The organism is Metabacillus fastidiosus NBRC 101226 (genome assembly GCF_001591625.1).
Classification (GTDB): domain Bacteria; phylum Bacillota; class Bacilli; order Bacillales; family Bacillaceae; genus Metabacillus; species Metabacillus fastidiosus.
On the sequence record NZ_BCVG01000016.1, the window covers coordinates 1 to 56,907 of the forward strand.

Sequence of the window (56,907 nt, forward strand, 5' to 3'; positions counted from 1 at the left end):
CACTGATAGAAGTTTCACTTTATGTATTAAATAAAATAATCAGGTTGCTTTTTCAACAACCTGACATTCCGTTTCTAATTTAAGTATTTTAGTATTAGTAGCCTCCACCATATCCATAACCATAACCAGGATATGGATATGGTGGATAATGATAGTGAGGTGGATAATATGGATAGTGATAATAAGGCGGGTAGTAAGGATAATACGGATAATGGTGATATGGGTAATGATGGTATGGTGGTCTTGGATAATAATAAGGTGGTTGTCTCTCATCATGATTATATTCTTCTTGTGACAAATCGGCTTCCTCAATATTAAAATTTTGAGATTGCAAAATACTACCTCCTTGAATAAATTTTCCTACCCTTAAACTTTATTCTAATTGAAGTTATTTAATTACTAATTGTCTCCATAAATTATTTGATTTTAATAATCAAGTGTTATTATAATTCTTCTTTTATGTTTAATATCACAAATTATTACTTAATAATAAAAAAGGCCTTAAAGGCCTTTTTTCACTGCTTAAAATATGATTTACGTTAATTATATAGTTAAATTAAACGTTGTTTGATCGCTTCTACAATTTTTAATCCATGAAAACGTCCATCTTCAATGTAAACTTTATTCATAATCCCACCTGTTACAACCCCTGCAAGAAAGACATTTTTAATATTTGTCTCATATGTATCTGGATTAAAAGCAGGAATTAATGTAGAAGAATCAATTTGAATTCCAATACTTTGAAGCATTTTTGTATCAGGCTGATATCCAATTAAAGAAAATACATAGTCATTTGGAATAGTAACGCTACCTTCAGGTGTATTTATAGAAACTGTTGTATCAGTAATTTCCTCCACGCTGGAATTAGGGTAGAAATTAATTCTATCTTTTTCAATGAAATTACGAATATCTAGCAGTAAAGATGGTTTAATTCCTTTATAAACAGTCTCTTTACGATGCACTAATGAAACTTTTGCTCCATTACGGTATAAATCAATAGCTGCTTCTATAGCAGAATTCTTACCGCCTATTACTGTGACATGTTGGCCGTAATAAGGATGTCCTTCTTTATAATAATGCATCACTTTTGAAGTATCTTCGCCTTTAATTCCCATCCGTTTTGGATGATCAAAGTTTCCAGTAGAAATGACGATCATTTTGGCTTCATAATTAATATTTGAACCATTACGATCCATGGCATGTACAATAAAAGAATCATTATTTTGCGAAATATGCTCTACTTTTTGATAGCATTTAATGTTGATATCTTGTCGTTCAGTTACAAGACGATAATACTTTAATAACTCTGCTCGTGACGGTCTTGCTTCTTGAGATAAGAAAGGAATATTACCTATTTCGAGACGATCTGAAGTGCTAAAGAAACGCATATCTAGAGGGCAATTAACAATGGAGTTTACAATTGCTTCTTTTTCTATAATAACATATTTAATTCCTCTTTCTTGAAGGGCTAGGCCAGTTGCTAAACCACAAGGTCCACCACCAATAATCACAACATCATACATTTCATAAGAGTCTTCCATTTGTAGATTCTCCTTTTTCATTTTTACTAATTTCAACTATATAAGTATAGTCATGCTCTCCTCTGATTAAAAGAAAAAATTAGAGACGAATTTCTTTCTTATCATCTGCTTACTTGGATTCATTGTGTTGAATACTCAAAAGTTAATAGAGAAAAATCTTAATAACATCATCAAAAGCATATTCAAGACTTATCTAAGCAATGTTGGCAACTAGGGAAAGTTGCTCAATATGAGAAGGGGGCAGCAGTGGCACTTCGAAATATATTTTTAAAAAGCTTACCTGCTTCTATGATGCAAAAACAGGCACAGCCAATTTATGAATTTCCTAATCTATAAATGAAATTAATCATAAAGAAGAAGCTGTCATTTTTACACTTGGGGTTTAATTTTCATTATTTGATTCTCGAATTAAATGCGTAAAAAGGCGATTCATCTCCCACTTATTTTGAACTACATCTTGCACAAAATTGAAGTGGGAGTCTTCTCACCTAAAATAATAAAATCGTAGTCGCAGTATAAACAAGTAACAAAGCCATGATGATATTGAAAATCGTCTGATATTGAGCGATCAATTTCTTAAATAATGCTCCAAACAAACTCCAACTGAATGTCCCTGAGAATCCAATCACAGCTAACAAGATTATAAATAGAAACTGAGTTAAATAATGATGATAAAAGGGGGTCACAAATGTGGCTGTGACGGTAATAGCGTAAATAGTTGCTTTAGGATTGATGAATTGCAACATAGCTCCTGATCTTAAATTATTATATCGTTTATTGAATTGTTGTTCTTTCCCAAGTTTGCTCGTCATTATTTTATAAGCTAGATAAAGTAAATAGAGACAACCAAATAATTTCATAATTAACTCGACTTCTGGAAAAACAGTATTTAATGCAAAACTAAAATAGTTAGCGAATAATAGTAAAATAAAAAATCCAAAACCAACTCCTAAGCAAAATCTGAAAGTCTGTTTCAAACCAAATTGATTAGTGTAATACAACGACATAATATTATTAGGACCAGGAGTGAAACTTGCGACAAATGCATAAACCAATAGTGACAACATTGACATCATAACTGCCTCCTCGTATGTTATAATGTACAAAAATACTTTATAACGATCTATTCTTTAAATTGTACATTTTGTACGTTATATTGTAAATAAAAAAATGGAGGATACGATGTGAAGGAAATACATGTGGTGGTAGCTGAAAATATGAAGACATACAGAAAGGTTAATAAATTAAGTTTGGATAAAGTTTCAGAATTAACAGGTGTAAGTAAAACTATGTTAGGCCAAATAGAACGTGGAGAATCTATTCCCACAATAACGACCATGTGGAAAATTGCGAATGGATTAAAGGTTTCCTTTACTTCACTAATTAAGGAACCAACGAATAATATAACGATAATATCAAAAAATGATTTATTGGAATTGCCAGAGAATGATGGGAAATATAAAGTGTATCCATATTTTCCATTCGAAAATGATAAGCAGTTTGAAATATATATGGTAGAAATTGAGCCGGGGGGATATTTAGAAGCAGTTCCTCATCATGATGGGACAGAAGAATACATTACTGTATTTGATGGGCAGCTCGAATTAACAATATCAGGGCAAACCTATTTACTCGAAAAAGATCATTCGATCAGATTTAAAGCAAACTGTACACATACATACCACAATCCAAGCAATGAATTGACAAGATTAAATATGACGATTAATTATCCATCCATGTAAATGAGATCATATGTAAAAATTCCAATGGTTTCTCACCAGCGTAAAATTTCCTGATATCAAGCATGTAAGAATTGTTTAAAGACCTAAGACTAAAACAATCTCTAAAAATAAATATTGTTATTATTTACATTTCAGTTTTTTCATTAAATTAATGGTGCAGAATACTTTAAGAAGGAATTTCTAATCTCTTTATAGAACAGTAATTATTGTTAGCCGAGTTTAGCGAAGAAGAGAAAGGTGAGATGAGAATGGGACAAATTAAAATTTACGGGGTAAAAGACAGGTTAAATCCAATTAAGGAAACACTATCAAATGTTATTCACTCATGTATGGTGGAAGCACTTGGATTTCCTCCAGATAAGAAATTTCATCGTTTTTTCCCTATGGACAAAGAAGATTTTTATTATGCAAGCGGAAGAAGCGAAGCATATACCGTAATTGAGATTAGTATGTTCGAAGGTCGAACGGTAGAGGCTAAAAAACATTTGATAAAGATACTATTCGATCATGTAAATAGTGAATTGAATATATCTCCCCAAGATATTGAAATCACAATCTTTGAAACACCAAAGCATAACTGGGGTATAAGAGGGTTACCTGGTGATGAGTTAACATTGAATTATAAAGTAAATGTATAAGTTAAAAGGTCGTCCTTAATGACTGCTGTAGATTTAAAATAAAGTCGCGATGTTTATCAAAATGTCGTGATCTTTTTGTTTAAAGTAGACTGTTTATAAAAAGCCGTATCATTTTGAAGAGAATTTAACAGTTTATAAAAAAGATGAACCTGATTTATCTATACTTTTTGTAAAACTCCAGTTTATTAGTCTATTAAAGGACTGCATTTTTGAATAAAGAAGAAATTATTAAAAAATGAGTGAATGGAAACTCCAAGTTTTTCAAGTTAGTAAAACTACATAGTATGTATGTTAGATATAGAAGCAGCTTATTTTCAACTCTCTTAGTATAACTAAACTGATTATCTTTCATCAATAAATCTAATTAAAAGGAGTTCAAAGTTATGAAAATTTCTAATGGAGTAGAAATGCTTCAACTTGAATTTCATGGGAATATTATTCACCCAACTCTTTTGTGGGATGAAGAAATGGCAGTTTTGATTGATACTGGATTCCCGGGACAACTGGAAGATTTGCGTATGACAATGGATACAGCAGGAATATCGTTCGATAAACTAAAAATTGTAATTTTGACTCATCAGGATTTCGATCATATAGGCAGTCTTCCTGAGATATTACAGGAGTGTGGAAGTAATATTAAAGTATATGCTCACAAGCTAGATAAGCCTTATATTGAAGGGGAATTACCTTTATTGAAAGATGGGCATTTAGAGAATCCTCCGAAGGGTAGAGTAGACGATACTTTGAAAGATGGTCAAGAATTACCGTATTGCGGTGGAATTCGTGTCATTCATACTCCAGGGCATACTCCTGGTCATATCAGCTTATATTTGAAACAAAGTAAAACACTTGTTGCTGGGGATTCAATGTACAGTGTAAACGGGATAATTGGAGGCATTCATGCCCCGACAACACTTGATATGAAGGCAGCTCGACTCTCTTTGAACAAATATTTAGACCTAGATATTGAATCTACAATTTGTTATCACGGGGGATTAAGTAAGTTAAATATTAATGATCAGATTCAAAAAATAATTTCATATTAAATTTCTAGTTCTGTCTTCAAAACAACTTTATTTAAAAAGTGAAGCAGCTAAAGTTTATGAAACTAACTGGTATGTTAGTGTAATAAATATTTATAAGGATCTTCAAATTAGAAGATCCTTTTTCACTGTTTAAAATGTTTATTGTGTTGACTAGATATGTATAAAGTATTTTTTAAGATCTTTTTTAGTACCATTTTAGATTAATAGAAAATATTTGTTGATACTCCGCTGATTTTTTTTATAAAATGAAACAAAATATAATTTGAAAGAGTGAAAAACTTGAAGCAAAAATGGCTTTTATTTCTGTCTATAGTCAGTAGCATATTAGTTATTCTACTTAGTTTTTTTCAATGGAAGCTGATTGATATAATAACTGTATTTTTGATGCTGCCTGTTTGGTCATTAGTGTTTGGATTTTTTATTACAATTACTGTTATGAGCATTATTCATTTGTTAAAAAAGAAAGAATGGAAGCCGCTCACCGTTCAATTATTAACTATCTTATTATGGCTGTTCATTCCTTTTACTCAAATTATGTTAGATTTGGATTTTAAAATGAATAAAGCTGAAAGAGAAGAAGTAGTAGAGATGGTGGAGAAAGGTACTCTTAAACCGAATGTTTCACATAATTCCTCACTTATCTTATTACCTGAATATAAGTGGTTGTCTACAGGCGGTGGAGAAATTGTGATTGAGAAAAACGGTAACTTTGTTTTGTTCTTCACATACCGTGGAATGTTAGATAATTTCTCTGGATTCGTGTATTCCCCTAATGATAAAAAACCGAGTAAACATGACTTTGATGCAGATTTTCAACAAATAGAAAAATTAGATAAGAATTGGTATTTTGTCGGTTCTTACTAAACTGGCAGGTCGATTAGGTTAATAAGTGATTAAAAGAATCTTCAATTGGAAGATTCTTTTTTACTGCGTTAATAATTCGATAATATTCCACAGTTGATTTCTCCAATAAGGCCTATTATTTTCATACTTTTCCTTCTTATGAATTTGAATATTTCCTGATTATAGTATAATTAGTTAAGTTAGTGAATTAGACGAAGATGAGTGAGGATTAGAAATATGTATAAAATTATGATTGTTGAGGATGACCCTAAAATTGCAGAATATTTGCAGTCTTATATTGCTAAATACGGTTATTTTGTAACGATAGTAACTGATTTTGATCATGTCATGAATGATTTTCATGAAAATAAACCGGAACTCGTTCTTCTTGATATTAATTTGCCTAGTTATGATGGCTATTATTGGTGCAGGCAAATTCGCAAGGAATCGATTTGTCCTGTCATCTTTATATCGGCGAGAGTTGGGGAGATGGATCAGGTGATGGCATTGGAAAATGGGGGAGATGATTTTATTACGAAGCCGTTTCACCCTGAAATAGTGATGGCGAAAATACGGAGCCAGCTCCGGCGCGCGTATGGGGAATATGCTGCACAGGCTGAAGAGAGAGTACTTGAAACCAATGGACTTAAGCTTTTTCCGGAAAGACTGGAAATCACTTTTGATACGAAAACCGCTTCATTAACGAAAAAAGAAGCTGATATTATTGAAAGCTTAATGGAACGTTATCCCCGCGTTGCCGGACGGGAAGACTTACTTGAAAAGCTGTGGGATGATCATACATATGTAGATGAAAATACACTTAATGTAAATATTACAAGAGTAAGAAAAAAATTTTTGGAACTCGGTATTAAAGATGCCGTAGAAACAGTAAGAGGTGCAGGATACCGGCTGAATGTTTCACGCTTAAAGGCGGGAGCAGAATGAAATTATTTTTTAAAGAGCATTCCTTATTAATTGCGGTGCAAGTACTTCAATTTTTCATTATAAGTATGATTTACTGGCTTGACGGCTACCGTCATATCAGTCTCATACTTTATACTGTTTTTCTCGGTATTTTCTTTCTTGGCTGTTATCTTTTCTACCATTATTACAGCCGGCAGAAATTTTATAAGCGGCTTAGTAAACCGCTTGAATCACTTGATGATTCTTTCCAAAAGACAGAACAAACTCCCGTATCAGAAGCGCTTGATCATCTGTTGAAAAATCAGTACAGGCTTTATCAAAATCAAATAAAAATATTGGAGCATCAGCAGGACGAACATCTAAAGTTTATGGATCAGTGGGTGCATCAAATGAAAACACCGCTTTCTGTTATTGAGCTTACAGCACAAACTTTGGATGAACCGGAATCTTCGAGCATTCGTGAAGAAACAGAGAGAATAAAAACAGGATTAAACACAATTCTTTATATGGCGCGCCTGCGTTCTATTGAACAGGATTTTCATATTAAACCTGTACAGCTATCTCAAATCGTTCATGAAGTAAACAGAGAAAATAAACGTTTTTACATACGGAATAAAGTATATCCGAAGCTTGAAATACAAAGGGACGGGATTACAGTTGAAACAGATGAAAAATGGCTATTTTTTATCCTTTCCCAGCTCATTAATAACGCAGTGAAATATTCTAATGGAAATACAAGCATTATTATTTCTATCTATGAAAAAGAAGGAGAAGCAGTGCTTGAAGTGACTGATTTTGGTGTCGGTATTCCAGAGACGGACAGAAGGCGTATTTTCGATCCATTTTATACAGGAGAAAACGGACGTAAATTTAGAGAATCTACAGGGATGGGACTGTATTTGACAAAAGAAGCGATCGAACATCTTGGACACCAGATAGAGATGGATTCAGAAGTTGGAGCGGGGACGACATTCCGAATTATTTTTTCATCTACTCAAAACCTTACATCAATGTAAGGAAACTGAAAGATGAATCGATAGTTTATTGATTATATAGAGAGCTATACTAATCACAGATCAAATGATTGTGAATCGAAAGGAGATTTGTGATGCTGAAAGTAAAACAAGTTAGTAAAATTTACGAAGGAAAAGTGACACATCGTGCGTTAACAGATATAAATCTCACGATTGAAGATGGGGAATTCGTCGGTATAATGGGTCCGTCCGGAAGTGGAAAAACAACGCTGCTTAATTTAATTGCGACAATTGACGAGCCAACGACAGGTGAGATATTAATTAATGAAAATAATCCAAATCATTTAAAAAAGGATGACTTAGCTAAATTCCGCAGACGTGAACTCGGCTTCGTCTTTCAGGAATTCAATCTTCTCCATACATTAACAGTAGAAGAAAATATCGTTCTCCCGTTAACATTGGAAGGAAAAAAAGTGAAGGAAATGAAACAAAAAGCAAATGAAATAGCTGCAAAGCTTGGAATCACAAGTATTATGAAAAAACGGACGTATGAAATATCAGGAGGCCAGGCACAAAGAGCAGCAGTCGCAAGAGCGATGATTCATACTCCGAAGCTTCTGCTTGCTGATGAACCGACTGGAAATCTTGATTCTAAAGCATCAAAAGATGTAATGGAAATGCTCGAATCGATTAATAAGAAAGAACGTACAACGATGATGCTTGTTACACATGACCCTCAAGCAGCAAGCTATTGCAACAGGGTAGTTTTTATTCGTGACGGAAAGTTTTATTCCGAAATTCATCGAGGGGATAACCGACAGGCCTTTTTCCAGAAGATTATTGACACGCTTTCTTTAATGGGAGGGGATGCACATGACCTTTCGCACATTCGCGTTTAATAATGTCATACGGAATAAAAGGCTGTATGCGGCATACTTTCTCAGCAGTATGTTTACTGTTATGGTATTTTTCACATTTGCTATTTTTGCGTTTCATCCAAGCTTGAACGGTGATAATATGAATTCCCATGTTTCACAAGGAATGTACATTGCCGCAGGGATCATTTATGTTTTTTCGTTTTTCTTCATTTTATATTCAATGAGTTCTTTTTTACAATCGAGAAAAAAGGAATTCGGATTACTGATGATGCAAGGGATGTCGATGAAGCAAATCCGTTTAATGGTTTTTCTTGAAAATATGTTAATCGGCTTCATTGCAACGATTGGCGGGATTTTACTTGGGATTATTTTCGCAAAAGGAATTTTACTAACAGCGGAAAATGTCCTTATTATTGAAAATAAATTAAATTTCTATTTTCCATCCTCAGCCATTATTTTAACGTTTGTTTCCTTTATGTTATTGTTTTTCTTTATTTCTATTTTCGTTTCTTATATTTTACGCAGCCGAAAACTAATTGAATTAATTAAAGGAAATAAAAAATCAAAAGGGGAACCGAAGGCAAATATCTTTTTAACGATTATCGCAGCTCTTTTGATCGGTACCGGCTATACTGTTGCTCTGCTTGCAGAAGGGGTAGCTGTAACAATAGTGATGCTGCCGGTTATTACGGTAGTCATTATTGGAACTTATCTGTTTTTCACACAATTAAGCGTCTTTGTCATACGCCGCTTAAAGAAAAATGAGAATATTTTTTGGAACAAAACAAATATGCTCTTGTTCTCTGATCTTTCTTTCCGAATGAAGGATAATGCGCGGACTTTCTTTATGGTTGCGATTATTTCAACTGTAGCATTTAGTGCGATCGGTACATTATTCGGATTTCAAACGTATGTCACAGCAGGAGTAAAAATAACAAATCCTAATACGTTCACCTATCAAACAGAGGATTACAAAGAAGAGGAAGTAGCTTTCATTCAGGAAACCTTGAGTAAAGAAAATATTAAGACTGAAGAAGCAAAGACAATCCTCCACCATTATGAAATCGAAAAAGAAAGTTTCCAAATAACAAAACAATCAGACTTTAACCGTTTTGCAAAGCTGATTGGAGAAAATACAATTGAGGTTCAAGATGGACAACTATTAGCCGTTAAATATGAAGGACTTCCTTTTGGACAGAAAAAAGATCCGATGGATGCAACGATTAAGCTCACATCAGGAGAAACGATGCAGCCTAGTAAAATGATTGAGTCAAGATCACTGCCTTCATCAGATTTTTATTATGTTGTTTCAGATAATGATTACAAAAAGCTCCCAGCTCCAACAGAGGAAATGTATTTCCACGCTTGGCAGGCGACAGACGGGAAACAGCATGTATTAGACGCATCTGAAAAAATAGCTAGTACAATCCCAGTTTATAAATTTACTTCAGCTGAATATCAAACATATCAAATAAATAAAACGTTTGGACCGATTATGTTTGTCGGATTATTTATTGGAATCGTCTTCTTCGTCTCAGCAGGAAGTTTTCTCTACTTCCGCCTTTACATGGACTTAGATGAAGATAAACAAAAATTCAAATCAATCGCTAAAATGGGTCTCACTAAAAAAGAATTAAAAAAGGTGCTGAACAGACAAACTGCTATTCTATTTTTTGCACCAATCACTGTCGCGCTTATGCATGGTGCTGTCGCACTAACTGCGCTGTCCCATTTGTTCTATTATGATTTATTTAAGGAATCAGTTATTGTGCTAAGTGTATTTTTAGCTATACAAGTTATTTATTTTTTTATTGTTCGATTTTTCTATACGAAGCAGATTAAGACCGCTGTTCAGTAGGAAGCAGGAAGCACCTGACAAACTTTGTTTATTGGGTGCTTTTTGTTATACAATGCTTTAAATTTATTTGATCTATCATTTAACTATATAATAGGTATAGATGAATCGATGGTTCTTGCTATATCATACTGGAAATTCGTTAAGGAGGATGTGAATCATGATAGAGACTGAGCTGAAACCTGAAAATGTTATACATATTCTAAAGGAACATAATAATTTCTTCCATACAAATAAAACGAAGGATCTAAACTTTCGTTTGCAGCAATTACAAAAACTAAGAGAAGGAATAAAAGAATACGAGTCAAAAATTACAGAGGCGCTTCAGAAAGATTTAGGAAAGCATCCTTTTGAAAGCTATACAATGGAAGTCGGATTTACATTAAATAGTATTACACATACGATGAAACGGTTAAAAAAGTGGGCGAAGCCAAAAAAGGTGAATACACCGCTCGCCCTGTTTCCGTCCAAAAGCATGGTAATGTATGAACCTTATGGAACCGTCTTAATTATTGGTCCGTTCAATTACCCATTTCAGCTGCTAATCGAACCGCTCATTGGTGCAATTGCAGCTGGAAACTGTGCCGTTCTGAAACCTTCAGAATTAGTGCCGAATGTCTCCGCTGTCGTTACAGAAATGATTGAAAATATTTTTGATTCTTCCTATATACGTTCAGTCCAGGGAGGAGTTGAAACGAACACCTCATTAACTAATGCACACTTTGATTATATTTTCTTCACAGGCAGTGTTGCGGTAGGCAGAATTGTAATGGAAGCAGCCGCGAAAAATTTGGTTCCTGTTACATTGGAACTTGGCGGAAAAAGCCCTGTCATCGTAGATAAAAGTGCCGATATAAAAGTGGCTGCTGAACGAATCATCTGGGGTAAAACGGTGAATTCCGGACAGACATGTGTGGCACCGGATTATGTGATGGCCCATGCAGCAGTTAAAGAAGAACTTATTGAAGAAATGAAGCAGGCTCTTCACCGGTTTTTCGGATCAACAATTGAAGAGAGCAAGGATTTTGGACGTATTGTAAATGAACGGCATTTTAACAGATTAAAAACAATCCTCGAAAAAGATAAAGAGCAAATTATTTTCGGTGGAGGAACGAATCTGAATACCCGATTTATTGAACCAACATTGCTCGAAGCTACGTGGGATTCAGCATCAATGGAAGATGAAATTTTCGGCCCGTTACTTCCAATCTTAACGTACACGGACTTAGGTGAAGCTATTAAATCGATTAACAAGTTCGCCAAACCACTGGCTCTTTATCTTTTTACAGCGGACAAGCATGTTGAAAATAAGGTGCTGTCGGAAATTTCCTCAGGCGGGGTATGTATCAATAATACTTTAACTCATTTAGGCAACCCTGATCTTCCTTTCGGAGGGGTAGGTAATTCCGGAATGGGGGCTTACCATGGGCATTACAGCTTTATTGCATTTTCACATGAAAAGAGTGTTCTTAAAGCGAGTACGAAACTTAATGTAAGAATGTTATTTCCGCCTTTCAATAATAAAAACTTGCAATTGGTACGAAAATTTTTGAAATAGATGATTACATAGCAAAATGTCTGTACCTCGGTACAATTTATGTACTGAGGGCAGATATTTTTTTGATAATGTGAAGCAATCTCTTTGCTCTTAAAATTGAAAAATATCAAGTATTACTATTTTTTTGTCTGAACAGTATAATCAGGGATGGGAGATGAGTTAAATGAATAAAAAAGACATCGCTAATATCCGAAAGCAATTTAAATTAAACAATCAATTTATGAAAATTCGCGAAATATTCAATGTATATGTAAAGAAAGAATCAGGAGAGATTTATCATCAAGTCAGTCAACCGTTTGAAATGTTAGAACAGGAAGCACAAGAGTTATTTTTAGCAAACTTTAAAAAAGTTTTGACAGGACATCTGGACGCTAAACTGTTTGAGCTGAAATTCAGACGTGATGCGGAAGACAGCACACAAAGGATCCTTTTCGAAGGAGTACGGGCAGAAACAACGGATGATTGGGAAGAATACATGCTGAAGATCGTCGAGAAAATGTTTGCTCATGTAGCTTATGAATTCGATACAATGGTAACGTTTATAAGGGGAGAATATCAAAAGGTGACCAAGAAGCGGGATCTGGAATCTGAAGAAGGGGGAGATGATGCGGTATATTCGAGCGAATTTATCCTTTGCAGTCTTAATAAAACCGATCAGCCGAAAAAAGCCTTGTTGTTTGATTATGTGGAGAAAGAATTCAAATCAAATAATGCGGTTGATCCGATTATTAATTTAACTGCTCCGTTAACAGGTTTTATGTTTCCTGCCTTTAATGATAATTCGGCAGATGTGAACCATATTCTTTATTACGGAGGAAAAGTAAATCAGCCGGATGATTATTTTATAGAAGAAGTGCTTCAATGCGAAGATATTATTACTGCTGTTGAAGAAAAAGACAGCTTTGAACAAATTTTAAAAGTAGTAGTCGGCGATGAAATAGATTCTGAAATCATTTCCAATGTATATGAAGAAATTGATAAAATCGTGCAGGAGAATGAAGAAAATGAAGAAAGCGAATCTCCAACACTAGATTATCGGGATATCGGACGTATTTTACAAGTAAGCGGAGTTGAGAATGTAGATACGGAAAAAGTGGAACAAGCTTTTAAAAATGTTGTTGATGATGTAAATCACGAAATCAAAGCAAGCAGTATAGTCCCTAAATCCATTAAAATCAATACAAAAATAGCAGACGTATCCATCAGTCCGCAAGATTTGAAAAATGTAAAATATATTACTTACAATGGAAAAAGATGCCTGTTATTAGAAGTTGATGAAGATGTGGTAGTTGAAGGATTCCGATTGGAATCGAAGACTCTTTAATAGTTGAAGGAAAGGTTCTTGGGAGGAAGTTTGCCGTAATTTTAATATTGATTTGATTCAGTCTTTCTTTCGCTTGAACCTTCAAGAGGTGGTTTTATTTATGCAGCAATTACAATTTGAAAGTTCCTGGGACAAAGCATTAGCTGCCCATGACCGGCAAAATATAGAGAGAATCTTTAGTGAAACAAAACATCTAAACAGTTCCGGCATTGTTTGCTCTCCTATAAGGGAAGCAATCAACCATAAAGAGGAACTGCTCGTGTCTGTATTGGTCCATAACTTTACAGATCATCCATTTACTTTTCATAACACAAGATTACTTTATAGTATCAAAGGAAATATGATTGCTGACAAGCTATTCACCCTGCCTGCACTTGTTATTCCACCTCAAGTGAGTATGCCCTGGACGTTTATATTTCCAAAGGATAGCTATATAATAGGGACTTCTTTTAAGAATGGACGGTTGGAAATACTTTAAATCCCATTTGTGAACTTATATAAGTGGAGCTGGATTGAATATTTTAAAGAACTGTTGAAAGGAGATATTACAATTTAAGTAGTATCTCCTTTCATAGTGTTGCAAAAAGATTTTGTCTATAGATAAGGTCAGATATTTTTGATAAACTTCCCTCATAATATGGGCAAAGGAGGGAAGTTTTTTGTAGATTTTAAGTATTCAAAACAAGAGATTGAACAGAATCGAAGCTTGCTATCTAAATGTGAAGTAGGGTGACTAACGAAAGATCACTTAGCTTAGTGGAAATATAGCATTATTTGGACGCATTCGCTCAAGGTATCATATGAACTTCAAGTTGTTGGTGGATGGAATAGGTTATATATCCAAAGTAGATACAATGGCAAACTTTGCGAACTTAATTTATTTGTGAAGTGACCAGAGTGACAGGGTACTTCACGAACTGTTGTCATTGTTTTAAAGCACAAACCTGCAATGTAGATTAACTAAATAACATCCATAGAGATTAATAAAAGATGTGTCCATCTGTATATCTGGCAGGTCTTTCGAATAATAAATGCCTGGAGCCAGTTCCTTAAGTAGGAGGAAAACTCTATTAATTAATATATAGACTATGATATATAACAGAAGAAAAGCGAGGAGGACGGCAATTTATGTTTCTAGGAGAGTTAATAAAAGCCTAAAAGATTGAAAAAGAGTTACCGAGGAAGAATATAAAAGGGAATCTTTAATGACCGGCCGCAAGACGAGTTTTTTAGAATCAAAAGAATTAAGAATTGGGCACCCATCTCGAGCTATCACAGGTCCCGTTTAAATATTAACATTTATAGCATAAAATATAATTAAATTTATAAAATTAAAAAACATAAAGACCAAAAATAAATAAAAAATTATTACCCCTTATTAAATCCATACTTCAAGACATATTTCGACCCCTACCACTGCTATCAAACAAAATATGCAATTAGCAGAGTCTCCAATCTCGATCGGGACTCTGCTATTCTTTTTCGATTTGCAGATAATTTCAAATCCTATAAATACTCATTTTCATCACACTTCAATTATCCCTCTCCAAACAATTTAGACATCCTTAACTTTCTCTTTAAAAAAACTTTAGAAATGGTACTTATACTGAATTTATTCAGAAAAGATGTTGAGGAGGAAATTGTGTGGAAAAGTCAATTATGTTTACAATTCAGTCATGGTATGTACTTGGTCCTATTTTTCTATTGGGATTGATCTGGTTGATAGGGAAAGCCAAAAGCCAAGGAAGAAAGAGAAATATAGGACAATATATCGTTCTAATTTCATTTGAGATATACTTACTTAGTATTATTCACTTAGTGTTTTTTCCTATTGATGTGAATATCGGAATCTATGCGAATCAGACACCTTGGTATAAGACGATTAATTTCATTCCGATCTTAACAATTGATGCGAAAACATTCCTATTGAACGTGATCATGCTCATACCATTCGGGATGTACCTTCCATTTTTAAGTAAGACCGTCGATTCTGTTAAAAAGGCGGCAAAACTTGGTTTCATGCTGAGTCTTTCTTTTGAGTTGTTGCAACTGCTTATTCGCGTGACATTAGGAAATGGAAGAAGCACAGATGTGAATGATTTATTGGCGAATACGGCAGGGGCTGTCATTGGTTTTCTTATTTGTAAACGATTATTTAAAATAACATCATTAAAGAGATTTTTTCAATGGCTTCAGCGCTAATCTGCTAGAGGGGGCAACAACAATGACTAGAATTTTAATTGTAGATGATGATCAGCAGATTGCTGAATTGATTGAGGTGTACTTAAATAATGAAGGATATGTGATTGATAAAGCAGGGGATGGCGTAGAGGCTCTTCAGGTTTTGGCAAAAACACCTGCGGACCTTATCATTTTAGATATTATGATGCCTAAGATGGACGGCTTGGAGTTTTGCAAAGAGGTCCGAAAAACGAATCATGTACCAATTCTGATGGTCAGTGCAAAGGTGGAGGATATGGACAAGATCATTGGTTTAATGACAGGTGCCGACGATTATATGAGTAAGCCGTTTAATCCTTTAGAACTGACAGCAAGAGTGAAAGCATTACTGCGCCGGGCAAATTACGAACGGGCTGAAAAGGAAGAGGATCTACTTTATGCTGGATCTCTGCAGATTGACAAGCAGAGTCATACGGTTAGTGGAAATGAAACGGTTATAAAACTGACGGCGCTTGAATTTGATATTCTATTTTTACTAGCAAAGCATCCCGGCCGTGTATTTGCGTCAGAGGAAATTTTTGAGAGAGTTTGGAACGAGCCTGGAGAAGGATCAAATAAGACTGTGATGGTTCATATTAGCAACCTTCGTGATAAGATCGAAGCAGCTGTGCCAGGTGAAACGATTATCCAAACTGTCTGGGGAGTAGGGTATAAAATTGAAAAATAATCTGCTTCACCTATGGAGATTTGTGCCGAAATGGAAAATAGGAATGTACTTCCTTCTCTCTTTTTTTCTTACAATCATAACTGTAATGATTCTTTTACCGGCTTTATGGTATTTAGAGGACAATTCAAGGTTTATAGAGAGTTTGCTCTTTATATTATCTTATTTTCGTTCCGTTTTTGTTTTCTTTTTTTACGGAGTTATTATGTGCCTGTACTTGTTGCTTTTTTATCAATATGAAGGGAAACGATACTTTGCTTTTTATATAAGAAAAATGACAGAGGACGTTCAAAAGCTAGTAAGAGGAGAATGGACTTCTGGTGTTATTTCCGGGAAACATGAATTCGAGAAACTTGCTGAAGGAATCCAGACAATCATTGCAAAATCCGAACAAGCTATTCTTGATGTTAAAAAGGCGGAACAATTAAAGAATGAACTTGTCACAAATGTAGCTCACGATCTTAGGTCACCGCTCACTTCGATTATAGGCTACTTAGATCTTATTAATGAGGACCGCTATCGAGATGAACTGGAGCTTCGCTACTATATTCAAGTGATTCATGCCAAGACGGACAGTTTACATACACTGATCAATGACATTTTTGAGTATACTAATATGCAAAATGAACAGGCTATAATTCAGCAGCACTCCATTCATATAGAAGAACTGCTGAATCAATTAGCAGTTCAAACACAGATTCAGTTAGAAGAAGCAGGGATGGAGTGGCGACAATTTAATTCAGCCACAGATCCAGTCATTATAGGAAATGGTACGAAGCTTGTACGGGTATTCGAAAACCTCATTCAAAATGCTATTCGTTATGGCAGTGATGGTAAATTTCTTGATATTAGGCTAAATGACAATGAAAAAATGGTTGAGATTGAAATTATTAACTACGGTCAACACATCCCGGGTGTAGATCTTCCGCATATTTTTGAACGATTTTATCGTGTGGAAAAGTCACGTTCTCAATTTACAGGAGGCTCCGGGTTAGGTCTAGCGATTGCAAAAAGTATAATTGATCTCCACGGAGGTACGATTGAAGTGACAAGTGTGCCAGGGAGAACTGCTTTCACCATAAAGCTATTGAAAAAATGAAAAAAGTAAACCAAAAGCGATACACTTGTGAAAAAGTGTATCGCTTTTCCTCCTAATACATCAAATTCCTCATTTAGGTTCCGTATAGCTCTTAGCTTGCTCACTATCCGAATAACCTTTCGTTGTAGGATCCTGAACGAATCCTAACATAGAAAGAGCAACTAGTACCGCATTTGTAAAACCTAAAACCCATACATTAATATTTTCTGTCCATATAAAGTCGATAGCCCCTGCTTGGTGTAAACCAACGACTGCCATTTGGGCAATAATTAATAATTGGGATACGAACCCGATGATCCATTTCGTATTCTTAAGACGGACTTTCCAGTTAATCATTTTCTCACTCCTTTCTTTCTGATTTTTGTAACACGATATGCTATGTGAACTAATAGAAAAAGGAATGAGAAAACTATACAAAAACTACTAAAAAGGCAAATGCTAGATAGTGCGAGTGGACAGGTACAGCAGGTTTTAGTTATGTTATAGAAAAATACAAGATAAATAGCTAAGTGTTGATAAGTTTTTCAACAGACAATCAGCGGGACTAAAAATAGATATAATTAAATATACAAATAAAAAAGGAAATGTCCTGATATAAATCAATTATTAGAAATCAAAAAATAGTTGTTACAGTTCTTAATACAAGGGAAGTACAGAAAAAGACATTTTATAAAAGGGAGAGGCAGAGAGTATGCCATTAGAAATCATTCGCAATGATATTACAAAAATGAATGTGGATGTGATCGTAAACGCTGCAAATCCAAACTTAAAAATGGGTGGCGGAGTCTGCGGTGCTATTTTTCATGCAGCGGGTGCCGGTGAACTGCAGAAAGCATGTGATAAAATCGGTGGATGCAAAGTTGGAGAAGCTGTTATTACTGAAGGATTTAATCTTAGTGCGAAATTTATCATTCATACACCAGGACCTGTTTGGCAAGGGGGAACAAAGGAGGAAGCCTCTTTATTAAAGGCGTCTTACTATCATTCTTTAGAAATGGCAAAGCAGTATCAATGTGAGTCTATCGCTTTTCCGCTCATTTCAACAGGGATATATGGCTATCCAAAAGAGGAAGCATTGGAGATTGCTGTGTCTGCTATCAGTTCATTTCTATTACATAATGATATACTCGTTTATTTAGTTGTTTTTGACAAGAAAGCTTTCGGCTTAAGCAAGAAGTTATTTGCATCTATCCATCAGTATATTGATGAACATTATGTAGAAGAAGCAGAGAGTACATTTAAGCGCAGACAGAGCGAAAAACATTGCATAATGGAACAATTGCAAGAAATCGAGATTGTTCGTAAAGGCATAGAAAGTGATTCTTTAACAGAGCTGTTAAATGATCTGGATGAATCTTTTTCTGAGCTACTGCTTCGTTTAATCGATGAAAAAGAAATGACAGATGTAGAGACATATAAAAGGGCAAACATTGACCGCCGGTTATTCTCCAAAATTCGAAATGAAACTGACTATACTCCAAAGAAGAAGACGGCTATTGCCTTTGCAATTGCTTTAAAATTAAATTTAGAAGAAACAAGTGAACTGCTTACTGCTGCGGGTTATGCTTTATCGCACAGCAGTAAGTTTGATGTCATCATTGAGTTCTTTATTCAGCAGAGCAATTATAATATTCATGAAATTAATGAAGCTTTATTTGCTTTTGATCAGCCGCTGCTCGGTGCTTAAAATGTCGCTTTCAAAGCGACCATTTCTCATTACGTTATTGTTATCCTAAGTTTATCAAACAATAGAGGATGATAATGATGAAAAGAAATTTAACAGAATTAGTTTTTATTTTAGATAAAAGCGGCTCAATGGCAGGACTTGAGGCAGATACAATTGGCGGTTATAATGCGATGCTTATGAAACAGCAAAAAGCAGAAGGAGAAGCGTTTATTACTACTCTATTATTCGACCATACTATCGAACTGCTACATGATCGAATAAATATAAGGGGAATATCTGCTATTACCGAGAAAGATTATGAAGTAGGAGGCACTACTGCCTTATTAGATGCGATCGGTTTTGCTATTCACAAAATGATTAATGTACAAAAGCGAACGAGTGAGAAGGAACGTGCAGAAAAGGTCTTATTTATTATTACAACGGACGGGATGGAAAATGCGAGCTGTGAATACACAAAGGGGAAAATCAAAAAAATGATCCAGCATCAAAAGGAGACATACGGCTGGGAATTTATGTTTCTCGGAGCTAATATAGATGCTATTTCAACTGCTGCACAATTTGGAATCAGTGAGGACTTTGCGGTTGATTACCATGCCGACCGTTTAGGAACACAATTAAATTATGAAGCCGTTAGTGAAGCTGTGACAAATCTCCGAAGCGGAAAAAAGATTGACCGAAGCTGGAAAAAGGGAATCGAAAGAGATTATAATGAGCGTTCAAGAAATGAATAAAAGAGAGGGAGGCCTAAAATGGATTTTATTCAGTATTTGCAGATGAGACACCATAAGCACGGGGATCAGGAATGGAAGAAAAATCTGCAAAACAGTATAATAACCGATTGGAAAATATGATGAAATACGGTATATACAAAGGAGAAACAAGCATCACTCCAGAGATCAATGAGAAGATTGGTCAAAAATATGTAAATACCTGTGGTGAATATGAAAGAACGATAAAATATTATTTAGGATTTTTAAAACTGATCAGAGGGAATGCTGAATATTAAAAAGGGCACAAACTAAGAATGATGGAAAAGATAACAGAACTTATTGAAAAATTAAGAGAATCTTCTTTCGATACTAATCGAAATCTGGATATATATTTAAATTTCTATAATCTTGAATCGGATCATATTGAGCATTGCTATGAGTTTGTAGAATGTAGCGGCGAAAGAATTTTCGTCCAAACCTTTTCACCGTTAAACCCGGTAGCAGTGACATATGTCGTACATGGCTATTTTGACCATGCAGGTTCTATGAGCAATCTTATTAATTATTTAACTAGAAGAAAACATAAAGTGATTACTTATGACTTGCAAGGACATGGCCTATCGTCTGGAAAACGGTCGATGATAACAGATTTTAGTGAATATGTAGATGTTTTCAAAGAAGTTTATGAAAGGAAAAAAGAGTCCAATTCATTGCCTGCATATGTCATTTCACATAGTACCGGCGGGGCAATTACGATCGAATATTTGTTTCAATACGGTTCGCCGTTTCAAAAAGTTATTTTAGTATCACCTCTCGTCCGTTCATATGCCTGGAACCTTTCAAAGCTTGGATTTACATTTATGAGCTCGGTTACTAATGAACTGAACCGGATGTTTAAAAATAATTCTTCTAATGAAGAGTACTTACAGTTTGTAAAGCAAGACCCTTTGCAGCACAATAAAGTACCGCTTGATTGGTTTAAATCATTAATAGCCTGGAACGAAAGGATTAAGGAATACCTACCGCTGGATGAGAAATTATTTGTCATTCAAGGGGATAAAGACCGCACTGTTGATTGGAAGCACAATCTTTCTTTCATTAAAGGAAAGTTTCCTGAATGTAAGATTCAAATAGTAAGCGGCGGCGATCATCAACTGTTTAATGAAAATGAGGAATTATTATTAAAAATGTTTGAATATATGGATGAGATATTGAAGGAGAAAAAATAATTATAAATAAATAGTAACTAATGTTTGCTTTTACAAATTTTATCTGTTATTCTTAAGAAGAATTATTTTTGTTCGGTCTGTAAGGAAAAAAGAAGTATTTAAACTTTTCGCCTTTGATATCTAATTGAGCAACTATAGTAATAAATTGCGGGAATAATCCGCACAGGAGGAAACAAACATGCAACAAGGTACAGTAAAATGGTTTAACGCAGAAAAAGGTTTCGGTTTTATCGAAGTTGACGGTGGAGAAGACGTATTCGTACATTTCTCAGCTATCCAAGGCGAAGGATTTAAATCTTTAGACGAAGGTCAAAAAGTTACTTTTGACACTGAGCAAGGTCAACGTGGACTTCAAGCTACAAACGTAAACAAAGCATAATTATTTAAAGGACTCTAAATTTAGAGTCCTTTTTATTTGTATATAATATTTCTTTGTGAAAATCCTATGTATAAGGCAGACAATATAAAAATGAGGTTGAAATATGAGTGAAAGAACTTTTGATAATTATAATTTAAGTGATGAAATTAAACGAGCGCTTGCTGGATTAAAATATAAAACTCCGACAGAAGTTCAAAGTGAAGTAATACCAAGAGCAATTCAAAATCAAGATCTCGTTGTAAAATCCCAAACTGGGAGCGGCAAGACAGCATCGTTTGGTATACCTGTTTGTGAATTGATCGAATGGGAAGAAAAAAAGCCACAAGCCTTAATTCTTACTCCAACTAGGGAGCTTGCTGCTCAAGTGCGGGAAGATTTAACGAATATTGGCAGGTTTAAAAGAATTAAATGTATAGCTGTTTATGGAAAAGAGCCTTTCTCTAAACAAAAGGAAGAATTGAAGCAAAAAAACCATATAGTAGTCGGAACACCAGGACGTGTTATAGATCATATTGAAAGAGGTACTCTCATTTTAGATGAAATCAAGTATCTTATCATAGATGAAGCTGATGAAATGCTTAATATGGGCTTTATTGACGAAGTAGAATCAATAATAGAACAACTTTCTTCTAACAGAGTGACGATGGTCTTTTCGGCTACATTACCAAAAGATGTTGAAAATCTTTGTCATAAATATATGAAAAATCCTATTAATATTGAGATTGCCTCTAGTGGAATAACTACAGAAACAATTGAGCATTGCTTAATCGAAGCGAAAGAAGAAGAAAAAATTTCGCTCCTTAAAAACGTAACAGTCATTGAAAATCCAGATAGCTGTATCATTTTTTGCAGAACGAAAGAACATGTCGATACTGTATTTTCTGAATTAGAAAAATCTAATTACTCTTGTGAAAAAATCCATGGAGGATTAGAGCAAGAAGATCGATTTGCAGTTATGGATGGTTTCAAAAGAGGGAATTTCCGTTATCTTATTGCAACAGATGTAGCTGCAAGAGGAATTGATATTGATAATGTAACACTTGTCATAAACTATGATGTTCCAATGGAAAAGGAAAGCTATGTTCATCGGACAGGACGAACTGGCCGTGCTGGTAATACAGGAAAGGCAATTACGTTTGCTACAGCTTATGAAGGAAAATACATTAAAGCAATTGAGAAATACATCGGCTTTGATATACCTCTAATAGAAGCTCCTACCTATCAGGAAGTTACTAGAGGAAGAACAGCTTTCGAGGAAAAATCGAGCAGCCGCAGAGTTGTTAAAAATAATAAAACAGAACGAATAAATAAGGATATTATCAAACTACATTTCAACTGTGGAAAAAAGAAGAAGCTTCGAGCTGTAGATTTCGTTGGAACTATTGCGAAAATTCCTGGAGTAACAGCAGATGATATCGGTATTATCACTATCCAGGATCACCTGTCATATGTTGATATTCTTAACGGAAAAGGATCGTTAGTCTTACAAGCTATGGAGAATACAACGATCAAAGGAAAGAAATTGAAAGTTAGCATAGCTATTAAGTAATTGAGAATGAAAAAACATTTGAATAATGTAATCATTAGAGTCTTCGTTATAACGGAGGCTCTTATTGAACAAGTAAATTAAAATGATCAAACTATTTTATAAAAGAGTTCTCTCGATAAATATAGAAAGAATCCATTTTGATCAATCCTTTTTCAAAATGGATTCTTTTTATTTGCTGCTATATAAGGTTTACCAAACGAGCGCTTTTCCGAAGTAAATATAACTTCTAAAACTACTACACTTCGAAAACAGTGTCAAAAACCTACCGTTAATGGAATCCATCCCTTTTATATAAACATCGTAGAATTTTGCCGAAATGCTGTCTGAACCCCTGTCTAATCAGTTACAATTAAGTGGATATATTCCGAAAAAATTATATTGACTTAAACGAAGGCCTATGATAATATCAATCTAAATTAATCACATAAGATAAGTGTGGATTAGATTTAATTGTCGACCAAACTTTTGGAGACTTCTATTTTTATATAGAAGTCTCTTTTTGTTTCCTTAGGTTTTTAACTAATCTTAATATGAGGAGATTTTTATCGACCAAACTATTGGAGATTTCTACAGATTATACGTAGAAATCTTTTTTGTTTAAGATATAAGTTTCAGAGAGTTTCTATGTATGAGCAAAGGAGAGAAGAGAATGGCTGTGTCATCTGAAAGAATGTCTATAAGTAAGAAAAATCCATTAGCTATTTTCTTACTTGGTTCTATTTTACCACTTAGCTTTTTGACTTTATGGCAACTTTTAGGTCAATTTGGTTACATTTCAACTTTGCTCTTTCCTACGCCGTTTATGATTATTGAAGCTTTTAGTAATTTAACAGCTAGTGGAGAGTTATTAAAACATTTTCAAATTAGTATTGGAAGGGCAATACTGGGCTTCGCTTTAGGAGGAGGCCTTGGATTAGTATTTGGAATATTGATTGGGTTATCAAAATTAGCAGAAAAAGCATTGGATCCATCTGCTCAAATGATTAGGATGATTCCTCATTTAGCTGTTGCTCCCTTATTTATTTTATGGTTTGGAATCGGTGAAGAATCCAAAGTGTTGCTTATTGCAAAAGGCGCTTTTTTTCCATTGTACATACATACATATCTAGGCATTCGCAATATAGATAACAAGTTGTTTGATGTTGCGCGTACATTGGAGTTTAAGGGAATAGAAAAAGTGAAATTATTAACAATTCCGTCAGCGATGCCAAGTATTTTACTAGGCATCCGTATATCACTTGGAGTAGCGTGGCTTGGGCTTGTTGTTGCAGAGTTAATTGCATCAACTTCTGGAATTGGCTATCTCATGTCTGATGCTAGACAATTTAATCAGACTTCCGTTGTCTTCGTTGGAATTATTATATTTGCCGTTATTGGAAAATTAACTGATTCATTTGTCCGTTTGTTTGAAGTTAGGCTATTGCGATGGAGAGATAATTATAAAGGATAATGAGGTGAGGGCTAGTGAGCAGGGAAATGGGAATAGAGTTCGATACAGTCGAACTTCAAAAAAGCAGGGGAAGACCATGGTGGAAGGCTAATTGGCTAAATGACTTTATCATCGGAGCTGCATTACCGGCTATTATATTGGCAATCTGGCAATTTGTTAGTTATTTTGAGATCATTTCTCCATTTTTTTTACCATCTCCAGGTGCTATTTTAGTCACTTTTTGGGAACTTATTGCTTCAAATGAATTAAGTCCTCATTTAGGAATAAGTATCTCGCGGGCTGCAGCCGGATTTATTATTGGGGGGAGCTTAGGATTTTTATTTGGATTACTTACTGGTTTTTCCAATAAAGCGGAGTATGTGTTAGATCCAAGTGTACAGATGCTGCGAATGGTGCCTCATCTTGCCATAGCCCCGCTTATTATATTATGGCTTGGTTTTGGAGAAGCATCAAAAGTTTTAATTATTGCAAAAGGTGCCTTTTTTCCATTGTATATTAATACTTTTATAGGAATTCGCAATGTAGATAATAAATTGTTTGAAGTTGCAAATATTTTAGAATTTAGCAGATTCAAGAAAATATATTATTTAATCCTGCCTTCTGCTTTACCGAATATATTACTTGGTCTCCGTCTGTCCTTAGCGCTTGCATGGTTAGGCTTAGTAGTAGCAGAACTTCTTGGCTCTCAAGCGGGAATCGGCTTTTTAATTAACTTAGGGAAACAGAATTCAGTACCTGAATTAATTTTTATGGGAATTATTATATTTGCTGTTTTAGGCAAATTAGTTGATTCTTTAGTACGAATACTGGAAAGGAAATTTCTCTATTGGAGAGATAATTATCAAGGCTGAAAATAAGAAACCTCATTGACCAGTTATCTGGAAATGTTTCTATAAAATAAAGCATTTTCAGGAGGAATAAGTAATGAAAAAAGATATTGAATTAACAGCGGATGTCCTTGTTATTGGAGGAGGTCCGGCTGGAACTTGGGCAGCTATTACGGCTGCTGCTAATGGATCTGATGTAATCCTTGTAGATAAAGGATATTGTGGAACAAGCGGTGCAACAGCTCCTTCTGGAACAGGGGTATGGTATGTTGAACCTGATGAAGAGACAAGGGAAAAAGCGAAGGAAAGCCGCTTTGAACTAGGTGGAAAATTGGCTGAAGATGATTGGATGAATAGAGTATTAAATCAAACATATGAAAATATGAATAAACTCTTTAATTTGGGTTATCCGTTTCCATTAAATGACCAGGGAAACCCTCATTTTAGAAATCTGCAAGGGCCGGAGTATATGCGTCTTATGAGAAGGCTTGTCCGTAAAGCAGGTGTTAAAATATTAGATCACTCTCCGGCTCTAGAATTGCTTGCAGACCATGAGGGGGTCGGTGGAGCAGCTGGAATAAGGCAGCAAACAGGAGAAACGTGGAAAGTAAAGGCGGGGGCGGTTATTCTAGCAAGTGGGGGCTGCGCTTTCCTAAGTAAAGCACTCGGCTGCAACGTATTAACAGGAGACGGTTATTTATTGGCTGCAGAGGCTGGAGCAGACTTTTCAGGGATGGAGTTTTCAAATGCGTATGCAATCTCCCCTGAATTTTCTTCTGTTACAAAAACTGCTTACTATCGGTATGCAAACTTTTATTATGAAGATGGCTCACTAATTGAAGGTGCCGGTTCTACTAGCGGCCGTTCAGTTATTGCGAAAAATTTATTGCAAAATCGTAAAGTATATGCAGTTTTAGATAAGGTTCCAGAAGATCTCCAGCCATTGTTACGAGTTGCACAAACAAACTTTTTTCTTCCTTTTGACCGTTTGGGGATCAATCCATTTAAAGATAAGTTCTCAATTACTTTACGTCTTGAAGGCACTGTTAGAGGTACTGGCGGTATTAATCTTATTGATCAGACATGCGCAACTAAAATACCTGGTTTATATGCAGCCGGTGATGCTGCTACACGGGAATTTATTTGCGGAGGTTTTACCGGGGGTGGAAGCCATAACGCAGCTTGGGCTATGTCTTCCGGTACATTAGCTGGAAAAGGGGCTTCGGATTATGCTGCTTCTTTAGGGATTTTTTCTAAAAAGCGTGATGTAGTTGGCCTTTCATCTTCACCGTTAACGAAAACTGGAAATGGGCAGAGCTCATTTAAGACGAATGAATATATTCGTACAGTTCAAGAAGAAGTATATCCGTATGATCGTAATCTATTTCGGTCAGAGCAAGGATTAAAAGGATCAATTGAACGCCTTGATAGTGTATGGAAAGATATTCGAAGCGAGTCAATAAAGATTGAAAAACAGGCGATTAAAGCAAGAGAAGCTTCTGCTATGGCTATAACAGCACGCTTAATGTATCAAACGGCACTTGCTCGTACAGAATCAAGGGGGATGCATAAACGGAACGATTTTCAGCAGCTTGACGATAAACAGCATTATCGCTTAATTAGCAGCGGATTAGATGAAATTTCAATTAGAACGCAGTCTGTTAAGCAGGAGGCGATACTGTAATGATTGAAATATTAAATACGACAAAGTGCGTAGAGTGCAATATATGTGTGTCTGTTTGTCCAACAAATGTATTTGATAAAGTGGAAAACGATACGCCGATTATCGCAAGGCAAGCGGATTGTCAAACGTGCTTCATGTGTGAATTGTATTGCCCGGCTGATGCCTTATATGTCGCTCCAGAAGCAGAAGTGAACGTTTCATTAAATGAAGATTTATTAGAGGAACAAGGATTTATAGGAGATTATCGAAAGAAAGTTGGCTGGGGACGTGGGAGAAAACCTGTCTCCAGTCATGAATATATGTATGAATTATATAAACGTACAAGCTTTTAATTATTATTCGGCTGGGAGGACAGATTGTGGGGATTAATTTAAAAGGAAAAAAAGCATTCCGTTCTATTTGTTTATTTTCTATACTTTCACTTTTCGTATTAGCAATTATTCAAGGTTGTTCATCAAATAATACTAATAGCAGAGCGGAGGAAAAAACAAATGAAACTGCTGGTGTACCGACGGTTTTAAACTATGGTTATATTGGAGTAAATGAACTAAATCTACCGAATGCTGCAGAAGGATGGGGATTTCATAAAGGCATTATTCAAGAGGAATTAAAAAAACACGGGATAACTAAAATTAATCTGACTGGTTTTCCGAATGGACCCGATTTAAATGAATCTCTTATTAGCGGCAGACTTGATCTTGGCGGTTTGGGAGACACTCCTGCAATTCTTGCGAAATCATCTGGTGCTAATACGAAATTAATTGCCCAGCCTTTAACTAGAAATATCGGTTATTTAATTGGAAAGAAAGACGGTCCAAAAAGGATTAAAGATTTAGAGGGAAAAACAATAGCTATTCAAAAAGGATCATTCATGCACCGTTACGTTGTAGGGCTGCTGAAAAAGGAAGGAATAAAAAATTATTCGTTAGTCCATATGCTGCGTCCAGATGGTGAAGCAGCATTGGCACGTGGAGAAGTTGATGCAATGACTAACAGCAGTATTTATTCTCAAAAATTATTAGAACAAGGCTTTACTCATTTAGATGATGCATCTAAACATCCTGAACTTTATGGTTCATCGGTGACAGTTGTTTCGGAGGATTTTCTGAAAAAGTTCCCTGAATTCCCTGAAGTTTGGAACAAAGCCCGTCAAAAAGCGTTAGAAGATCTTAAGAAGAATGAAAAAGAGTATTATGAGCTTATTGCTAAGCTTACAAAATCAACACCAGAATTAGTGAAAGAAACAACACCTATTGATTGGATCGAAGAGGAAGCATTTACAGATGAAGGTTTGGAATTACTTGATGGGACGAAAAAGTTTCTTGTAGAAGAAAAATTGGCGCAAAAAGATTTTGACTTGAATGATTGGGTTACTAAGTAATGTTAAATAAAATAGAAATGGGGTAATAATATGAGTTTGATTATCAATCCAGTTGAAAAACTGACACCTGAAGTAGAGCAACATCGTAAAACTGCCTATTCTGTAAATCCTTTATTTTTAAATCGCTGGTCACCACGTGCGTATTCTAATGAAAAGATTTCTGATGATGATCTGTACAGTATCCTTGAAGCTGCACATTGGGCACCTTCTGCTTATAACGATCAACCTTGGCGATTTATTGTCGCTAAAAATGAACAGCAACTGAAGATTTTCCATGAATTTTTAAATCCATATAATCGATCTTGGGCAGAAAAAGCTCCAGTGCTCGTTCTAATAGCATCAAATAAAGTAAGAGATAATGGAGAGACTAATGGAGCACATGTGTTTGATACAGGTGCGGCATGGGGGCATTTAGCAATCCAAGCAACTTTACTTGGTATTAGTACACATGCAATTGGAGGATTTGATAAAGAGAAGGCATATACTTTATTGAATCTTCCGTCTGAATTTGAGCTCCACGCTGTGATTGCAATTGGTTATAGAGGAGAGAAAGGAAGTCTTGATCCTTCTTTACAACAACGTGAGCAGCCTAATGATAGAAGAGCATTAGAAGAGGTTATTTTTTAAGTACCAGAAAATAAATGAAATAACAAAAGACCTTTTCTAATTTTAGAAAAGGTCTTTTGTTAGCTCTTATATAGGGATTTTTCTTTATGTTAATAAGAAAAGAAAGGGAAAAAGGCTTTCCCAACTGTGTCAAACGGCTGTGTACTTGGCTTAGGAAGAGGCGTTATTGAACTAACTGAAAAATTATATTGATTACTATAGTAACCAAATGAATTAGGGCAAATTTAAATAAAATAAAGTTATACAGTTTATAAAAAGTTGCACCGTTTTCCCCTTTAGATAACCAATATCCAAGGGGGTGTTTTCATGATGGGAGAAGAACATCTGAATTGAAATATCGATTAAGGAACTGTTGTGTGATAATAAATTATTCTATTAAGGGACCATTTTGTGGAGCATTGCATAATAAAAGTTTCGATTTAGTTATTTCATGCTGAATAGAAATCTGTTCCTTTTTATTTAAAATTTAACATACATACTGTATGTATGTTAAAATAAGTGAAAGTAAACTAAAAGAGGTGTAATGTAATGAAAGTAACAGGATTTTATCCCGTGATTCTTACTGATGATGTTTGTCAAACGGCAGATTTTTTTGTGCGTAACTTCCAATTTGAGGTCGTGTTTGAAATTGATTGGTATGTGAGCTTGAAATTAAATTCATTTGAGCTGGCGATTCTTCATCATCGGCATAATACAGTTCCATCACAAATCAGACATCAACATACAAACAGCTTGATTTTGAATTTTGAGGTTGAAGACGTTGATACACTTTATGATCGTTTAATACGTGATTCTCATCTTCCAATTGTATTAGACCTTCGCGATGAGGATTTTGGACAACGTCATTTCATTACGTCTGATCCGAACGGAATATTAATCGATGTGATTCAAGAGATCCTGCCTTCAGATGAGTTCCAAAAACATTTTAACGGCAGTATATCATGAGTAATTATATCCCTCTGAAAAATTACTTTGATGCTAGGTTAGCTCAATTGCTGTCTAATAAAATATCCCCTATTTATTCGGGGTTTCCTCATGAATCCTTTATTAAGGGGGTAGATGAGTTAGTTGAAGGGCTAGAATTAAAAGACAGAGTAGCGGTCATCACGAAAGAATTGCATAAAGCGCTCAACTTACCTTACGTTGATGCTCTCAACGTTTTGAAGCAAATTACGGGTCCGGAAAATAAAACAGAGAAGGGAATGTTTACGAATGGGTACTTTCTAATGCCAATCGCTCATTATGTTGAGGTGTATGGTCTCAATGACTTTGATGAGTCAATGGACGCCTTGTATGAAATTACGAAGTGTCATACATCGGAATATGCCATTCGTCCATTTTTAATCCGTTATGAACGGCAAGTGTTAGAGAGACTTCGTGTATGGGCTGTAGACGAGAACGCACATGTACGTCGACTCGTTAGCGAGGGAACACGACCTCGTCTACCTTGGGCGAAACGAATGGATGTACTCTGCGGTGATCCGCTTACTAACCTCACTTTACTGGAGCAACTGATTACTGATAACTCCCAATATGTAAAGAAGTCTGTTGGAAACCATCTGAATGACTTGTCAAAGATGTATAAAGAGGAAACGATGAGATGGATCGAAAATATGCATAAGCTACACGGAAATAAGATAATTTGGATCGTAAAGCATGGGCTACGATCATTGGTGAAAGCAAAAGATCGAAACGCTCTTGAATTTATTCGGCAGATTGGTGGATAACAAATGAAAAGGACAAGATCAAAAACAGAGGAAACGATACAATTACTTCTCCGCACGGGACAAAATCATTTTGCAAAGCATGGTTATGCGAAAGCTGCGCTCGAAGATATTGTCACTGATTCGGGTCTTACAAGAGGAGCATTGTATCATCACTTTAAGAATAAAAAAGGGTTGTTCTTTGCTGTTATGGAATCCATTCAGAAGAAAATTGCTCACAAGATCGAGCAGGAAGCAAGAACAAGTTCTAATCAATGGGAACAACTCTCACTTGGTTGTAGGGCCTTTATTATGTCTGCGATTGACCCTGATCATAAACAGATTATTCTCATTGATGGCCCTGCAGTCATCGGTTGGAATGTTTGGCGGCAATTAGATGCCAATCATTCCATGAAACTTTTATATAGCCAACTGGAGCAAATGCAAAGGAATGGATGTTTCCCAACAACACTGTCAGTTGAATCCCTAACACATTCATTATCAGGTGCAATGAACGAAAGTGCTTTATGGATCGCCGAGCAAGGTTCGATCGATCTTATTGAAGAATCGATGCGTGTGTTAGAGGTGTACTTTGATGGACTTAAAAGAATGAAATAACTGTGACCTGACAACCATATTTCAGCTGTATTTTACTTACAAAAATACAGCTGAAATATGAGTTTTAATTTTAATCAAGAAACGGGTACGATTGTGAAGCAATACGGATCGAAAACGATGAAACTTTTTTATAAAACAAAGCTTAAAACTGCTAGATAAGAATCTATTTTAATTAATCTTTTTTCAAAATGGATTCTTCTTTATTTACTATAAACACAGGTTTGAGAGACATTTTGAATTAAACTTTATTTCAGTATGTTAACTAGATTTCTAAAAAGGTTAAATGGATTAATTAAAAATCACTTTATAGTAATTTTTAGATGTATGGAGGCAGATTAAGCCTTTAACTAATTAAAAATATATGAATGTGAAAAACTTTATATTAGCTCTTTACTTTGAGTTTTACGAGACCAAACAACTACAGGAATAAGAAGAAGTGATAGTATAGCTCCAAAAAGTGATAGTACAGCGTAACTAGAATGAGCAACTATCATGCCTGATAATGCACCACCGGAGGCACCTGATAGTGCAAGTAAGACATCAACTGATCCTTGTGTTTTGGCACGATTAGATGGATGTGTAGCATCTACGATGAGAGCAGTTCCACTTATTAAGCCAAAATTCCAGCCTAGACCAAGCAGTATTAGGGCACAGATAAGAAAGATCATTGATTCTCCTGGAGCAAAAGCCGCCAGTATACCAGAAGCTAGAAGTGTAGCACCAGAAGCAGCAGCCATAACATTACGCCCAATTTTATCTATAAGTAAACCTGTAATAAGTGAAGGAAAGTACATGGCGCCTATATGGAAACCTATGACTAATCCGACTTCTCTCAAACCATGACCATGGTGTCCCATGTGTATCGGTGTCATCGTCATAATGGCTGTCATAACAAATTGGGTTAAAACCATAATGGTAGAGCCTACAATAATTCCTTTTTTATTTATTATAGAACTTTTTGAATTTTGTTCTGTTTGAGCTGTAACGCCTTTCTTTTTGGCATCTGCTATAGCTTTAGAGACAATTAATGGGTCTGGATGCAGAAAAATTAATAAAACCAACCCGGCAAGGATAAAAGCAACGGATGCTAAAATAAAGGGACCAGCTAAAGTTGGAATACTGATAGACTGTGCAAATTCCCCCATTACATCGACCAAGTTAGGACCTGCTACAGCACCAAAGGTAGTAGAAACCATAGCCATGCTCACAGCAGTTGCACGCTGTTTAGCTGTTGCTAGATCTGTACCAGCATATCGTGCTAGTAGATTTGTAGCCGTCCCAGCTCCATAAATCAGCAAAGAAGTGAATAAAAGTATAATACTGTTGAATAAGACAGCGATTATAATGCCAATCGCGCCCAGTCCACCAGCAAGAAAGCCAGTTGCAAGGCCTACTCTACGGCCAAAACGTTGGGAAAGCCTGCCTACAAGCAGTGCAGCTCCTGCCGATCCTAAAGTGAGTAAGGCAACTGGAATTCCTGCTGCACTTTCTGTTCCGAGCATATCTTGTGCGAGAAGTGCGCCTACAGTTATACCTGCTGCAAGTCCTGCACCTCCAAAGATTTGTGAAAGGATCACAATTACTAATGTTTTTTTATAAAGTTGTTTTTGTTTTTCTAGTGAATCAATATATTCTTGTAACCAAACAGGCTGCTGTTTCGATCTATCTGTATTTCTTGTTTCAGTTACCATAAGTTGCACTTCCTACTAAAATAGTTTTATATATTTATAAATAAAAAGAAGCTCATGATTATTAATAATACAATCAAGAGCCTATTGTAAATTTTAATAGTGTAAATTAATCAACCTAAAATGAGTACGATTCACCGTCTTTTGGGATTAAAACATTAGGTGAAATTCCTTTTTCATTTGCAAAGTTTCTTAATTCTTTTCTAGATAATGTCCAATGGTTAACAGCTTCCATATGAACAGCCATAATTTTAGAGTTAGGAGCAGCTTTGTAAACTTCGTAGACATCATCTTTTCCCATTACTAGAGAACCACCTTCAAAGAATTGATTATCTCCAGCATTTACAACAATGATTTCCGGTTTATGTGTATCGATTACTTCCCGAACATCTCTATACCAAACAGTATCCCCAGCCACATATAAAGTTTTCTCATTTTGATGTTTAAAGACAATACCACACACTAGACCAGTCATTTTTAATATTTCTCCTCTACCATGCTCGCCTTTTGTTTTAATTAATTGAATGTCGTCAAAGACTGTATCTTCTTGTAAAACTTCTACATTAGAAAAACCATCATTTTTAACTATATTGGCATCTTCTTCATTTTGTACAAACATTTTTATATTTTTTGGCAGTACTTCTTTAGCAGCATCATCATAGTGATCTAAGTGTAAATGAGTTACAATAACAGCATCTACATCAGATATAATGTTATCAATGGATGTTGGTAAACTTACTAAAGGATTATTTTGATCTTGTCTTAATGAATTTGGGAAAGGTGGGTAAGCTCCTTTATCTGCTAAAAACGGATCTATTAAAAATTTTCTATCTGCATATTCAACAACAATTGTAGCGTTTCGAATTAATTTTATATTCATAATTACAACTCCTTCTTTTTAGTCTATATATAGCTTATACTATGACTAATTAATGAGTACATAAGTAAAATCAAGTGTTTGGACCATTTAACTTGAATTTTGAAAGGATTTATAAAATGTTAGATAATACAGATAAACGTATCTTAGAGGAACTATCTAAAAATAGTCGCATTACTATGAAAGAATTGGGTGAAAAAGTCCATTTAACTGGACAAGCTGCTTCGGCTAGGGTTCTGAAATTGGAATATAACGGGATTATTGAAGGATATACAATTAAAGTTAATCAACTCAAATTAGGATGTTCTATAGCTGCTTTTATTAATATTTATACAAAAAGTATGTATCATGAGCCTTACCTTTCATTTATAGAAACACAAGAAAAACATATAATAAATAATTATAAAATTAGTGGGGATAGTTGTTATCTCCTTGAATGTAAATTCCCTTCTAATGAAGTATTAGATGAATTTTTGGTAAATTTAAATAAATATGCGAACTATAAATTATCTATTGTTATTAAAAAATAATTTAGAAACTAAGAATGTACAGTCTAAAAGGTCTTTTAATTAAAGACCTTTTTTTGCTTTTGATAATGTGATTTATGTTAACCAAAGTAGGATACCTAAAGAAAATGAGTCTAATATCTCATTTTAATTTTCAGCTAATTCTTCACGATCAATAGCTTCTGGGACTTGTTCCATCCATCCGTGGTCAATCATGATATTAGCACCATCTCCTATGTATAATCCGACATCCATTAGGAATTTAGCATACATTCCTCCAATATCACGTCTTCCATTCAGGGAAGCACCGTTTGCATAAGACCTAATTTTCATAGAAAACATGTCAATTTTATGTCCCATCATTAATTTATCTGAAAAAGGAGAAAAGGTAGAAGGACTCACTAAGTCATCTAATAAGGTAGGAGCCGGCAAATTTTCTTTATGTAGCTTCTGTGCACAGGCTTCTATATGTTTATTAGTGATTTCTTTTCCCCTTAGGAGAAACTTTCGAACATCTTCCTTTTTAGCTACTTGAGAAAAACCAATTAACAAAGCCTTGCTTGTAACGTCATTTTCAATGTCATCATAAAGATGTGTAATTTCAAGAGCATGAAGCGGTCTAACATTTCCAAAAAATCCATTTAAATAATTTTGCTTTGTTATAAAGTCAACCCTTTTAGGAATAGGGATAGAGGGTGGCTTTATTAAGAATCCTTTTTGTTTGAGTACATCATTGACTTCTGTCAAAAGTTTTATAGTAGCATGAAGAGTATTGATAAAGAAATGCCTTATATCTTCCCTTACGACTAAGGGTATAGCAAGTGTGTAAATGCTCATTCCTGCTTTCCCTGTATATTTCAAATAGTGAAGATAAAATTTATCGGAGAATAGCCTCGGAGCATTTAGGTTCACATCTTCCTCCGTAAATCCAATTGGCAGAGGAAAATTTTCTTGAATAAATATATTTTTAATATTTTCTATAATTGTTTTAGTTAAATTTAAAGCATCTGCTACAACTTTCTTGATATCTTTGTCCTCAGTATGATTGAGATAGTAACTAAGAACACATTTAGCCATCGTATTCCCTGTATAAGTTACCCAGAGTTTTCCTATTTCGGCTGATGTTAATTTTTCATTCATGTTATTTGTTTTTTCTATCATAGAATCAACCTCCTGATTTCATACAGCAATGAATAATATTCCCTTTAAATAAATAAAATATGAAGGAAAGGTCAACCAGTAAAAATAACAATACAGCAAATACAAAAAGGTCTTAGTGATAAATCAGCTGAGATCTTTTTGTATTTCTTTATTATCCTGTATAGAATTCATTCTGAGATTAGATAATAAGTTCAGTGTTATGTATTATTTGACACTAATATTCAATGTGGAGGGATATACTTTGAATATTCTGTTTAGTTTACTCTCAAGTCTATTTATTCTATTTCTTAGAGTTACTTGTTTAGCAAGCAAAAAGACATTTGAGTTAAAAGAATGGTTAAGAACTCCATCTTTCACCTAAAGATTGAATATTTTCAAGTAATCCCTATTTACATTGTACAAAAAGGGTGAGCATAGTATTTTGCTCACCCTTTTTTAAGCTTATAAAGCTTTTTAGCTAACTAAAATGTCAATTATGTTAACTAGATTATTTTTATCTAGATTATCGAATTGCCAAATAGGTAAATTAGTGTATAAATGTGTATAAATCGAATTCCTTTTAGGGAGATTTTAAATAATGATTAAAAGTATATTATTTATTGTAAGTATGTTCGTAGGACTTTTGTTCTTAATTCTATTAATTGAGAAAAAAGTTCCTAAATCTGAAAACTTTAGTGGTTTAAAGTTATATTTGCTAAGAGTTAGTATAGGAGTAGTTCCTGCGATAGTTTTAGGGCTTATGTTATTCTTTATTTTTTTAAATTAATCATAGTAGTAAATAATTAAAGGGATCTTTCATAAAGAGATCCCTTTTTCACTTTGTAAAATATGGATTATGTTAACTAGACTTATATAAATCAATTATTTAGACTTTTAAAGTCTTATTTAACTAACGGAACAGATTAGTTAAATAAGATTTGTTCAAATGATATTATTGATTTCGGAACTATTTATGTGATTTGTGATGATTAAAAAGAGATACAGAATAGAAAAAGGATGTGTTTTAAAGGTTGATCGAAAGAAAAGTTGTACTATTATACGGTGACATTTTGTCCCCGTTTAAGCATATTGAGAAAATTACAACCAAGTATCATCAATATTATTTAAGAGACAAGGACAAAGAAGATTTTAGTATAGATAACTATTATGAAATCTGGATAGATGAGCGATATACAGGGATTAATGCCAGAGAGCTGCGTGATTATACCCCCGTTATACTAGTAAAGAAATAGTTAAATAACCAAAAAGGATCTCTTGAAAGATCCTTTTTAACTAAAGGGGCAGGTTAGTTGAACAAGAAATGTTAAGATAAAGGTATAAAGACAATTAGAAATTAGGTGCGAACGATGAAATTGTATACTTGTTCATGTTGTGGTTTTAAAACACTTTCAGAAGGAGAAGGTAGTTTTGAAATCTGCAATGTTTGTTCTTGGGAAGAAGATAGTGTAATGGAAGATAAACCAGATAGTTGGGGTGGCGCTAATAATGTTTGTTTAAGACAGGCACAGAGAAACTTTATTTCATTTGGGGCAAGTGAGAAAAGATTTCAAGGTAGGGTAGTTAATGGGAGTTTTGAAAAAGATTCTTTATGGAAACCTGTTTGGGAGAAAGAAGCGACACTAAATGAAGACGAATTTATTGATATAAAAATTGAAGGAATAATTTTAAAGAAAGGTTACCAAAAATCTATGGATATGAATGAATTTCTAGATAAATTTCAGGATTTTCTTGAAAGTAATGATTGGGGTTTTGGTGGTGACACAACTCAGATACGGAACCAAAAATATAAAGAGTAGCATATTAAATATCATTATTCCTATTCAACTATCGCATGTATTAGTTGAATAAGCATTAAAAAGACTGTTTGGTCAAAACAGTCTTTTTAAGTACGCAAACATCAACATTTTAGTTTAACAGAGCCTAAATATTAAAAAGCCTAATTTCTCTATTTAGTGCGAAGAAATTAGGCTTTTTTATTGCTCTATTAAAGTTTCATTTTGTTAGAGTTAGTTTAGTAATCCGCCATATCTGATTAAAAGTTGGTGTAAAGGGTAGATTAATTCTATAAATATTAATGAGGTGATGGAAATGTCTAACATGATGAAACAAGAAGAAATGGAAACATTAAGAGAGTTAATTAAAGACGTAGACACGGCCATGCTGACTACGGTTACTGATGAAGGGCTTGTTTCTCGCCCTATGAAAACACAAGAAGTAGAGTTTGATGGTGACTTATGGTTTTTCACTAAAAAAGAAACTGATAAATATGAAGAAATTTTACATGATCAAGATGTTAATGTGGCTTATGCAGGTAAATCCTATGTTTCCGTCCGTGGAAGAGCAGAAATCGTTGATGATTTAGACAAGAAAAAGGAATTGTGGAGCAAAGTATATGAGAAAATTATGCAAACTTCTTATGATGATCCTAACGTTGTCTTGATAAAGGTAAAAGCGGAAGCAGCCGAATATTGGGAAACCGGTAATTTCACGAAGAAAATCGCCTTTCTCTATAAACGCATGACAGGGCAAAGTTCTAAATCGACAGATGTTAATGAAACGGTTGAATTGAATAAATAACAGCAAAAAGGGTTGTCTGGTTAAAGGACAATCCTTTTTGTTATGTTGATCCATTTGTAGCTATATTAAACTCTAGGTTAATACTTCAGAAAGGAAGATGGGAACGTTTGATCCAAATCAAGAATATTGTTATTGACGTAGCTTTCTTATTCAACTAACGGGTGCTTTAATTTAACAAGTAATTAAAAGGATCTTCAATGATGAAAGATCCTTTTGTACTGTGTAAAATGTGTATTATGTTAACTAAACCGATATAAAGTAAGTATTTATATAGTTTAAACTTTTCTTGAGTTAACAAAGTAGGTTAGTTGAAGAATATAAAAGAACAATACAATGTAAAAGTGGAAGTTATTTATGAACAAACATTGTTGCGAGGATATGGCTTATCATGCGAATTTTAAGTGTAAAATACATGAAAATCCATATGAATGTCCTGATAAAGTAATAATATTCGATAAAAAAGATAATGAGTACGGTTTAATAATTCATGATGGTGGTTCTTCAAGTATTGAAATTTTATTTTGTCCTTGGTGTGGTGTCAAACTATGAGTTAGTAATACTTAGTTTTTTCATTAACGGCTACTTTAATTCAATTAATAATTCAAAGGATCTTGAAGAAAAGATCCTTTTTTACTTTATAAAATATGCATTATGCTAACTAGATCAATATAAAAGTACATAAAAAAGATACTCAAACATAATAAGTACCGACATAATGATATTATATAAAGTGATTGCTGAAAAATTCGAGCCACTTTTTAAGAACATAGATATGTACCTCAAATTCACCAAATTCTCTGTATGCTTTAGCCATGAAATTTCGCAGTACATTACTGTTTTCCTCTTTTAATTGTTCTTCAATCCATTTATCTATCTTAACCCTTTTATATTGGTTTAACATTTTAAATCTCCCTTTGTAAGTAAAACACACGATATAAAAAATAAAATTCTTATTTATATTATCGGAAACATGTAAAAAGATTTGAGTATTAGTCAGTTATAAGGGGCTTTAATTTAATAAACAGTTAAAAGGATCTTCAATCAAAGATCCTTTTTTACTTTGTAAAATTTGCATTATGTTAACTAAAGTATATTTTATGTATTTAAAAGGACTGAGATTGACTTAAATTATTGGTTTTTAAATAAACTTTCTTAAGAATAAGAAATATTGCGTATCCTATTATCATGCCGAAAGTATTTAATATTACATCGTCAATATCTGTGCTACGTCCAATGAATAATTGAACAATTTCAATTAAACATGTGATACCTAACCCTAGAAAAAATATCTCTTTGAAAGAATCCCACTTTTTCCAAATTAGTGGTACTAAAAACCCCATAGGTGAAAATAAAAGCATATTTGCAAAAATATTTAAAATTGATACCTGATCCCAATTATCTACATTTGTATTTGCTTGAAATAAATACTGATAAAGAGTATGGAAAGGTATTAGATTTACATTTTCATTACGGGGGAATATATGAAAATTTATGATAAATTTACCGGTATCGTTAAGAATCCCGATAGTTAACATTGGGATTACAGTTTGTGATGCTAATCCAACAATATATAAGACAAAAATCAATAAAACTATTTCATTTTTAATATTTATCCGTTTCTTTTTTATTTTGATAAAAATAAATCTACTTATTAAAAAAATAGGTAGTGCCATTACCATATAGCCTATCATGTTTTTGATATACATCATTATTAAACTCATAGTTAACCACCCGATCTAAAAAATGTAATTATTTTACCTAAATAAGATAATATACCAAAATTAGATAATTAACATTATTTTTAATAAAATTAAGAAATATTAAGATAACTTAGCTTTATTTAAGATCCATTATGTAGATAAAAGGATGTTTTAAAAGTCTTTATTACTATTGATAATGTAATTTATGTTAACTAGACTCATATAAAGCAAGCATTTGACATTTAAATAAGAATGTTTGTTCAATTAAAGGAGTAGTTTAGTTGAACAGGGATGGAACATTAGGATATTCTTATAAACTGCAGCTTGAAGCTACCTGGTGTTGCCTTAATGGCAACATTTTGTTTAAGCTTATAAAGATCTTTCTTCCTATAACACAGTACGGAGCGATTGAAGCGTTTAAAAGCAGAGATCGATATCAATATATTGAAGAAATGAGGCCAAGTTACTGCTAAAGTCGTGACTATATGGTAAAGTTTTTTAACGAAATGGGTTTGGACTGTCACTTACCAGGCGGGGCCTTTTATGTATTTCCATCTATTCACAAAACAGGGATGACATCAGAGCATTTTGCAGAAAAGCTTTTACTTGAAGAGCGGGTCGCAGTTGTACCTGGAAGTGTATTCGGTGCTGGGGGATAGGGAAATATACGTTGCTCTTATGCTGTTTCTATGGAGATTCTTAAAGAGGAAGTAAGCAGAATAAACCGTTTTTTAAAAAGCCTATAGATTTTTAAAATATAAAAGCTCGTCATAATGCACCGCCGAATGTCAGACATCTGTCTAACATTCAGCGGTGCTTTTTTATATGGGTACTGTTAGATTTAAAAAACTTTATTATTTTTGTGAGGAAAAGAATCATTTTTTGACCACCCATTTTCGGAGCTGGATGGTCAAAAATCATGAGATCTGGATGGTGTACAGCAATAAATAGTGAGATATACTTTACACAAATAAGTTAGACTTCAAACGAAAAACCTAGTAGTTACAATGTGAAAGGAGATAATACTTTGACTGACTTTGGACAATTACTAACAGCAATGGTCACACCTTTTAATGATAGGCTTGAAATTGATTATGACAAAATAACAGATCTTATCGAGCATCTAATCAAAACTGGTACAGATACTCTTGTGATTGGTGGAACGACGGGTGAACCTTCAACATTATCAAAAGCAGAAAAAAAATCTTTATTTAAGTTTGTGGTCGAAGAAGTAAGAGGTCGTTGTAAAGTCATTGCGGGTACTGGTACGAATGATACAAAATCGTCTATTGAAATGACAAGAGAAGCAGAGGAAATGGGTGTCGATGGCATCTTACTCGTTGTCCCCTATTATAATAAACCATCTCAGGAAGGCTTATATCAGCATTTTAAGACAATCTCAGATTCCACGAATCTTCCAATCATCCTCTATAACATTCCTGGAAGAACTGCTGCTAATCTATCAGTGGATACGATCCTACGCTTGTCTAAAATAGATAATATTATAGGGGTTAAGGAAGCAAGCGGAGATCTTTCGAAGGTGGCATTCATACTGGAAAAGACTCCATCAGGATTTAGGATATATTCTGGGGATGATAGTTTAGCACTTCCCGTACTAAGTGTAGGTGGTCATGGCGTAATAAGTGTGGCGAGCCATGTCATTGGATCTGAAATGAAGATGATGATTACAAGTTTTTTAGCAGGGAAAGTAAAAGAAGCTGCAGACATACATCGCAAGCTGCTTCCTATTTTTGAAGGACTTTTTATTACGACAAACCCTTCACCAGTAAAGTTTGCGTTACAAACGAAAGGGATACATGTTGGATCAGTGCGATTACCGCTTGTTCCAGTAACAGATAGTGAAGCTGTATTTATTACTGATCTTTTTGAAGAATTTTATAGGAGATTCTGATAAGCAAGTATGATTTATCAGCTTAAATAAGAGAGATGAGGAGGAATGAAGAGTGAGTGTACTAGAGCAATTGCGTTATTCAAGAGAGCATGAATGGGTAAAAATCGAAGGGACCGAGGTGCGGATTGGAGTCACTCATTTTGCACAGGTCGAACTTGGTGATATTGTATTTGTTGAATTACCGAAAGTAGGTGATATAATCCGAATAACCGAGCCCTTTGGTAATATTGAATCTGTAAAAACAGTATCTGAATTATATGCCCCTGTAAGCGGTACAGTAGTAGAAGTTAATCAAGATCTTATCGATAATCCGGAATTTGTAAACGAGTCTCCATATGAAAAGGCATGGATGATTGTCGTTAGACCAACTGATATAAATGAACTTGAAAATTTATTGACAGCAGAACAATACAATAAATTGACGAATGAGGTTTGATTTCATCACATATAAAGAGCTATCGTTTTGAAGAAAGATTGATCAAACGATAGCTCTATTTTATATTTAAGAATGTTTTTTATAAAAAGTTTGATTAAAATGGCTTCTTTTTAAGTAAATTAACAACAAGAGTATCTGTACCTGTTACTATTATTTAAAAGTTAAAAGGTCTTTTAAGTTAGCTCTTAATACTGCTATTGAAGCTGCTTGTGCAGATGAACATTATAGAACGCTTTAAGAGTGGTAACCGGTAACAAATGAAGAAGAAAGCTTGCTGAGCAATCCAAAAGAATCAGTAGATAAATCACTAGCTTGATCTGAAAAATACGAGGAGATACAACATATGTGTAGTAAAAGTAATGAATAAAAGAATAAAAGAAGATAAGAAGTTAAAATACATATTAAAGTCTTCACAAAGTTATTTAAATGGCGATAGGAGAAATCAAGGCTGAATGTACCTGTTAAAATGCTTCAAATTGCAGAGTTTTAGTTTTAACACTATGGTTAATTATCTAGCGGACACTTAGATAAGCAATTTTACATAAAATTAGTGAAAAGTTTTTCAGAAATTCCCCATATAGTTTTTAAAATTTCTATATTCAATAAATAGATAATCATCAACAGCTTGTACATAATTCATTGGATTTGAACCTCCATAAATATGTCATTATGCAGACGAACCAAAATAATTATAGTTGATAGTCAGAAGTTACGAGATCTTGAGTATCTTATTGATATGACTCAATAAGATGGGGAGTATGCGATATAAGATATTATAGAAAGTTGAAGAGAAGAAACTTATAGTGCTTTTCACTTTAATTTTAATTCTAGTTTACATAATATATAGTGAGAGGAGTAAAAAGAAAATTATAGGAAGTACACATAATTTATCGTAGAAATTTTGATAAGACGTAGAAAAAATGATAATTATCGTTTAATAATAGTTAGACAAATTTTGGCATATATGTTCGTCAATGTCTAATTTAAAATGCACTATCAATTCAAAAGATGAGTAAAGTGGTTATGTGATCGCTATGCTGACCAACATGTTTATAAAATACTAGCTGAAGAATGGAATGATTAATAACTTCTTAGTTCATTTAAAGATTAGAATAGCTCTTAATAAGATAAGAAATATAGAGGGAGAGGATTTTCCAATGGAAAATCCTTTTTTGCTGTTTAAAATGTCAGTATAGTATAACGAACAACTTAAATAACTTTAATTGTATTAATAAACCTTTATAGGTAGGGAAGTTAAAGACTGTCCTGTTGCTGAAGGAGTTAAATTACTTTCTAATTTAAATTCTTCGATTGGCTGGATGTGAGAAAATTTTTTCAGGAATGTTTCTAGTCCAATTTTCATTTCTAATCGTGCAAGAGGCGCACCTAAACAGAAATGCGGACCATTTCCGAATGTTAAATGCTTTTTATTGTTTGGACGGTGAATATCTATTGAAAAAGGATTTTCAAACATATCTTCATCCATATTTGATGCACTCATCCAAGCAATAACTACATCTCCTTTTTTTAATTCAACACCTAATAAATCATTGTCTTGCTTAACGGTACGTTCTCTCTTTGAGGTATGAAAACGGTATCGGAGCATTTCTTCAACTACTTTTGGGACTAATTCTATATTATCTCTCAGTTCTTGATATAGTGATTCGTCATCATAGAGCAGGGAGTAAAATGTATTTGCTATTGCATGACTAGTTGTTTCTACTCCTGCCCCTAAAAGTAACATTGTAGCTTGAACAATTTCTTGATCTGTGAATTTTTCACCATCTACTTCAGCTTGAATTAAATCAGAAATAACATCATCGGAAAGGTTTGAACGTTTTTGAATGACAATAGGATAGAGATATTCGAAATATTCTTTTGCAGCACGTTGTTTTTCTAGTTCGATTTGTTCCAATTTTTCTTTGTCATAAGGGTGGAAAAGGATATCAACCCATTTTTTAAATTGATATCTATCGTGTATCGGTACTCCAAATAAATCGGCAATAACTAAACTAGGCAAAGGAGACGCCAAGGCTTCTACAATATCAACAGTAGAATTTTCTTGTATCTCTTCTACAAGCTCAGCTGCAATCTGTTGAATACGCGGTTCCCAGTTTTTTAAACTGCGGCGAGTAAAGGCTGCTGCTAACAAAGAACGACTCTTTCGATGTTGAGGAGGATCTACACTTATAATGTTTGTGAGAGGGGAAGTTTTTTCTTGGCTGTTATTGGATCCGACAAAGATAGTAGTTCTAGATCCCTCACTTGAAAAGAATTCATAGTTGCTTAATACCTGTTTAACATGGTCGTATTTAAATACATTCCATGTATCTGTTTTTTCATGATAATAAACAGGATAATTATAGAGCATTTCTTTATACCAATTGATAGGAAAAAATTGTTCTGTACGTGATTGGAAACTTGTGATTTCTTCAACTGAAATTACTTCCTTATTCATACTATTCTTGTTCCTCCTTTAAAATGATATATGAATTCCTTCTTTATAAATAATCATGCTTGTAGCAAATAATGTAAATAAGTATTTGGAATGAATTTACTGTAGGTATGTTTATTCATTAATAAACTGAATGAGCTGTGATTTACAACTTTGTTACTGCCTAAAATATCAATTATGTTAACTAGATTTATATAAAAAATTTTTTTGATATTTAAGGAACTTCTTCAACTAACCAGCTAATAGTCTGTCAACAATTTTCAATAAAAACTTAAAATCATTCATGCTATACTAAAAATATGCATACTAAATAACCTTCGGTCATCTTTTAACTGGAAGGTTTTGAACTATTTAGTTAGATATAGTTTTTAACCTATATCTTGGAAAGTTGTTTTGTTTTTTAATAGGGCATAAATCCAATGTAAGAGTTTATTTACACATGCAATTATAGCTACTTTAAAAGGTTTTCCTTCTTCACGTTTTTTATCGTAAAACTCACGCATTTTTTTGTTGCGAGGAATGATTTCATCCGTCGTCTTCTTTTTACGACAATCACGAATGGCACAACGCACTGCCATATATAAGGCATGACGAAGTCTGCTGGATCCTCGTTTTGTAATCCGATTCTTAGTGGCTGTAAACTTGCCGGATTCGAATACGCTAGGATCAACTCCAGCGAAAGCTACAAGCTTTTTAGGATTGTTAAATCGATCTATCTCACCAATTTCAGAAATAACGTTGCCGCGATCTTTTCTCCTATTCCTGGGATAGATTTGATGATATTATATTCTTCAATTTCTTTGGCAAGAGTGTCTATCTCTGCTTCTAACTTTGATAGATGCTCTTTGTACTGAAGAAGAATACTTATATACATACCAAGGCTTAAAATATGACTCTGATAAACAGTCTTTTCAAAAGGATTACGAGCTGCCGCAGCTTGAAGCTGAATTGCCTTTTCGTTTACCCATTTGATGGACCGACTTTTACATAGATCAAATATCTTATTTGTAATGATTTCTTCATTTGCCTTCAAAATATCTTCTGAAGAAGGAAACTCTGAAAGAGTTAAGAGAGATACCACAGAATATAAGTCTCCAAAAACTCCTTTATATTCAGGGAATACTTGTTCAAGCACTGCCTGAAATTGAAGCTTTGTTTGAATCATCACGCCAGTTATATTTTCATGTTGTCTTGTGAGATTCCGAAGATTCAATAACTGGACACCACGCTTTTTATAAGGTTCTAATTCCTCTTTATAAAACAACTCACAGAGAAGATAAGCATCAATGGCATCTGTCTTTACTTTTCTTAAGCTAGATCCTCTAGCTTTATATGAAATCAATGGATTAATGATAATCAATAAATATCCTCTTTCTTCCAAGTGTTGAACGACTGGAGCTTGATAATGCCCAGTCGCTTCTAATATTACCGAAGGTTTCTTCCCAGACTCTTGTTTTATATCCTCAAGAAATGATACAAGTGAACTAAGTCCTTCTAGTGTATGGTCAACTTTAAAGCTCTTACGATATGGTTTATTTTTATCCAGAAATGCTTGTACCTGACTTTCCCCTTTAGATATATCCAGACCTACAACTGGATTCATTCTGAATCTCCTCCTAATCTAGTGATTTGCCAGTAACCCCTAATTCCTCCATGCAGTGTCATAGCTTCGCTTGTTATACGAGATCTATGTCCCAACCAGCCTCAATCATGTTTCTAGAAGTAGGGGGCGAACGGTTTAGTTGACGGGGTCAAGCCCCACGGGCAGATTACGTTCTACCCTGGCTACTGATATAATAAATCCATAATAAAAATGGTCAACCAGAAATATCTGGCTGACCTTATAATACGAACGGGGTAGGTTAGTTGAAGAAGGAAAATAATATTAAGGATAGAAATCCTTCTTTTTATAAGCCATTATTAATAAGTGATTTTGTTACACATGGAGGTATTTATGCCAATTTTAAAAATAGGAAATGTCCGTGTCAGAAGGGATTCAAACGAAGATACAGTTATCATTAAGGATTCTAGTTCAATTAATGAGAGTGTTAAATATATAAATGAGTTTAATGTAAAGAATGTAGATGTAGATGACTTTAATTGGGATGATTTAAATTTCCTAAAGGAATGTTTATCAATTGAAAAGTTGTCGATTCTTAATCATTTTATAAAAGACCTTAGTGGTATTTATGGCTTAATAAAATTAAGAGTATTGTCAATAAATGAAGCAACAACTAAGGCTGAATTCAGAATCGACGAGTTAAAGAATTTAGAGGAATTGTATGGAGAATTACCGAAAAACACCTTCGGTATTAACAAGTTAAAAAGATTACAAAAGGTTGAATTGTGGGGCTATAAACCAAAAACAAGGAATCTAAATGAATTTAAGAATTTGAAAAGTTTAAATGTAATAAGTTTAGCCCAATCAAGACTCGATACTCTTGATGGTATTGAAAAAATAGTAAATTTAAAGAGCCTTGGATTGTACTATCTTAGAACATTAAAGGATATAACAGCGTTGCAAGATGTAAAGGCTCCTATTACTGAATTGTTTTTTGAGAATTGTAAAAGCATAGTAGACTTCTCTCCTATCCAAAATTTAAAGGAACTTGAAAAGCTAAAGATTTCATCCAGTGGAGATATACCTTCACTCAGCTTTGTATCAACGCTAAACAAATTAAAGAGTCTTGTGTTTTCGGGAACCAATGTCTTAGATGAAAATTTAACTGTTTGTGAAGGAATCGAGTATATTTATTATACGAAGCAAAAACTTAAAAGCTAAGAAAACTGGTTGAACAAAAAAGGAATACGTATTTAACTAACGGGTGCGTTAGTTGAATAAGATTCAAACAATTTTAAGGAGCCTTATTACAATAAAATGTAGCAAGGCTCGTATCTTTTAAAACAAAATTCAATTGTTACGGAAATGAAGTCGTTTAGAAGCTTTTGAAAAATGATAAAGAAAAGTATGTTGATAGCGACTGTCTATACTTCAAACTATGCTCCTTTAGTTCGGGTTATAGGAAAGACCATAATCGGACTGATAAGTGTGAAGAGGATGAAACGAAGTATAGGTTATGGCCCTTCGCTTATATTGGACTGATAATCGACTATAATTACGTATTAAGTATTTTTACTGAAAAATATAGAAAAAGCACCCACATTTTATGAGTAATTTACTATTCTCTATTCTGAGTTGAGAATTTAGGTTTATGTAATATATGAAATAACCAGGTTATAACTTTTGCTATCAAAAGTACAAATACGTATCCAAAAAATAAGTGAAAATAATTAATTTCACCGTACATTCTAAAAAGACCAGTACTTACTAAAATAGGCTTTAAAATAAATGCAAATATAGCGGCAGTTATTATAGCGTATAGGTAATAATTTTTATGATTATTTAATGTCCATTGGTAAATGAGCATGAAAGCCACAGGGACCATGGAGGTGTCCAATGAGATGCTTGGCAGTGCAGGGATAATCTGATAAGGGTAATGCCAATAGCCTCTATTTATACCGTATAAATCGATAAATGTAAAAAAACATGAACGTTATATCCATAAAAACCAATTAGAAATACTTTACTTCGGTCAATTTTGATATAAAGAATAACCAATGGGACTAAAAGAATAGCAATTAAAACCCAAAACTGCCACGTATAAGGGTTAGAATAGTCTGTTCAAAGAATCGGTATTCTCTTTTCTACCGTATAGAATCTTGTCAAATTCACGTAAACGACCCAATAGAATTCCTCCCTAATGTTTGCCGATTATACAGTTAGAATAACCTAATATATTTAGTTTATTAGTAATTAAATAAAGAAGATAATTATTTCGCATTTCGAGTAAACCGTGTAGTAGTATTCTGGGAGGGAAGCATGGAAAGAGCAATTTACGTAAATGAAAGAATTGATAAAATTAACAAACTATTTTCGGTTTGTTGGTTTGTTTTTAGATCAAATGGCAGTTGCAATTTAATAGTCGGGATACAATTAAAGTTAAGCAGTATTGGGAGAGTCTTGAGGTTAGTTTTGATTTCCGTTGGTATGTTTTTTATACCAATGAGCAAATGGAATTAGGTATTAAGGAAATTGTAAGTGAGCCAGTTTTATTTATGACTTAGATGCTATACAAGGTAGAAGATTGCACATTAGGTAAAGTTTCAGATGAAAAATTGGGGAGAGTTTCCTGAGAAAAATGTGATTGAACTCGTTCGTTCCTTCCTTCGATTCCCTTTTCATCAGTTTGTTTTAATTCGGTTTTCGCGTTTAATTGAAATACACCGTAAGAACCAGGCACTAGAAAAAATTTTAATCATATATAGGTGATATCCAGTTCTAATTTGATGAGGAGGATATCATGAAACCAATGTTACCTATGGAAAAATACTTCGGTAAGTTAGAACTAGTTTATTCATTTTATGGAGCTATGCCTACAGGTGTGAGTGTGTCAGAAACCGGTCGCATTTTCATTTGCTTTCCGAAATGGGGAGACGTCGTTAAATTTACCGTCGCTGAAATTGTTGGGGGTCAATTGCAACCTTATCCTAGTTACGAAACTAATTTGTTTGACCCAGGGAATCTCACACTGTCTTTCATCAGTGTCCAAAGTGTAGTCGCGGATGGTAGGGGAACACTTTGGGTATTAGATACTGCGGCACCGAATTTTTCTGAACCAATAAAAGGAGGGGCAAAACTAGTTGCTGTTGATCTAAAAACCAATACAATAAGAAAAGTATATACCTTTACAGAAGATGTTGTCCTTCCCACAACTTACCTGAATGATGTCCGATTTGATTTTCGTGTTGGAAAAGCTGGTTATGCATATATAACCGATTCATCTTCCAAAGGACCAGGAGCAATTATCATCGTAGATTTAGAAAATGGAAACGCATTTAGACGGTTAAATGGGGCAAATTCAACTTCACCGGATCGCTATTTTTTACCGAAAGTAGAAGGAAAAGTGTTGATGAATCGAAATAAAGATGGCCTGACTTCTCCATTTAGATTGGCGTCTGACGGTATTGCGATTTCTCCTAATGGAAAGGTATTATTTTTTTGTCCACTAACCAGTCGTCATCTGTTCTCGATCTCAACAGAAGCCCTGAGAGACAGAAATATACCGGACATGGATTTACTTTATCATGTGAAGTATTGGGGAGAAAAAGGTGCGTCTGATGGAATGATCACAGATGCAAAAGGGGCCATTTATGCTGGAGATTATGAGAACAATAGTATTCGAAAGATATTGCCGAATGGCACAATGGAAACCATCGCACATGATCCGAGAATTTTATGGCCGGATACTTTTTCGATTGGTCCGGATGAATACTTATATGTCATTGTGAACCAATTACATCGGCAGGCAAGATTTCATTATGGAAAAGACCTGCGACAAAAACCTTATAGTTTACTTCGTATCAAAATTGATGAATTTCCTGCTCCAACTTTTTCATAATAAAAATAGTCGATTAATTGTTTTCATTATATAGTGTAAAACAAACACGAGTAAGCAAGAAGTATTAACTGTATTTACTTCTGCCAAATAAACTCAAAATGGTTTTAATAGGAACAGTTTATTTGGTGAGTGTTAAACTGTTCCTGGAAATTTTTCATAATGTCGGTAAGTTCAATGCTGTATTGATATTATTTAAATCCAAACTGATCTGTTCGTTTGTATCCCAAGCATGGTACCATCCCTTTTCTACCATATATGTGGATATTTGTTCATGCATATCAAGAGCTTCCACTAAATGGCGAGTGAGCATTTCTTTAATTTCCGGTGTTCCTGCCTCCGTAACTGCCATGGCATAATTTCTAATTCCACTTTTAGCTGAAATGAGTAGATCCATTGCAACCACTTGATCCGATAGTGCGTCCATACCAGTTAAAGTTTCAATGATTGGATTCATGTTCATTCATCTCCTAATTTACTGCTTAGCGTTGGAAAGGATAGAAGCATATTCTTGTAATTGTCTCGTAGATACATCAATGTCTTGCTGCATAATATCTTTTAATAGCTGATCTGTAACTAACGCTTTCATCGTTTTGGATTTAGTTAAACAAGTGGTCTTAAATGCAGCCATCTCATGGACCTCAAGAACTTCATGTAAGGCGTAGTTCATTTTTTATACCTCCTTCCTCAAGGTTTCAACACGACTTTTATACAATCATCCATTTTTGTGTCAAAAATCTCATAGCCACGCTTTGCTTCACTAAGTGGAAGTACATGACTTACGACATCTCCTGGATCAATTTTTCCAGTCGAAACTAATTCAAACATATATGGCATATAGTGGATGACAGGTGCTTGACCGGAGCGTATATTGATATTTCGCTGCATAATATCTCCAAGAGGAAAACCATTATATCTGCCGCCGTAAACGCCAGTAACTTGAATTGTCCCGCCTTTACGAACTGCTTGTGAAGCCATGATAAACGCACTTAATGCTCCGCCTTGAAGCTTCATTCCGCTTGCAAGGAACTCCATATCAGTCATTTTACCGTCCATACCAACTGCATCAATGACAACATCAGCGCCGCCTTTGGTGATTTCCTTCAGGTAATTTCCTACATTCTCATGGTCCTCAAAGTTAACAATTTCTACTTTGTTGGTGCGCTTGGCGTGCTGCAGGCGATAATTGACATAATCAACGGCAATGACTCGCTTTGCCCCTTTTAACCAACAGAATTTTTGAGCAAAAAGACCAACCGGACCACAGCCAAGAACAATAACTGTATCTCCATTTTTTACGCCTGCATTGTCAACACTCCAAAAACCAGTAGTCATCGCATCGGCAATAACTGTTAACTTTTCATCTGGTTCTTCACAAGTCTCTGGAATTTTGAAATGAGTAAAGTTGGCAAATGGCACTCTTAAATATTCAGCTTGCCCACCTGGATAGCCTCCCGTCGTACCAGAATATCCGAAATAGGCACCCATATCACCATTATCATTAGAATTATCACATTGGCTTTCCAAATGGTTTTTACAAAAAAAGCATTCACCGCATGCTATATTAAAGGGAATAATTACTCGATCTCCCTTTTTTAGTTTAGTCACACCTGGACCAACTTCTTCGACGATTCCCATTGGTTCATGACCAATAACATAGTTTTCTTGTAGGTTAGGAATCATTCCATGAATTAAATGTAAATCAGACCCACATATAGCTGTACTCGTTACTTTAATAATCATGTCATCTGGTTTTTCAATCTTTGGATCTGGAACTTCTTTGACTACAACATTTTTAATACCTTGATACGTTACTGCCTTCATTGGTTACAGCCTCCAGTGTTAGTGATCATCAGGTGTCCGGTCAAACATACCTTTTCTATTGGTCTCAACAGGGAATAGATTCATTTTGCCAATCATCAATGTATTGTTGGCAGAGAGTTGATCTAGTTTATACTGTTCACTTAGTTCGTATGGATGGAACCATTTTTTATTAATCATAAGTTCTGTAATTTCTTGATGCATGGCAATACCTTGCATTAACTGGTTTCGTAAGAGGGTTCTAACATCAGGTGATGCAGACTCCGTTAATGCGACAGCAATATTGCGCACACCTTCTTTGGCACGAAGAAGTAAATCCATCGCAAATGTGGTATCCGCTAGCTCCGGTACGTGTAGCGAGTTTATAGGGTCTAAATAGTCCTGGTTCAATGAATTTGTCTCCTTTTCAATTTATTATTGGTGTTGGTCGGTTTTGAGGAACTGGAGCTTCAAAAGGTGCGCGTTGATAAATGGCCTGTAATTCTCCAAGCGCTTGCATGGATTGTTCAACATCTTTTTGCATTAATTCTCTCAAATCATGATCAAATACCAGTCCTTGCATTAGTTTTGATTTCGCTAAGCATAGGGTTTTAAAATTAATAACTTCATGTAGATCCAATGACTCATGATCGGCTAATTTTTTAATGTCCATTTTTGGTTCCTCCTTTTTGACTAACAATTCAAATACAAAGGTATTATTCCAAATATTCGATGAATGATTCTTTAATATTTTTTAGATGTAGGAAAAACAATGATTAAATGGCTGGATTAATCATAATGTAGTGAAAATTCATTCATAAGGTATCGCTAATAAATATTCGATATATTTTGATTAAAAGGGCATAGGGTTAAACCCATACAACTTAGGAAAAGAAAATGAAAACTTCAAGCTGTATCTATTTAAAAGTGTCTATTATTGCTATCCTGCCGACAAAACGGGTATATTATACGCTAAAAGATTTTGAGGAAGGAAAAGTTGCTGATTTTTCTATACTAAGCAGAAAAATCAGGTTCTGAGTGTTTTATACCCATAAACGACTGTTTTCGGTGCTTGTTAACAGAAAATCAGTAGAATATTTAAATTAATGTAGAGAAAAAATTGTCAATAATTAAAACAAATATGCAGATTTAATCATTCTTCAAATGTTCCTATTTTCTTTTTGACTCTTATTGTTGATTAACAACCTGCATCTAAGATAAATCGTATTTATTATTGAATACACGTCTTATAAAAGCCATTGTAAATCTAACCAATAAAAAGGAAAAAGAGAGAGAATGAAAAGTAGTTGTCCAATTCCATCCATTTTTATATTTAATAAGACGTGTATTTTTTTCTAACCATAGCTCAGCAATAGTCATAGGTATACTGAAATACAGAACTTTTAAAAGGCACTGAATGATGCCAGAATCCTTAGTTAGCTGATTATAAAAGACACAAGTAATTAGGAAAATTATGTAATAAAACAACACGCTTGTTTTAACTTGTTTTGGAAATCGGGTGGGATATTGAACATAGCCTCTTTTTACAACCAGATTATCGACCAATGATGCATAGTAACTTTTTATAAAGAAAACAAGGAGCCAGTCCTTTGCAAGTATTTTTTTATTAGGTATATAAAAGAACTAATACCAAAGAAATAAAGGGATTTTATAAGGTTTATTTCAAATTTTTGACCCAATGTTTAGCACCTCCACAAAGATAGGTTATCCTTGATGCAGGAGGTTATACTAAGGAAATTCCAAAATTAGATAAGTAAACAATGAATAAACAAGGCTCTATTTTGATATAAAATGTTCCCTAATTGTGAACATTTTCACTTAAACTAAAGGGTGCATTTCTGTAATAAGCAGGAATGCTTTTTCATATTGTGCTGACGGTGCAGTTTAATGGAATAAGGAGTTTTACCATAACTAGGTTAATAACATTAAGAATTATCATATGGTGAATATAAATTTGTTGGAGTTAAGATAAAAATGATTTCAGCTTTAGCTTGGAATCATTTTTATCTTATATAAATTTATTTGTTTTTTTGAAGTATTTTAGCAGTATAATAGTATTGGTATTTCTACAATGACAGATTTTTTCTTTGCTATTATTCAAAAATTCTTCTAAGATTTTTGTTAATTTAGATAAATATTGTAAAATAATTCTAATTTAATTAATAAAAAGAGGTGCAATATGCAACAAAAATGGTATCAAAAATCATGGGGGATTATTTTATTACTCCTTTCACTACTTATTTTATTAACTAGTTGTTCACAACAAAGTAATACAGAAATCCAAAAAAATACAGATCAAGAAGTAAGCAAAAAAAGTACACCTGACGATGAAACTGAAAAAACGACTAGTGAAAGCGTAGTTAATCCAAGCGTTTCTGCCACTAGTACACCAACGATAACAAGTGTTAATGGTGACTTTGACTACAGTAAATATACACTAATTGTAGTAGATGGCGGTGATATGTCAGGTTATAGAGAGCCGAATGTTAGAGTTGATGTCGGGTTTGGCGACAGGGAATATTGGGCTTTTACAAATGAATACGGTCAGCTAATTCGTGTGGAGGCGAAAAAGATCACACTTCAAAATCCGAATACTGATCATGTATTGTCATCAGGAAGATATTACTCTGATGAAGCGAATGTTCCTGGTACAGAGAGTCCAACCTTGGATCAAGGGCATGTGATTGCTGACTCGCTTGGGGGAGTATCAAACGCATATAACATTACACCTCAGGACAGCACTCTCAATAGGCATGGCGATCAAGCTTATATGGAAAAAGTGATTCGAGATGCAGGCGGTTGTACTGATTTCGTAGCAGTGATTCAATATCCAAATACTCAGACGCAAATTCCGAGCCATTATAAATTCACATACAAAATTCAGGGCAGAACCATTACAGATGAATTTGACAATGTAAACCCAGATGAAGTGAACAAAAATTTAGGGAAAACGACAGGTACGAGCAGTACGCCACCGAAAACAGACAATGTACCTGCAGCCGAAACGGAAAATAGTAATGAAGATGTTAGTAAAGTGGATACCAATCATAACGGAAGTGTTACTATCGCTGAAGCCAAAGCTGCTGGCTTTAAAATGCCAATTACCCGAGATTCATGGCTCTATAAATATATGGATGATCGAGATGGTGATGGCTTAGTAGGTGAATAAATGGGGTTATGCGGCGATTCTTTTCTTCTTATTGAATTAACGGGTCAGGTTAGTTGAAGAAGTAATTTCATAGTTTTTTCTTACTTAGTAGACGTATAATATATTGTAAATATTTTCGTTGATGAAAGAGAGAATACTTTATAGGTGGTTGATTCTTAACAATCGGTACAGATTGGTTAAGGATATAGTTTTAATAGTAGGGAACAGTACCATAAGTAATGAGTTTTTTTATAATAACTAGTAACAGCACCTACCTTACTCGTTAGGATAGGTGCTGTTGCTTATTTGTTTGATTAGATGTAGGGAGTAGTTAGTTGGCTCTCTGTTTTATCTAGTTGATAAATAAATGATATCATCATAATGTAAGGAGGACTATGAGAATGGATACGATAATTTTTGATGTCGATGATACACTATATGATCAAGCACAATCTTTTCATAAAACGGTGAGGAAGCTTTTTCAAGAGCCATTTTCAGACGAAGAAATCGACCAATTATATAAAGCTAGTCGTAAGTATAGCGAGATTTTATTTGATCAAAGTGAAGCAGGTGAAATATCCCAATTTGAATGGCAAACCGGACGAATCATGGCTGCCTGTAAGGATTTTAACATCCCTATAGATACGGAAAAAGCGACTATTTTTCATGAAAGGTATGTGATCGAACAAAAAAATATTACCTTGTTTCCGGAAGTCGAAGAACTACTAAATATACTTTACAAAGAAGGGAAACAGCTTGGGATTCTTACAAATGGTGAAGAAAAACATCAAGCAATGAAAATTAAACAACTCAGCCTTAGTCGTTGGATTCCGGCAGAGATGACGTTTATTTCTGGTATGATTGGCCATGTAAAACCGAAAAGAGAAGTGTTTAATTTTATTGAACAGAAACTGGACCTTGACCAAACTAAAACTGTGTATATCGGGGATAATTTTGAAAAGGATATTATAGGAGCAAAACAAGCAGGCTGGCAAGCGATTTGGATGAATCATCGTAAGAAAGATTTACCGATTAATGCTACCTTTAAACCAGATAAAGAAGTACATAGTGCCAAGGAGTTATTAGAATTATTTGTGAAAAAGGCTTAGGTTGTTATGGTAGGAATCAGCGATTGTCATCCTGGTTCCTATTTAGGTTTCAATTGAAAACTTCTTATTTGTTTAATGAATAGAATTGAGCAGGTTACTAAACAAAACGGAAGATTAGTTTTACAAGAACTGACTGACATCTATAAAAGAACCTTTGCTGCGCAGTACAATGATACTCTGCAGTGAAATGACATCCATTTAGCGCTGACTTTGTGAAGAAATGTACTTAAACTAACGGGTGCGATTATGGAGCAACACAGGTAGAAAATGCTCAAACTTTATTTTAAAGCTACATCTGGATCTAGCCTTGGTACTTTTACCATTAAATAGTGTAAAAGGTTGACCGTAAGAGGATTGATATATTTAAAACCTTGAGATTATAAAAAAACACCCTACCTCTATTGTTGAATATGCCGATTTTCAGTCGAGCATTTCAATATAAAGGTAGGATGTAGGCAGATAGACTTTGGATGAATCCTAACAAGGAAAAAGCAGAAATCATAGAAGGTACTGATCGATATGTTCAATTAAATAAGGAAGATTCAGCTAGTTTGTTTGAAATTTTTACAAGAGAAGAATTGTCACCTTTAAATCAGTAATTTAATGAATAAGGAAAAGAATCTTTTCTTATGAAAGATCCTTTCTTGCTGATGATAATGTGTTTTTTGTTAACTAGAAAAGCAAATTCGAGAGAGAAGTGATTGCAACTTCTATGATAAAGTTATAAATTGGTAAAAAGTATGATTTTAGGGAGGATATTTTGAAGAAATTTCTCTTAATTTTATCATTGTTAGTTGTTTTAGTAATTGTATTAAATCCTAAAGGTACTTGGGATAAAACTTTATTATTAATTTCAATATTAAACTTAGAGATTTCTAATAGTGAGTATA

At 34.2% G+C, this 56,907-nt stretch carries 59 protein-coding genes and 2 pseudogenes; 43 read left to right on the top strand and 18 right to left on the bottom strand.

Annotation, left to right across the window (positions count from 1 at the left end):
• Positions 1–94: 94 nt before the first annotated feature.
• The 3 genes from BFA01S_RS21780 to BFA01S_RS06370 form a co-directional block, all read right to left on the bottom strand.
• Positions 95–334, bottom strand: coding sequence for a hypothetical protein (locus tag BFA01S_RS21780; RefSeq protein ID WP_176573067.1), 240 nt, complete (start codon positions 332–334; stop codon positions 95–97).
• A gap of 217 nt (positions 335–551) precedes the next feature.
• Entirely contained in the window at positions 552–1,541 is a 990-nt protein-coding gene (locus BFA01S_RS06365; protein WP_169800440.1) for a YpdA family putative bacillithiol disulfide reductase, read from the bottom strand.
• Positions 1,542–2,029: 488 nt separating this feature from the next.
• Positions 2,030–2,614: a LysE family transporter gene (locus BFA01S_RS06370; protein WP_066227161.1), complete on the bottom strand. Its 585-nt coding sequence runs from the start codon at positions 2,612–2,614 to the stop codon at positions 2,030–2,032.
• Positions 2,615–2,725: 111 nt separating this feature from the next.
• Between BFA01S_RS06370 and BFA01S_RS06375 the strand changes: the two genes are divergently transcribed.
• The 14 genes from BFA01S_RS06375 (at position 2,726) to BFA01S_RS06440 (ending at position 17,327) form a co-directional block, all read left to right on the top strand.
• Entirely contained in the window at positions 2,726–3,283 is a 558-nt protein-coding gene (locus BFA01S_RS06375; protein WP_066227165.1) for a helix-turn-helix domain-containing protein, read from the top strand.
• A 248-nt stretch (positions 3,284–3,531) separates the two neighbouring features.
• A complete protein-coding gene (locus tag BFA01S_RS06380; RefSeq protein WP_066227167.1) occupies positions 3,532–3,921 on the top strand; it encodes a tautomerase family protein in 390 nt (129 codons plus the stop codon).
• Positions 3,922–4,304: 383 nt separating this feature from the next.
• The gene (locus BFA01S_RS06385) at positions 4,305–4,967 is read left to right on the top strand and encodes an MBL fold metallo-hydrolase (RefSeq protein ID WP_066227170.1); all 663 of its coding nucleotides are present in this window, start codon (positions 4,305–4,307) and stop codon (positions 4,965–4,967) included.
• 270 nt (positions 4,968–5,237) lie between these two features.
• Entirely contained in the window at positions 5,238–5,831 is a 594-nt protein-coding gene (locus BFA01S_RS06390; protein ID WP_235842975.1) for a hypothetical protein, read from the top strand.
• Positions 5,832–6,047: 216 nt separating this feature from the next.
• Positions 6,048–6,755: a response regulator transcription factor gene (locus BFA01S_RS06395; protein WP_066227176.1), complete on the top strand. Its 708-nt coding sequence runs from the start codon at positions 6,048–6,050 to the stop codon at positions 6,753–6,755.
• Positions 6,752–7,750, top strand: a complete 999-nt coding sequence (locus tag BFA01S_RS06400) for a sensor histidine kinase (RefSeq protein ID WP_066227178.1) — start codon at positions 6,752–6,754, stop codon at positions 7,748–7,750. Before BFA01S_RS06395 ends, BFA01S_RS06400 begins: the two co-directional genes overlap by 4 nt.
• A gap of 92 nt (positions 7,751–7,842) precedes the next feature.
• The gene (locus tag BFA01S_RS06405) at positions 7,843–8,607 is read left to right on the top strand and encodes an ABC transporter ATP-binding protein (RefSeq protein ID WP_066227179.1); all 765 of its coding nucleotides are present in this window, start codon (positions 7,843–7,845) and stop codon (positions 8,605–8,607) included.
• Positions 8,582–10,444: an ABC transporter permease gene (locus BFA01S_RS06410; RefSeq protein WP_066227181.1), complete on the top strand. Its 1,863-nt coding sequence runs from the start codon at positions 8,582–8,584 to the stop codon at positions 10,442–10,444. Before BFA01S_RS06405 ends, BFA01S_RS06410 begins: the two co-directional genes overlap by 26 nt.
• Before the next feature lie 157 nt (positions 10,445–10,601).
• Positions 10,602–11,999, top strand: a complete 1,398-nt coding sequence (locus BFA01S_RS06415; protein WP_066227184.1) for an aldehyde dehydrogenase — start codon at positions 10,602–10,604, stop codon at positions 11,997–11,999.
• A 163-nt stretch (positions 12,000–12,162) separates the two neighbouring features.
• Entirely contained in the window at positions 12,163–13,323 is a 1,161-nt protein-coding gene (locus tag BFA01S_RS06420) for a DUF4317 domain-containing protein (protein ID WP_066227188.1), read from the top strand.
• Between the two features lie 100 nt (positions 13,324–13,423).
• On the top strand, positions 13,424–13,801 hold the full coding sequence (locus BFA01S_RS06425) for an SLAP domain-containing protein (RefSeq protein ID WP_066227190.1): 378 nt from the start codon (positions 13,424–13,426) through the stop codon (positions 13,799–13,801).
• A gap of 1,166 nt (positions 13,802–14,967) precedes the next feature.
• Positions 14,968–15,525, top strand: a complete 558-nt coding sequence (locus BFA01S_RS06430; RefSeq protein WP_235842976.1) for a VanZ family protein — start codon at positions 14,968–14,970, stop codon at positions 15,523–15,525.
• Positions 15,526–15,547: 22 nt separating this feature from the next.
• On the top strand, positions 15,548–16,231 hold the full coding sequence (locus BFA01S_RS06435) for a response regulator transcription factor (RefSeq protein WP_066227193.1): 684 nt from the start codon (positions 15,548–15,550) through the stop codon (positions 16,229–16,231).
• Positions 16,232–16,502: 271 nt separating this feature from the next.
• Positions 16,503–17,327 (top strand): sensor histidine kinase, encoded by an 825-nt coding sequence (locus tag BFA01S_RS06440; RefSeq protein ID WP_235842977.1) that lies wholly within the window; start codon positions 16,503–16,505, stop codon positions 17,325–17,327.
• Between the two features lie 69 nt (positions 17,328–17,396).
• Here the strand turns inward: BFA01S_RS06440 and BFA01S_RS06445 are convergent, their stop codons facing one another.
• Positions 17,397–17,663, bottom strand: coding sequence for a phage holin (locus tag BFA01S_RS06445; protein WP_082799880.1), 267 nt, complete (start codon positions 17,661–17,663; stop codon positions 17,397–17,399).
• 355 nt (positions 17,664–18,018) lie between these two features.
• Here BFA01S_RS06445 and BFA01S_RS06450 point away from each other — a divergent pair, with 355 nt between their 5' ends.
• The 15 genes from BFA01S_RS06450 (at position 18,019) to BFA01S_RS06520 (ending at position 31,171) form a co-directional block, all read left to right on the top strand.
• Positions 18,019–19,014 (top strand): macro domain-containing protein, encoded by a 996-nt coding sequence (locus BFA01S_RS06450; protein ID WP_066227204.1) that lies wholly within the window; start codon positions 18,019–18,021, stop codon positions 19,012–19,014.
• Between the two features lie 77 nt (positions 19,015–19,091).
• The gene (locus BFA01S_RS06455) at positions 19,092–19,745 is read left to right on the top strand and encodes a vWA domain-containing protein (protein ID WP_066227207.1); all 654 of its coding nucleotides are present in this window, start codon (positions 19,092–19,094) and stop codon (positions 19,743–19,745) included.
• Between the two features lie 71 nt (positions 19,746–19,816).
• Entirely contained in the window at positions 19,817–20,020 is a 204-nt protein-coding gene (locus BFA01S_RS06460) for a hypothetical protein (RefSeq protein WP_066227210.1), read from the top strand.
• 21 nt (positions 20,021–20,041) lie between these two features.
• Complete coding sequence (locus BFA01S_RS06465) at positions 20,042–20,953, top strand: alpha/beta hydrolase (RefSeq protein WP_169800441.1); 912 nt, start codon at positions 20,042–20,044, stop codon at positions 20,951–20,953.
• Positions 20,954–21,131: 178 nt separating this feature from the next.
• The gene (locus tag BFA01S_RS06470) at positions 21,132–21,332 is read left to right on the top strand and encodes a cold-shock protein (RefSeq protein WP_066227217.1); all 201 of its coding nucleotides are present in this window, start codon (positions 21,132–21,134) and stop codon (positions 21,330–21,332) included.
• 103 nt (positions 21,333–21,435) lie between these two features.
• Positions 21,436–22,881 carry a DEAD/DEAH box helicase gene (locus BFA01S_RS06475; RefSeq protein ID WP_066227220.1) on the top strand — a complete coding sequence of 482 codons (1,446 nt, stop codon included), beginning with the start codon at positions 21,436–21,438 and terminating at the stop codon, positions 22,879–22,881.
• Between the two features lie 628 nt (positions 22,882–23,509).
• On the top strand, positions 23,510–24,331 hold the full coding sequence (locus BFA01S_RS06480) for an ABC transporter permease (RefSeq protein ID WP_066227223.1): 822 nt from the start codon (positions 23,510–23,512) through the stop codon (positions 24,329–24,331).
• Positions 24,332–24,357: 26 nt separating this feature from the next.
• Complete coding sequence (locus BFA01S_RS06485) at positions 24,358–25,182, top strand: ABC transporter permease (RefSeq protein ID WP_082799884.1); 825 nt, start codon at positions 24,358–24,360, stop codon at positions 25,180–25,182.
• A 73-nt stretch (positions 25,183–25,255) separates the two neighbouring features.
• A complete protein-coding gene (locus tag BFA01S_RS06490) occupies positions 25,256–26,842 on the top strand; it encodes an FAD-dependent oxidoreductase (RefSeq protein ID WP_066227230.1) in 1,587 nt (528 codons plus the stop codon).
• A complete protein-coding gene (locus BFA01S_RS06495; protein ID WP_066227235.1) occupies positions 26,842–27,174 on the top strand; it encodes a 4Fe-4S dicluster domain-containing protein in 333 nt (110 codons plus the stop codon). Before BFA01S_RS06490 ends, BFA01S_RS06495 begins: the two co-directional genes overlap by 1 nt.
• Positions 27,175–27,200: 26 nt before the next feature.
• Entirely contained in the window at positions 27,201–28,223 is a 1,023-nt protein-coding gene (locus tag BFA01S_RS06500) for an ABC transporter substrate-binding protein (RefSeq protein ID WP_235842979.1), read from the top strand.
• A 30-nt stretch (positions 28,224–28,253) separates the two neighbouring features.
• Positions 28,254–28,850, top strand: a complete 597-nt coding sequence (locus tag BFA01S_RS06505) for a nitroreductase family protein (RefSeq protein WP_066227241.1) — start codon at positions 28,254–28,256, stop codon at positions 28,848–28,850.
• 528 nt (positions 28,851–29,378) lie between these two features.
• A complete protein-coding gene (locus tag BFA01S_RS06510) occupies positions 29,379–29,795 on the top strand; it encodes a VOC family protein (protein ID WP_066227244.1) in 417 nt (138 codons plus the stop codon).
• Entirely contained in the window at positions 29,792–30,577 is a 786-nt protein-coding gene (locus BFA01S_RS06515) for a DNA alkylation repair protein (protein WP_066227247.1), read from the top strand. Before BFA01S_RS06510 ends, BFA01S_RS06515 begins: the two co-directional genes overlap by 4 nt.
• Before the next feature lie 3 nt (positions 30,578–30,580).
• Positions 30,581–31,171: a TetR/AcrR family transcriptional regulator gene (locus tag BFA01S_RS06520; protein ID WP_066227250.1), complete on the top strand. Its 591-nt coding sequence runs from the start codon at positions 30,581–30,583 to the stop codon at positions 31,169–31,171.
• A 377-nt stretch (positions 31,172–31,548) separates the two neighbouring features.
• On the opposite strand, the gene BFA01S_RS06525 is transcribed toward BFA01S_RS06520, so the two are convergent.
• Both BFA01S_RS06525 and BFA01S_RS06530 read right to left on the bottom strand, forming a co-directional pair.
• Positions 31,549–32,862, bottom strand: coding sequence for an MFS transporter (locus tag BFA01S_RS06525; RefSeq protein WP_066227253.1), 1,314 nt, complete (start codon positions 32,860–32,862; stop codon positions 31,549–31,551).
• Between the two features lie 115 nt (positions 32,863–32,977).
• Positions 32,978–33,739, bottom strand: a complete 762-nt coding sequence (locus BFA01S_RS06530) for an MBL fold metallo-hydrolase (RefSeq protein WP_066227256.1) — start codon at positions 33,737–33,739, stop codon at positions 32,978–32,980.
• 116 nt (positions 33,740–33,855) lie between these two features.
• Here BFA01S_RS06530 and BFA01S_RS06535 point away from each other — a divergent pair, with 116 nt between their 5' ends.
• Positions 33,856–34,266: an Lrp/AsnC family transcriptional regulator gene (locus tag BFA01S_RS06535; protein WP_066227259.1), complete on the top strand. Its 411-nt coding sequence runs from the start codon at positions 33,856–33,858 to the stop codon at positions 34,264–34,266.
• 123 nt (positions 34,267–34,389) lie between these two features.
• Here BFA01S_RS06535 and BFA01S_RS06540 read toward each other — a convergent pair whose 3' ends face one another.
• The gene (locus BFA01S_RS06540) at positions 34,390–35,403 is read right to left on the bottom strand and encodes a DUF3231 family protein (RefSeq protein ID WP_066227261.1); all 1,014 of its coding nucleotides are present in this window, start codon (positions 35,401–35,403) and stop codon (positions 34,390–34,392) included.
• A 1,010-nt stretch (positions 35,404–36,413) separates the two neighbouring features.
• Between BFA01S_RS06540 and BFA01S_RS06550 the strand changes: the two genes are divergently transcribed.
• From BFA01S_RS06550 to BFA01S_RS06565, 4 genes and pseudogenes are all read left to right on the top strand, one after another.
• Positions 36,414–36,635 (top strand): hypothetical protein, encoded by a 222-nt coding sequence (locus BFA01S_RS06550; protein WP_066227267.1) that lies wholly within the window; start codon positions 36,414–36,416, stop codon positions 36,633–36,635.
• 114 nt (positions 36,636–36,749) lie between these two features.
• A pseudogene (locus BFA01S_RS23190) lies at positions 36,750–37,004 on the top strand (CPCC family cysteine-rich protein); the annotation flags it as partial.
• Between the two features lie 487 nt (positions 37,005–37,491).
• Positions 37,492–37,980, top strand: coding sequence for a pyridoxamine 5'-phosphate oxidase family protein (locus BFA01S_RS06560; RefSeq protein WP_066227270.1), 489 nt, complete (start codon positions 37,492–37,494; stop codon positions 37,978–37,980).
• A 354-nt stretch (positions 37,981–38,334) separates the two neighbouring features.
• Complete coding sequence (locus tag BFA01S_RS06565) at positions 38,335–38,529, top strand: DUF6980 family protein (RefSeq protein ID WP_066227273.1); 195 nt, start codon at positions 38,335–38,337, stop codon at positions 38,527–38,529.
• Positions 38,530–38,701: 172 nt separating this feature from the next.
• On the opposite strand, the gene BFA01S_RS06570 is transcribed toward BFA01S_RS06565, so the two are convergent.
• Together BFA01S_RS06570 and BFA01S_RS06575 are read right to left on the bottom strand one after the other, a co-directional pair.
• Complete coding sequence (locus BFA01S_RS06570; protein WP_066227276.1) at positions 38,702–38,881, bottom strand: hypothetical protein; 180 nt, start codon at positions 38,879–38,881, stop codon at positions 38,702–38,704.
• A 202-nt stretch (positions 38,882–39,083) separates the two neighbouring features.
• Complete coding sequence (locus BFA01S_RS06575; RefSeq protein ID WP_066227279.1) at positions 39,084–39,701, bottom strand: VanZ family protein; 618 nt, start codon at positions 39,699–39,701, stop codon at positions 39,084–39,086.
• 260 nt (positions 39,702–39,961) lie between these two features.
• On the opposite strand from BFA01S_RS06575, the gene BFA01S_RS23725 reads away from it, so the two are divergent.
• The 4 genes from BFA01S_RS23725 (at position 39,962) to gcvH (ending at position 42,028) form a co-directional block, all read left to right on the top strand.
• Positions 39,962–40,153, top strand: a complete 192-nt coding sequence (locus tag BFA01S_RS23725) for a hypothetical protein (protein WP_066227282.1) — start codon at positions 39,962–39,964, stop codon at positions 40,151–40,153.
• A 12-nt stretch (positions 40,154–40,165) separates the two neighbouring features.
• The gene (locus tag BFA01S_RS23730) at positions 40,166–40,339 is read left to right on the top strand and encodes a hypothetical protein (RefSeq protein ID WP_174521582.1); all 174 of its coding nucleotides are present in this window, start codon (positions 40,166–40,168) and stop codon (positions 40,337–40,339) included.
• A gap of 368 nt (positions 40,340–40,707) precedes the next feature.
• Positions 40,708–41,592 (top strand): 4-hydroxy-tetrahydrodipicolinate synthase, encoded by an 885-nt coding sequence (gene dapA / locus BFA01S_RS06585; RefSeq protein WP_082799882.1) that lies wholly within the window; start codon positions 40,708–40,710, stop codon positions 41,590–41,592.
• A 52-nt stretch (positions 41,593–41,644) separates the two neighbouring features.
• Positions 41,645–42,028, top strand: a complete 384-nt coding sequence (gene gcvH, locus BFA01S_RS06590; protein WP_066227284.1) for a glycine cleavage system protein GcvH — start codon at positions 41,645–41,647, stop codon at positions 42,026–42,028.
• Between the two features lie 1,228 nt (positions 42,029–43,256).
• Here the strand turns inward: gcvH and BFA01S_RS06595 are convergent.
• Positions 43,257–44,486, bottom strand: a complete 1,230-nt coding sequence (locus BFA01S_RS06595) for a cytochrome P450 (RefSeq protein ID WP_066227287.1) — start codon at positions 44,484–44,486, stop codon at positions 43,257–43,259.
• Positions 44,487–44,851: 365 nt separating this feature from the next.
• A pseudogene (locus BFA01S_RS06600) lies at positions 44,852–46,086 on the bottom strand (IS110 family RNA-guided transposase).
• Between the two features lie 351 nt (positions 46,087–46,437).
• Between BFA01S_RS06600 and BFA01S_RS06605 the strand changes: the two are divergent.
• Positions 46,438–47,265, top strand: a complete 828-nt coding sequence (locus BFA01S_RS06605; protein ID WP_066227290.1) for a hypothetical protein — start codon at positions 46,438–46,440, stop codon at positions 47,263–47,265.
• A gap of 397 nt (positions 47,266–47,662) precedes the next feature.
• Here BFA01S_RS06605 and BFA01S_RS23640 read toward each other — a convergent pair whose 3' ends face one another.
• Entirely contained in the window at positions 47,663–48,016 is a 354-nt protein-coding gene (locus BFA01S_RS23640) for a CBO0543 family protein (RefSeq protein ID WP_369690804.1), read from the bottom strand.
• A gap of 828 nt (positions 48,017–48,844) precedes the next feature.
• Between BFA01S_RS23640 and BFA01S_RS06620 the strand changes: the two genes are divergently transcribed.
• Positions 48,845–49,942 carry an L-dopachrome tautomerase-related protein gene (locus tag BFA01S_RS06620; protein WP_066227301.1) on the top strand — a complete coding sequence of 366 codons (1,098 nt, stop codon included), beginning with the start codon at positions 48,845–48,847 and terminating at the stop codon, positions 49,940–49,942.
• Positions 49,943–50,096: 154 nt separating this feature from the next.
• On the opposite strand, the gene BFA01S_RS06625 is transcribed toward BFA01S_RS06620, so the two are convergent.
• The 6 genes from BFA01S_RS06625 to BFA01S_RS23645 all read right to left on the bottom strand — a co-directional run bounded on the left by BFA01S_RS06625 (position 50,097) and on the right by BFA01S_RS23645 (position 53,374).
• Entirely contained in the window at positions 50,097–50,396 is a 300-nt protein-coding gene (locus BFA01S_RS06625; protein WP_066227304.1) for a spore coat protein, read from the bottom strand.
• An 18-nt stretch (positions 50,397–50,414) separates the two neighbouring features.
• Positions 50,415–50,609 (bottom strand): hypothetical protein, encoded by a 195-nt coding sequence (locus tag BFA01S_RS06630; protein WP_007083743.1) that lies wholly within the window; start codon positions 50,607–50,609, stop codon positions 50,415–50,417.
• 17 nt (positions 50,610–50,626) lie between these two features.
• Positions 50,627–51,763 carry a zinc-dependent alcohol dehydrogenase gene (locus tag BFA01S_RS06635; protein WP_066227307.1) on the bottom strand — a complete coding sequence of 379 codons (1,137 nt, stop codon included), beginning with the start codon at positions 51,761–51,763 and terminating at the stop codon, positions 50,627–50,629.
• Positions 51,764–51,781: 18 nt separating this feature from the next.
• Positions 51,782–52,150, bottom strand: coding sequence for a spore coat protein (locus BFA01S_RS06640; protein WP_066227310.1), 369 nt, complete (start codon positions 52,148–52,150; stop codon positions 51,782–51,784).
• 16 nt (positions 52,151–52,166) lie between these two features.
• On the bottom strand, positions 52,167–52,412 hold the full coding sequence (locus BFA01S_RS06645) for a spore gernimation protein GerQ (protein ID WP_066227315.1): 246 nt from the start codon (positions 52,410–52,412) through the stop codon (positions 52,167–52,169).
• Between the two features lie 539 nt (positions 52,413–52,951).
• Complete coding sequence (locus BFA01S_RS23645; RefSeq protein WP_369690805.1) at positions 52,952–53,374, bottom strand: CBO0543 family protein; 423 nt, start codon at positions 53,372–53,374, stop codon at positions 52,952–52,954.
• Between the two features lie 565 nt (positions 53,375–53,939).
• On the opposite strand from BFA01S_RS23645, the gene BFA01S_RS06650 reads away from it, so the two are divergent.
• The 3 genes from BFA01S_RS06650 to BFA01S_RS23400 all read left to right on the top strand — a co-directional run bounded on the left by BFA01S_RS06650 (position 53,940) and on the right by BFA01S_RS23400 (position 56,616).
• Entirely contained in the window at positions 53,940–54,929 is a 990-nt protein-coding gene (locus BFA01S_RS06650; protein WP_066227319.1) for a DNA/RNA non-specific endonuclease, read from the top strand.
• A gap of 380 nt (positions 54,930–55,309) precedes the next feature.
• Positions 55,310–56,017, top strand: a complete 708-nt coding sequence (locus BFA01S_RS06655) for an HAD family hydrolase (RefSeq protein WP_066227322.1) — start codon at positions 55,310–55,312, stop codon at positions 56,015–56,017.
• Between the two features lie 470 nt (positions 56,018–56,487).
• Complete coding sequence (locus BFA01S_RS23400) at positions 56,488–56,616, top strand: hypothetical protein (RefSeq protein ID WP_268874818.1); 129 nt, start codon at positions 56,488–56,490, stop codon at positions 56,614–56,616.
• The last annotated feature ends 291 nt before the right edge of the window (positions 56,617–56,907 follow it).

Bases quoted from the DNA above. Each gene is read 5' to 3' on its own strand.
- BFA01S_RS06510 (WP_066227244.1), top strand. From the start codon at position 29,379: ATGAAAGTAACAGGATTTTATCCCGTGATTCTTACTGATGATGTTTGT.
- BFA01S_RS06535 (WP_066227259.1), top strand. From the start codon at position 33,856: ATGTTAGATAATACAGATAAACGTATCTTAGAGGAACTATCTAAAAAT.
- BFA01S_RS06425 (WP_066227190.1), top strand. From the start codon at position 13,424: ATGCAGCAATTACAATTTGAAAGTTCCTGGGACAAAGCATTAGCTGCC.
- BFA01S_RS06630 (WP_007083743.1), bottom strand. From the start codon at position 50,609: ATGAACTACGCCTTACATGAAGTTCTTGAGGTCCATGAGATGGCTGCA.
- BFA01S_RS06490 (WP_066227230.1), top strand. From the start codon at position 25,256: ATGAAAAAAGATATTGAATTAACAGCGGATGTCCTTGTTATTGGAGGA.
- BFA01S_RS06505 (WP_066227241.1), top strand. From the start codon at position 28,254: ATGAGTTTGATTATCAATCCAGTTGAAAAACTGACACCTGAAGTAGAG.
- BFA01S_RS06480 (WP_066227223.1), top strand. From the start codon at position 23,510: ATGAGCAAAGGAGAGAAGAGAATGGCTGTGTCATCTGAAAGAATGTCT.
- BFA01S_RS06450 (WP_066227204.1), top strand. From the start codon at position 18,019: ATGCCATTAGAAATCATTCGCAATGATATTACAAAAATGAATGTGGAT.
- BFA01S_RS06370 (WP_066227161.1), bottom strand. From the start codon at position 2,614: ATGTCAATGTTGTCACTATTGGTTTATGCATTTGTCGCAAGTTTCACT.
- BFA01S_RS06435 (WP_066227193.1), top strand. From the start codon at position 15,548: ATGACTAGAATTTTAATTGTAGATGATGATCAGCAGATTGCTGAATTG.
- BFA01S_RS06595 (WP_066227287.1), bottom strand. From the start codon at position 44,486: ATGAATAAGGAAGTAATTTCAGTTGAAGAAATCACAAGTTTCCAATCA.
- BFA01S_RS06605 (WP_066227290.1), top strand. From the start codon at position 46,438: ATGCCAATTTTAAAAATAGGAAATGTCCGTGTCAGAAGGGATTCAAAC.
- BFA01S_RS06400 (WP_066227178.1), top strand. From the start codon at position 6,752: ATGAAATTATTTTTTAAAGAGCATTCCTTATTAATTGCGGTGCAAGTA.
- BFA01S_RS06365 (WP_169800440.1), bottom strand. From the start codon at position 1,541: ATGGAAGACTCTTATGAAATGTATGATGTTGTGATTATTGGTGGTGGA.
- BFA01S_RS06570 (WP_066227276.1), bottom strand. From the start codon at position 38,881: ATGTTAAACCAATATAAAAGGGTTAAGATAGATAAATGGATTGAAGAA.
- BFA01S_RS06620 (WP_066227301.1), top strand. From the start codon at position 48,845: ATGAAACCAATGTTACCTATGGAAAAATACTTCGGTAAGTTAGAACTA.
- BFA01S_RS06645 (WP_066227315.1), bottom strand. From the start codon at position 52,412: ATGGACATTAAAAAATTAGCCGATCATGAGTCATTGGATCTACATGAA.
- BFA01S_RS06395 (WP_066227176.1), top strand. From the start codon at position 6,048: ATGTATAAAATTATGATTGTTGAGGATGACCCTAAAATTGCAGAATAT.
- BFA01S_RS06575 (WP_066227279.1), bottom strand. From the start codon at position 39,701: ATGAGTTTAATAATGATGTATATCAAAAACATGATAGGCTATATGGTA.
- BFA01S_RS06560 (WP_066227270.1), top strand. From the start codon at position 37,492: ATGTCTAACATGATGAAACAAGAAGAAATGGAAACATTAAGAGAGTTA.
- BFA01S_RS06415 (WP_066227184.1), top strand. From the start codon at position 10,602: ATGATAGAGACTGAGCTGAAACCTGAAAATGTTATACATATTCTAAAG.
- BFA01S_RS06650 (WP_066227319.1), top strand. From the start codon at position 53,940: ATGCAACAAAAATGGTATCAAAAATCATGGGGGATTATTTTATTACTC.
- BFA01S_RS06405 (WP_066227179.1), top strand. From the start codon at position 7,843: ATGCTGAAAGTAAAACAAGTTAGTAAAATTTACGAAGGAAAAGTGACA.
- BFA01S_RS06455 (WP_066227207.1), top strand. From the start codon at position 19,092: ATGAAAAGAAATTTAACAGAATTAGTTTTTATTTTAGATAAAAGCGGC.
- BFA01S_RS06655 (WP_066227322.1), top strand. From the start codon at position 55,310: ATGGATACGATAATTTTTGATGTCGATGATACACTATATGATCAAGCA.
- BFA01S_RS06445 (WP_082799880.1), bottom strand. From the start codon at position 17,663: ATGATTAACTGGAAAGTCCGTCTTAAGAATACGAAATGGATCATCGGG.
- BFA01S_RS06475 (WP_066227220.1), top strand. From the start codon at position 21,436: ATGAGTGAAAGAACTTTTGATAATTATAATTTAAGTGATGAAATTAAA.
- BFA01S_RS06565 (WP_066227273.1), top strand. From the start codon at position 38,335: ATGAACAAACATTGTTGCGAGGATATGGCTTATCATGCGAATTTTAAG.
- BFA01S_RS06635 (WP_066227307.1), bottom strand. From the start codon at position 51,763: ATGAAGGCAGTAACGTATCAAGGTATTAAAAATGTTGTAGTCAAAGAA.
- BFA01S_RS06540 (WP_066227261.1), bottom strand. From the start codon at position 35,403: ATGATAGAAAAAACAAATAACATGAATGAAAAATTAACATCAGCCGAA.
- BFA01S_RS06530 (WP_066227256.1), bottom strand. From the start codon at position 33,739: ATGAATATAAAATTAATTCGAAACGCTACAATTGTTGTTGAATATGCA.
- BFA01S_RS06465 (WP_169800441.1), top strand. From the start codon at position 20,042: ATGGAAAAGATAACAGAACTTATTGAAAAATTAAGAGAATCTTCTTTC.
- BFA01S_RS06440 (WP_235842977.1), top strand. From the start codon at position 16,503: ATGACAGAGGACGTTCAAAAGCTAGTAAGAGGAGAATGGACTTCTGGT.
- BFA01S_RS06385 (WP_066227170.1), top strand. From the start codon at position 4,305: ATGAAAATTTCTAATGGAGTAGAAATGCTTCAACTTGAATTTCATGGG.
- BFA01S_RS06380 (WP_066227167.1), top strand. From the start codon at position 3,532: ATGGGACAAATTAAAATTTACGGGGTAAAAGACAGGTTAAATCCAATT.
- BFA01S_RS06515 (WP_066227247.1), top strand. From the start codon at position 29,792: ATGAGTAATTATATCCCTCTGAAAAATTACTTTGATGCTAGGTTAGCT.
- BFA01S_RS23400 (WP_268874818.1), top strand. From the start codon at position 56,488: ATGAATCCTAACAAGGAAAAAGCAGAAATCATAGAAGGTACTGATCGA.
- BFA01S_RS06485 (WP_082799884.1), top strand. From the start codon at position 24,358: ATGGGAATAGAGTTCGATACAGTCGAACTTCAAAAAAGCAGGGGAAGA.
- BFA01S_RS06525 (WP_066227253.1), bottom strand. From the start codon at position 32,862: ATGGTAACTGAAACAAGAAATACAGATAGATCGAAACAGCAGCCTGTT.
- BFA01S_RS06495 (WP_066227235.1), top strand. From the start codon at position 26,842: ATGATTGAAATATTAAATACGACAAAGTGCGTAGAGTGCAATATATGT.
- BFA01S_RS06520 (WP_066227250.1), top strand. From the start codon at position 30,581: ATGAAAAGGACAAGATCAAAAACAGAGGAAACGATACAATTACTTCTC.
- BFA01S_RS06625 (WP_066227304.1), bottom strand. From the start codon at position 50,396: ATGAATCCAATCATTGAAACTTTAACTGGTATGGACGCACTATCGGAT.
- BFA01S_RS06470 (WP_066227217.1), top strand. From the start codon at position 21,132: ATGCAACAAGGTACAGTAAAATGGTTTAACGCAGAAAAAGGTTTCGGT.
- BFA01S_RS06420 (WP_066227188.1), top strand. From the start codon at position 12,163: ATGAATAAAAAAGACATCGCTAATATCCGAAAGCAATTTAAATTAAAC.
- BFA01S_RS06460 (WP_066227210.1), top strand. From the start codon at position 19,817: ATGGAAGAAAAATCTGCAAAACAGTATAATAACCGATTGGAAAATATG.
- BFA01S_RS23730 (WP_174521582.1), top strand. From the start codon at position 40,166: ATGGTAAAGTTTTTTAACGAAATGGGTTTGGACTGTCACTTACCAGGC.
- BFA01S_RS06410 (WP_066227181.1), top strand. From the start codon at position 8,582: ATGACCTTTCGCACATTCGCGTTTAATAATGTCATACGGAATAAAAGG.